The 57,671-nt window shown below is 45.5% G+C and carries 42 protein-coding genes (1 of these 42 only partly in view); 19 read left to right on the plus strand and 23 right to left on the minus strand.

Annotated elements, in window-relative coordinates:
* Nucleotides 1–54: 54 nt before the first annotated feature.
* Nucleotides 55–1,647 carry an ABC-F family ATPase gene (locus AC6I8U_RS07995; protein WP_042472957.1) on the plus strand — a complete coding sequence of 531 codons (1,593 nt, stop codon included), beginning with the start codon at nt 55–57 and terminating at the stop codon, nt 1,645–1,647.
* Nucleotides 1,648–1,820: 173 nt separating this feature from the next.
* Here AC6I8U_RS07995 and AC6I8U_RS08000 read toward each other — a convergent pair whose 3' ends face one another.
* The 3 genes from AC6I8U_RS08000 to AC6I8U_RS08010 form a co-directional block, all read right to left on the minus strand.
* Nucleotides 1,821–2,168 (minus strand): GlpM family protein, encoded by a 348-nt coding sequence (locus tag AC6I8U_RS08000; RefSeq protein WP_498018270.1) that lies wholly within the window; start codon nt 2,166–2,168, stop codon nt 1,821–1,823.
* 8 nt (nt 2,169–2,176) lie between these two features.
* Nucleotides 2,177–2,533 carry an acyl-CoA synthetase gene (locus AC6I8U_RS08005; protein ID WP_498018271.1) on the minus strand — a complete coding sequence of 119 codons (357 nt, stop codon included), beginning with the start codon at nt 2,531–2,533 and terminating at the stop codon, nt 2,177–2,179.
* A gap of 158 nt (nt 2,534–2,691) precedes the next feature.
* The gene (locus AC6I8U_RS08010) at nt 2,692–3,516 is read right to left on the minus strand and encodes a formate dehydrogenase accessory sulfurtransferase FdhD (RefSeq protein WP_112480080.1); all 825 of its coding nucleotides are present in this window, start codon (nt 3,514–3,516) and stop codon (nt 2,692–2,694) included.
* A gap of 134 nt (nt 3,517–3,650) precedes the next feature.
* Between AC6I8U_RS08010 and AC6I8U_RS08015 the strand changes: the two genes are divergently transcribed.
* The 12 genes from AC6I8U_RS08015 to AC6I8U_RS08070 all read left to right on the plus strand — a co-directional run bounded on the left by AC6I8U_RS08015 (nt 3,651) and on the right by AC6I8U_RS08070 (nt 16,555).
* On the plus strand, nt 3,651–4,142 hold the full coding sequence (locus tag AC6I8U_RS08015) for a DUF3305 domain-containing protein (RefSeq protein WP_042472966.1): 492 nt from the start codon (nt 3,651–3,653) through the stop codon (nt 4,140–4,142).
* On the plus strand, nt 4,132–4,662 hold the full coding sequence (locus tag AC6I8U_RS08020; RefSeq protein WP_498018272.1) for a DUF3306 domain-containing protein: 531 nt from the start codon (nt 4,132–4,134) through the stop codon (nt 4,660–4,662). Before AC6I8U_RS08015 ends, AC6I8U_RS08020 begins: the two co-directional genes overlap by 11 nt.
* 254 nt (nt 4,663–4,916) lie before the next feature.
* Nucleotides 4,917–6,578 carry a 4Fe-4S dicluster domain-containing protein gene (locus AC6I8U_RS08025; RefSeq protein ID WP_498018273.1) on the plus strand — a complete coding sequence of 554 codons (1,662 nt, stop codon included), beginning with the start codon at nt 4,917–4,919 and terminating at the stop codon, nt 6,576–6,578.
* A gap of 12 nt (nt 6,579–6,590) precedes the next feature.
* Nucleotides 6,591–7,214, plus strand: coding sequence for a TorD/DmsD family molecular chaperone (locus AC6I8U_RS08030; RefSeq protein WP_498018274.1), 624 nt, complete (start codon nt 6,591–6,593; stop codon nt 7,212–7,214).
* A 56-nt stretch (nt 7,215–7,270) separates the two neighbouring features.
* Nucleotides 7,271–7,489: a twin-arginine translocation signal domain-containing protein gene (locus AC6I8U_RS08035; RefSeq protein WP_042472969.1), complete on the plus strand. Its 219-nt coding sequence runs from the start codon at nt 7,271–7,273 to the stop codon at nt 7,487–7,489.
* 9 nt (nt 7,490–7,498) lie between these two features.
* The gene (locus AC6I8U_RS08040) at nt 7,499–10,354 is read left to right on the plus strand and encodes a formate dehydrogenase subunit alpha (RefSeq protein WP_394154106.1); all 2,856 of its coding nucleotides are present in this window, start codon (nt 7,499–7,501) and stop codon (nt 10,352–10,354) included.
* Between the two features lie 11 nt (nt 10,355–10,365).
* On the plus strand, nt 10,366–10,974 hold the full coding sequence (gene fdh3B, locus AC6I8U_RS08045) for a formate dehydrogenase FDH3 subunit beta (RefSeq protein WP_042501521.1): 609 nt from the start codon (nt 10,366–10,368) through the stop codon (nt 10,972–10,974).
* Between the two features lie 11 nt (nt 10,975–10,985).
* Nucleotides 10,986–12,062: a formate dehydrogenase subunit gamma gene (locus tag AC6I8U_RS08050; RefSeq protein WP_252014483.1), complete on the plus strand. Its 1,077-nt coding sequence runs from the start codon at nt 10,986–10,988 to the stop codon at nt 12,060–12,062.
* A gap of 15 nt (nt 12,063–12,077) precedes the next feature.
* Nucleotides 12,078–12,509 (plus strand): hypothetical protein, encoded by a 432-nt coding sequence (locus AC6I8U_RS08055; RefSeq protein ID WP_234496006.1) that lies wholly within the window; start codon nt 12,078–12,080, stop codon nt 12,507–12,509.
* A gap of 353 nt (nt 12,510–12,862) precedes the next feature.
* On the plus strand, nt 12,863–14,083 hold the full coding sequence (locus tag AC6I8U_RS08060; protein ID WP_498018275.1) for an ammonium transporter: 1,221 nt from the start codon (nt 12,863–12,865) through the stop codon (nt 14,081–14,083).
* A gap of 175 nt (nt 14,084–14,258) precedes the next feature.
* The gene (cobB, locus tag AC6I8U_RS08065; RefSeq protein WP_234496008.1) at nt 14,259–14,993 is read left to right on the plus strand and encodes a Sir2 family NAD+-dependent deacetylase; all 735 of its coding nucleotides are present in this window, start codon (nt 14,259–14,261) and stop codon (nt 14,991–14,993) included.
* A 125-nt stretch (nt 14,994–15,118) separates the two neighbouring features.
* Nucleotides 15,119–16,555 (plus strand): IS1182 family transposase, encoded by a 1,437-nt coding sequence (locus AC6I8U_RS08070; RefSeq protein ID WP_498018276.1) that lies wholly within the window; start codon nt 15,119–15,121, stop codon nt 16,553–16,555.
* Between the two features lie 125 nt (nt 16,556–16,680).
* On the opposite strand, the gene AC6I8U_RS08075 is transcribed toward AC6I8U_RS08070, so the two are convergent.
* From AC6I8U_RS08075 to potA, 5 genes are all read right to left on the minus strand, one after another.
* Nucleotides 16,681–17,718, minus strand: coding sequence for an extracellular solute-binding protein (locus AC6I8U_RS08075; protein WP_252014480.1), 1,038 nt, complete (start codon nt 17,716–17,718; stop codon nt 16,681–16,683).
* A gap of 240 nt (nt 17,719–17,958) precedes the next feature.
* Nucleotides 17,959–18,993 carry an extracellular solute-binding protein gene (locus AC6I8U_RS08080; RefSeq protein ID WP_234496010.1) on the minus strand — a complete coding sequence of 345 codons (1,035 nt, stop codon included), beginning with the start codon at nt 18,991–18,993 and terminating at the stop codon, nt 17,959–17,961.
* 95 nt (nt 18,994–19,088) lie between these two features.
* A complete protein-coding gene (potC, locus tag AC6I8U_RS08085; RefSeq protein WP_042472982.1) occupies nt 19,089–19,859 on the minus strand; it encodes a spermidine/putrescine ABC transporter permease PotC in 771 nt (256 codons plus the stop codon).
* Nucleotides 19,859–20,716, minus strand: a complete 858-nt coding sequence (gene potB / locus AC6I8U_RS08090) for a spermidine/putrescine ABC transporter permease PotB (protein ID WP_042472986.1) — start codon at nt 20,714–20,716, stop codon at nt 19,859–19,861. Before potB ends, potC begins: the two co-directional genes overlap by 1 nt.
* Nucleotides 20,700–21,869 carry a spermidine/putrescine ABC transporter ATP-binding protein PotA gene (gene potA, locus AC6I8U_RS08095; RefSeq protein WP_234496011.1) on the minus strand — a complete coding sequence of 390 codons (1,170 nt, stop codon included), beginning with the start codon at nt 21,867–21,869 and terminating at the stop codon, nt 20,700–20,702. Before potA ends, potB begins: the two co-directional genes overlap by 17 nt.
* A 275-nt stretch (nt 21,870–22,144) precedes the next feature.
* On the opposite strand from potA, the gene AC6I8U_RS08100 reads away from it, so the two are divergent.
* From AC6I8U_RS08100 to ttcA, 4 genes are all read left to right on the plus strand, one after another.
* Nucleotides 22,145–22,993: a hypothetical protein gene (locus AC6I8U_RS08100; protein ID WP_252014477.1), complete on the plus strand. Its 849-nt coding sequence runs from the start codon at nt 22,145–22,147 to the stop codon at nt 22,991–22,993.
* Nucleotides 22,986–23,780, plus strand: a complete 795-nt coding sequence (locus tag AC6I8U_RS08105) for a glucosaminidase domain-containing protein (RefSeq protein ID WP_498018277.1) — start codon at nt 22,986–22,988, stop codon at nt 23,778–23,780. The genes AC6I8U_RS08100 and AC6I8U_RS08105 overlap by 8 nt, the downstream gene beginning before the upstream one ends.
* A gap of 21 nt (nt 23,781–23,801) precedes the next feature.
* On the plus strand, nt 23,802–24,458 hold the full coding sequence (locus tag AC6I8U_RS08110; RefSeq protein WP_498018278.1) for a DUF2987 domain-containing protein: 657 nt from the start codon (nt 23,802–23,804) through the stop codon (nt 24,456–24,458).
* A 168-nt stretch (nt 24,459–24,626) separates the two neighbouring features.
* Nucleotides 24,627–25,520: a tRNA 2-thiocytidine(32) synthetase TtcA gene (gene ttcA / locus AC6I8U_RS08115; protein ID WP_128648504.1), complete on the plus strand. Its 894-nt coding sequence runs from the start codon at nt 24,627–24,629 to the stop codon at nt 25,518–25,520.
* A 66-nt stretch (nt 25,521–25,586) separates the two neighbouring features.
* On the opposite strand, the gene uspE is transcribed toward ttcA, so the two are convergent.
* From uspE to ccoN, 10 genes are all read right to left on the minus strand, one after another.
* The gene (uspE, locus tag AC6I8U_RS08120; protein WP_042472992.1) at nt 25,587–26,531 is read right to left on the minus strand and encodes a universal stress protein UspE; all 945 of its coding nucleotides are present in this window, start codon (nt 26,529–26,531) and stop codon (nt 25,587–25,589) included.
* 166 nt (nt 26,532–26,697) lie between these two features.
* On the minus strand, nt 26,698–27,444 hold the full coding sequence (gene fnr, locus AC6I8U_RS08125) for a fumarate/nitrate reduction transcriptional regulator Fnr (protein ID WP_042472995.1): 747 nt from the start codon (nt 27,442–27,444) through the stop codon (nt 26,698–26,700).
* A 91-nt stretch (nt 27,445–27,535) separates the two neighbouring features.
* The gene (locus AC6I8U_RS08130; protein ID WP_498018279.1) at nt 27,536–28,210 is read right to left on the minus strand and encodes a sulfite exporter TauE/SafE family protein; all 675 of its coding nucleotides are present in this window, start codon (nt 28,208–28,210) and stop codon (nt 27,536–27,538) included.
* Entirely contained in the window at nt 28,200–28,403 is a 204-nt protein-coding gene (ccoS, locus tag AC6I8U_RS08135) for a cbb3-type cytochrome oxidase assembly protein CcoS (protein WP_234496016.1), read from the minus strand. The genes AC6I8U_RS08130 and ccoS overlap by 11 nt, the downstream gene beginning before the upstream one ends.
* Before the next feature lies 1 nt (nt 28,404).
* A complete protein-coding gene (locus AC6I8U_RS08140) occupies nt 28,405–30,774 on the minus strand; it encodes a heavy metal translocating P-type ATPase (RefSeq protein WP_498018280.1) in 2,370 nt (789 codons plus the stop codon).
* Nucleotides 30,775–30,777: 3 nt separating this feature from the next.
* A complete protein-coding gene (locus AC6I8U_RS08145) occupies nt 30,778–31,257 on the minus strand; it encodes a FixH family protein (RefSeq protein WP_498018281.1) in 480 nt (159 codons plus the stop codon).
* An 89-nt stretch (nt 31,258–31,346) separates the two neighbouring features.
* Entirely contained in the window at nt 31,347–32,321 is a 975-nt protein-coding gene (gene ccoP, locus AC6I8U_RS08150) for a cytochrome-c oxidase, cbb3-type subunit III (RefSeq protein ID WP_498018282.1), read from the minus strand.
* A complete protein-coding gene (locus tag AC6I8U_RS08155) occupies nt 32,321–32,497 on the minus strand; it encodes a cbb3-type cytochrome oxidase subunit 3 (RefSeq protein ID WP_128648508.1) in 177 nt (58 codons plus the stop codon). The genes ccoP and AC6I8U_RS08155 overlap by 1 nt, the downstream gene beginning before the upstream one ends.
* 10 nt (nt 32,498–32,507) lie before the next feature.
* On the minus strand, nt 32,508–33,128 hold the full coding sequence (gene ccoO / locus AC6I8U_RS08160; protein WP_006074497.1) for a cytochrome-c oxidase, cbb3-type subunit II: 621 nt from the start codon (nt 33,126–33,128) through the stop codon (nt 32,508–32,510).
* Between the two features lie 11 nt (nt 33,129–33,139).
* Complete coding sequence (ccoN, locus tag AC6I8U_RS08165) at nt 33,140–34,567, minus strand: cytochrome-c oxidase, cbb3-type subunit I (RefSeq protein ID WP_498018283.1); 1,428 nt, start codon at nt 34,565–34,567, stop codon at nt 33,140–33,142.
* A 259-nt stretch (nt 34,568–34,826) separates the two neighbouring features.
* Here ccoN and AC6I8U_RS08170 point away from each other — a divergent pair, with 259 nt between their 5' ends.
* A complete protein-coding gene (locus tag AC6I8U_RS08170) occupies nt 34,827–35,183 on the plus strand; it encodes a hypothetical protein (RefSeq protein WP_498018284.1) in 357 nt (118 codons plus the stop codon).
* 25 nt (nt 35,184–35,208) lie between these two features.
* On the opposite strand, the gene AC6I8U_RS08175 is transcribed toward AC6I8U_RS08170, so the two are convergent.
* The 5 genes from AC6I8U_RS08175 to AC6I8U_RS08195 are packed head-to-tail and all read right to left on the minus strand — an operon-like array spanning nt 35,209 to nt 43,937.
* Nucleotides 35,209–37,353 (minus strand): ATP-binding cassette domain-containing protein, encoded by a 2,145-nt coding sequence (locus tag AC6I8U_RS08175; RefSeq protein WP_498018285.1) that lies wholly within the window; start codon nt 37,351–37,353, stop codon nt 35,209–35,211.
* A complete protein-coding gene (locus AC6I8U_RS08180) occupies nt 37,350–38,978 on the minus strand; it encodes an ATP-binding cassette domain-containing protein (protein WP_498018286.1) in 1,629 nt (542 codons plus the stop codon). The genes AC6I8U_RS08175 and AC6I8U_RS08180 overlap by 4 nt, the downstream gene beginning before the upstream one ends.
* A 17-nt stretch (nt 38,979–38,995) precedes the next feature.
* Nucleotides 38,996–40,378: a TolC family protein gene (locus AC6I8U_RS08185; protein WP_234496020.1), complete on the minus strand. Its 1,383-nt coding sequence runs from the start codon at nt 40,376–40,378 to the stop codon at nt 38,996–38,998.
* Nucleotides 40,353–42,587, minus strand: a complete 2,235-nt coding sequence (locus AC6I8U_RS08190) for an ATP-binding response regulator (RefSeq protein ID WP_498018287.1) — start codon at nt 42,585–42,587, stop codon at nt 40,353–40,355. The genes AC6I8U_RS08185 and AC6I8U_RS08190 overlap by 26 nt, the downstream gene beginning before the upstream one ends.
* Before the next feature lie 3 nt (nt 42,588–42,590).
* Entirely contained in the window at nt 42,591–43,937 is a 1,347-nt protein-coding gene (locus tag AC6I8U_RS08195) for an HlyD family type I secretion periplasmic adaptor subunit (RefSeq protein WP_498018288.1), read from the minus strand.
* Between the two features lie 322 nt (nt 43,938–44,259).
* On the opposite strand from AC6I8U_RS08195, the gene AC6I8U_RS08200 reads away from it, so the two are divergent.
* Nucleotides 44,260–57,671: the 5' portion of a tandem-95 repeat protein gene (locus tag AC6I8U_RS08200; protein ID WP_498018289.1), read on the plus strand. The gene runs 16,525 nt beyond the window's last position; 13,412 of the gene's 29,937 nt are visible here — the first part of the coding sequence; its start codon is at nt 44,260–44,262; its stop codon lies beyond the right edge, outside the window.

Raw genomic sequence — 57,671 nt, forward strand, 5'->3', positions numbered from 1 at the left:
AGACCAAGAGACTGTAGGGTTGCGCAGTTTTGTTAATTCACAAAGGTAACGCTCGTGCTATCGACCGCAAATATCACTCAACAGTTTGGTGCTAAACCACTGTTTGAAAACATCTCTATTAAGTTTGGCGAAGGCAACCGTTATGGCCTTATTGGCGCAAACGGCTGTGGTAAATCGACATTCATGAAGATTTTGAGCGGTGAGTTAGAACCTACGAGCGGTAACGTTTCTTACGATCCGAACGAGCGCGTTGCAAAACTGAACCAGGACCAGTTCGCTTATGAAGAGTTTACGGTAGTAGACACTGTTATCATGGGCCACAAAGAGCTATGGGCTATCAAGCAAGAGCGTGACCGTATCTACTCACTGCCAGAAATGAGTGAAGAAGATGGCATGAAAGTAGCGGATCTTGAAGTTCAGTTCGCAGAACTTGATGGTTACATGGCGGAAGCGAAAGCAGGTGAACTACTGCTAGCGGTAGGTATCCCAGAAGAGCAGCACTTTGGCTTGATGAGCGAAGTCGCTCCAGGTTGGAAGCTGCGTGTGCTGTTGGCGCAGGTTCTTTTCGCTGACCCGCACATCATGCTACTCGACGAACCAACCAACAACTTGGACATGGACACCATTCGTTGGCTAGAAGAAACGTTGAACCAGCGTAACTGCACCATGATTATTATCTCGCACGACCGTCACTTCCTAAACTCAGTGTGTACCCACATGGCTGACTTAGATTACGGTGAGCTTCGTTTATTCCCTGGTAACTATGATGAGTACATGGTTGCGGCAACTCAGGCACGCGAACGTCTACTAGCAGACAACGCGAAGAAGAAAGCTCAAATTGCTGAGCTAAACACCTTCGTAGCGCGATTCTCTGCAAACGCATCTAAAGCGAAGCAAGCAACATCTCGTGCTAAGCAAATTGATAAGATTCAGCTAGAAGAAGTGAAGCCTTCAAGCCGTCAAAACCCATTTATCCGTTTTGACCAAGAAAAAGAACTCTTCCGTAACGCGCTTAACGTAGAAAACCTAAGCCAAGGTTTCGAAGATGATTTGTTCTCAGGCTTTAACGCAATTTTCGAAGTCGGTGAGCGTGTTGCAATCATCGGTGAAAACGGTGTGGGTAAAACAACACTGCTTAACACGCTAGCGGGCGTTCTAGAGCCTCGTACTGGTGAATACAAGTGGTCTGAAAATAGTAACATTGGCTACTATGCACAGGACCATGCTCATGACTTCGAAGAAGACATGAATCTTATGGACTGGATGGGTCAATGGCGCCAAGAAGGTGATGACGAGCAAGTTATCCGTAGCTTCCTAGGTCGCATGCTATTTGGTCAGGACGACATTAAGAAGTCAGTAAAAGTCCTGTCTGGTGGTGAGCAAGGTCGTATGCTGCTAGGTAAGATTATGATGCACAAACCAAACATGCTATTGATGGACGAACCGACGAACCACATGGACATGGAATCTATCGAGTCATTGAACAGTGCGCTAGAACAGTACAAAGGTACATTGTTCTTCGTATCTCATGACCGCGTGTTCGTAGATTCTCTTGCGACTCGAATTCTAGAGATCAAAGACGGTAAGATTAATGACTTCCGTGGTACATACGCTGAGTTCTTGAGATCGAAAGGGATTGATGGATAATCGGTTAGATACCTGAATGAAGCCTCGCGTAAGCGGGGCTTTTTTGTATGTGAGAGAAAACTAGTGTTCAAAAGTGGGCGATGCGACGTTAGGAGCTAGCCTGCAGTTCTCCCCATTTATAACGGGGCGCGCAGCTGGGGGAGCTAGAGGGGGTAAGCTCTTGATCTTTAGAATTAAACCACAACCACATTCCGTACCCAAACCATCAACAACAAATACGCAAACATCACCCACACCAACACTGCCGACAGTAGTGTACCCATTACAGACAAATGATAACTAAAATAATAAACAGCAATCAGATAAGCGGCGTAAGGCATTAACGAGTACAGTCCAAACAGTGCGGTCATGCGAAGCGCCTCCATGTTTCGTTCGGTTGCCACAATATAGTGTGCAATCAGCGCAAAGCTCGGGAACAGTGGAACAAGACCGGCGATAAAAAAGTCCTTACTCTTGGATAGAATCGCAATCAACATAACGGCTGCTGCGCCAATCAAACACTTTAGAAAAAGAGTGACCATCTCAACCGCTACGCCAAGTTGAACAGCAGTTCGTCGTCTGTCATGTATTTATGTTTGCTACCCAGATTGCGAACATGCATAAACATAAAACTCGGAAACGCAGGGGCTAAAAGGTTGTTGGGTTCCCACATCTCACCACCGACAAACACATAACGACCTTGTTTTTCGTCATCATGATAAGGATTGTTGATCTCAGTCGAAAGCTCAGCTCGGACACCTTCTATTACGCAAACAATCTGACCTTTGGCGACCCCAACAATACGTGTAACAAGGTTTGCTTTCATTCCACATTTCCAGGCTTGACGTGTTGCCCATTTAAACCCGAGTTTCCGAACGCCTTTGTGCACATTAACGATAAGATTCATGCTGACTCTGCAGTGGTTAAGTAATAACCGAGAGAGTAGTTGGTAATACAGAGTGACACGAGCAATCAATAACAATGAGTTCTTACTTGGTGAAAAAACAATGAAAAAAGCCTCCCATTAATAGAGAGGCTTAAGAACTCATTCAGAGGTGGCAAAGGCTAGCTGTTACCTTTGACATCGAAGTCGACTTTCTCCCCGCCAGTAAACACTTGGAAACGAAGTCCCTTAGCTCGCGCAATTGTAGTGATACCAAACTGTTTCGCTAAGTCTAAGCCCATTTGAGTCACCCCAGAGCGTGATAAAAGTACTGGGATACCCATTTGGGCAACTTTGATAACCATTTCTGATGTTAATCGTCCGGTGGTGTAGAAGATCTTGTCGTCACCTGTTTCCTCGTTGATCCACATTTCACCTGCGAGCGTGTCGACCGCATTGTGGCGACCGACATCTTCCACGAACGATAATACCTCATCGCCTTTACAGATAGCACAACCATGGACTGCACCGGCTTTTTTGTAGGTATCGTTATAGTGAGTTAATGCCTCGAGTGTTGCATAAATCTGAGATTGTTTAAGTGGCGTTTGTGGGACCTGATAGCCTTCTAACTGCTTCATCACATTGCCATACATGGTGCCTTGGCCACAGCCAGATGTGACGGTTTTCTTTTTTAAAGCTTCTTCTAGGAAATCCGTGTTTTCTTTAGTGATAACCGCAGCAGAATGGGTCTCCCAATCGATAATTAGTGACTCGATGGCAGCAGGGTCTGAGAGAAACCCTTGGTTTTTTAGATAGCCCAAGACTAAAGAGTCGGGTCTGGAGCCTAATGTCATCAGAGTAACGATTTCTTTCCAGTTGAGCATCACCGTTAAAGGTCGCTCGCAAGCAATTTGTTTAGTTAGTTTTTCACCGTACTCGTCATAGACGTCAACTTCGATAGTTTGAAGGGGATTTTCGCTTGTTCTAATAATGTTGGGTTTAACCACGCGTATATCCTTTTGGTCGGGCAGTAGCACTGGGCTATTGGCTTGATAATTGCTTAGTTTTCACTAATGCTTAAACGATTATTACCAATAAAGTTTTGGCACGCAAATAACTTACGCTAATTTAGGGATATGAAATGCAGTCAGAAACTCCTGAATCCATTCCTACTCAAACTTCTAATTTTGATGTCCTCCAAGTTGAGAAAAACGAACATCAATGGCCAATTCAAATCGACTTATCTATCGTTGACAAGCAGGTAGGGCGCTGGACGAGCACTCAACGCGAGCTTGAAGGCTTTGAATTAGAAGTGACTGATCAGAGCAAACCCCATGCCATCTTAGAGCTTTATAGAGATGAACGTACCGACTATAGATTCAACCTAAGTTCGCAAAACCCTATGCTGTTCGTCGTGTTAGATAACCACGACGAGCTCAGCTTAAAACCAATAATGGTGACAGCGTCACAGGCTGTTGCTGGTTCTTTTATGGATGGAGATTACCTCGTGCTCTCAAAGCCTATTCCGCTACCTATTCAAGCATGGATGGAGGCTTTTATAGGTCGACATGGTGAACTTCTTGAAGTAAGGCGTAAGAAACGTAAAGGGGCGGGACGATCGAGTGGCAAATAATTTTTTATCTCGCTGGTCACAGCGAAAATTAGAGGAGCGATCCCTAGACAAAACGGAGCAGGAAAGTGCTTCGCTAGAGAAAGTGCAGGAAGAAGAGCACTCTCTCGACGAAAGCGTTGCTGAACTAGAAGGTGAGCAAGAGGACACGGCTTCTGAATCAGAACCAGAGGTTGAGGGTGAAGAACTTTCTATATCTCAGCTGCTTGCAAATACAGAAGTCGATAAGGCGGTAAAAAAAGCAGCACTACGAAAGCTTTTTATGCAACCAGAGTTTAATGTTGTCGATGGTCTAAATGATTACGACCACGACTACTCAGCCGTCAAGCCACTTGCTACAGAGGTAGCGGAAACACTCAGAGGTTGGGTTAAAGACGTTGAAGAACATCTTGAAGAATCCGAGGGCTCTGACGATTCGGCTCTAGCAACCTCGAATCCAGTTGAAACTGAGGTTGAAGAGGAGCAAATAGAAAGAAATGAAACGCTAAGTGGCGATGAAGAGTCTGACTCAAAATTATCGTAATAGATTGATATAGGGACAAAATTTACCACATAGAAAGTAGGTACATTTTGTCCCAAGTTCTTTTCTCAGCGAGTGAGACAAAATGTCTCACGAGACAAATAGCCCCATATAACTGAGGGTAATTTGTGATAACTATCTAATAGTTAAACTTTTTTTCCAGTATTTATAGTTGGAACAATTATTGCAAAACGTGTGTAAATGGTTCAAACGAAACCAAAAACGGAGCGTGAAGACTCCAACACTGGAAATAGGCGATGATAAAACAACTATTACAACAAGCGACATCTCAAAATGGACGTGCACGCTCATACGCGTTTGAAAATACCGTTGAGTTATCCAACTTAATACCGCCAACTGTAAGCTACGAAAGTCATGGCGACACCCTAATAGTCGGCCCTACCGCGATTATCACCAGTACAGCCGAGCAATTGACAAGCATGCATTCCGTTACTTTGCTGTCCACCGATGGTGAACCTTCTGAGCATGACAACCTTTATTACGCTGATAGTATTGAAATCACTGGTTTCTTGGGGACCTTCAGTGTCCATATCAATAATAAGAATACTCACAGCAATCTAGCTGAAGTCTCAGTGGGTAGGGACTGTTTCGATATTGTTCTCGACCATTCTCTTAATGGTTGTATGTCTGAGGAAGTACCCGTCCCTGGTTATTATCCTGTTGGTCGTGGCTATCCTACGCTTGCCGATGCACTAGAAGAAATACCCGGCTTAATGGGCACCTTTGATAAACCTAAATTCTTTCGTCTAGACAACGATATGTGTGCTCACAGTTCGCGCGGTGTTAAAGGGTGCGAGCGCTGTGTGGATGCATGTCCTGCAGGTGCACTGAGTAGCCAAGGCAATGACAAAATCGGACACAAAATCGAGATAAATCCATACCTTTGTCAGGGTGTGGGCACTTGTGCGACCGCTTGTCCGACAGAGGCAATTCACTATGCATTGCCGACACCACAAGAAACGCAAAAGTTTATTGAGCGTACGCTTGCGAATTATCATCAACAAGGTGGCGAAAATGCCATCATTTTGATCTGTAGCTCGCGTCACGAGAGTTATAACGCCATGGCACTTAATGCTCTCCCAGAAAACGTCATTCCTGTCGTGGTTGAAGAGCTTCCTTCAGTGGGTATCGATACTTGGTTCGCAGCCTTAGTCAACGGCGCAACTCAAGTTTTGTTTGCTGCCAGCCGTCATATGCCTGAGACCATCCAAACGGTTCTTAATAGTGAAGTCGGTATGGCACAGCAGCTTTTAGAGAATCTCGGTCTAGCTCGTGAAATGATAGATATTTTGTACCTAGAGTCGCTTCGCGAAGGCTTACCAACGTTAGTTGAAAAAGACCTTGAACTTCGTATTGGCGACGTAGAGGGAAGCAAGCGTGAGCGCCTTTTCCATTCATTAGACGTGCTGTCTGCCAAGCAGGGTGTCACTGACACAATCCAGCCACTACCAACGACGGCGCCATACGGCACAGTTACTTGTGATACTGACAAATGCACATTGTGCATGGGTTGTGTTGCGGTGTGTCCAACAAAAGCGCTTTATAACAAAGGTGACAGACCCGCGCTAGATTTTGTTGAGCAAGACTGTGTGCAATGTGGCATGTGTGAAAAAGCGTGCCCCGAATCTGCACTGTCTCTCACTCAACAAATCAACTGGGACAAAGAATCTCGAACTCAAGTTATTGCGCTTCATGAAGAGAAAGCTGCGGAGTGTCTAAGCTGTGGCAAGCCTTTCGCACCCCAATCTATGATCACTATGCTGCAAGATAAGTTACGCGGTCACTCTCATTTTGACAACGAAGCGGCACTGCGTCGTATCGCGATGTGTGAAGACTGCCGTGTCGTCGATATGTTTGAAAACATGGCAGAAAACCCAGAACAGCAACTCAAGTATTAGGAACGTATGTCAATGGAAAACGAGAACAACGAACTACGAAGTGACATCTACCTGCTTATTTCGACTCTGTGCCGTGGAGCCCCTGAACGAGAGCTCCTCGATTTTCTATCTTCTCTCGAAATCGAGTCCGGCATTAATCAAATGACAAGTGCGTGGCAGGGTCTTGCTGCAGCTGCAAACGTTGCTGAGGTCAGCGCTCTGGAAGACGAGTACCAAGATTTGTTTATAGGTATTGGCAAAGGGGAAGTGATTCCGTTTGCATCTTGGCACTTGACAGGATCACTGATGGATAAACCGCTTGCTGCACTTCGACATGACCTAGGCCACTTGGGTCTAGAGCGCGAAGAGTCAGTGAAAGAACCTGAAGATCATATTTCCGCAGTGTGTGAAGTTCTCGCGCACTTAATAGATCAGCAAAAGGAGAGCGAAGCGAAAGCTTTCTTTAATCAACACCTCTCTCCTTGGTACTCAGATTTGTGTCGTCAGATTGAAACCGCACCAAGTGCGCAGTTTTATCCTTCTGTCGCGGCACTAATGCAAGCATTTTTCGATGTGGAGCAGGTGAGCTATGCGCAAAACCCAGGCTCTACGCAGACGAAAATGAAAATAGACGTAAAAAACATAACCACTAAGTAATGTCAGCTAACTAGAGATGCCACCAAAAGGATAGGTATCCACTCAGGGAGCAAACTATGAGTAAACAAACCAAACGTGACGATAAAAGTGAATTTAACGAGAATCGTCGAAACCTACTAAAGGGCTTGACCACCGCAGCTGTTGCCGGAGCGGTTATTTCAGGTACCGCGCATGCTGCTACTAACACCGAGTTAGTTGATGTGAAACCCGATGACGAGAAGAAAACAGGTTATCGCGAAACCCAGCATGTTAAAGACTATTACGACACACTCTAGGAGCAAAGCATGAAACTAACTAAACGCTCCGACAATGTGAGCAAAAACGAAAACAAGCTAGGACTCAGCCGCCGTGCATTTATGCGCAACTCCTCTATTGCGGCGGGTGGTCTGGCAGCAGGTGCGTATACGTTCGCGCCCGGAATGATCAAAAAGGCACAGGCAGAATCTGTACCGGTTGATGCCAAAACTGAAGTAAAACGTACCATCTGTTCCCACTGTTCAGTGGGTTGCGGTATTTATGCTGAAGTACAAAACGGTGTATGGACGGGGCAAGAGCCTGCGTTCGACCATCCTTTTAATGCTGGTGGACACTGCGCGAAAGGTGCCGCTTTGCGTGAGCATGGTCATGGTGAACGTCGTCTTAAATATCCAATGAAGCTCGAAGGCGGTAAGTGGAAGAAACTGAGTTGGGAAGATGCGATTGAAGAGATCGGCAACAAAGTTTTAGAGATCCGCAAAGAGTCAGGTCCAGATTCTGTTTACTGGTTGGGTAGTGCGAAGCACAGTAACGAACAGGCGTACATGTTCCGTAAGATGGCGTCGCTTTGGGGCACTAACAACGTAGACCACCAAGCACGTATTTGTCACTCAACCACGGTTTCTGGTGTAGCGAACACTTGGGGCTATGGTGCGATGACAAACTCTTTTAATGACATGCACAACTGTAAGTCGATGCTGTTCATCGGCTCTAACCCCGCAGAAGCGCACCCAGTTGCGATGCAGCATATCTTGATTGCCAAAGAAAAGAACCGCTGCCAAATTGTTGTGGCGGATCCTCGTCGTACTCGTACAGCAGCAAAAGCAAACCACTACTGTTCATTGCGCCCTGGTACTGACGTTGCCTTTATCTGGGGTCTACTATGGCACATCTTCGCAAATAAATGGGAAGATCAAGAGTTCATTCGTCAGCGTGTTTACGGTATGGATGAGATCCGTGCTGAAGTTGCCAAATGGAATCCAGAGGAAGTGGAGCGCGTTACTGGCGTTAGTGAAGCTGACGTATACAAAGCGGCTAAGATCCTATCTGAGAATCGCCCAGGCAGTATCATTTGGTGTATGGGTGGTACGCAACACACCACTGGTAACAACAATACTCGTGCATACTGTGTACTTGAACTTGCATTGGGTAACATCGGTAAGTCGGGCGGTGGTGCAAACATCTTCCGTGGACACGACAACGTACAGGGTGCAACTGACCTTGGCGTACTATCTCATACATTACCTGGTTATTATGGTCTGGCAGACGGCTCATGGAAGCACTGGGCAAAAGTGTGGGATGTCGACTATGAGTGGATCAAAGAGCGATTTGACCAAAACGAGTATCGTGGCAAGAAACCAATGAACAACATGGGTATTCCTGTCTCACGTTGGATTGATGGGGTTTTAGAAAACAAAGACAACATCGAGCAGAACGATAACATTCGTGCCATGTTCTACTGGGGTCACGCGGTTAACTCGCAAACGCGTGGCGTTGAAATGCAAAAAGCGATGCAGAAGCTGGACATGATGGTCATCGTCGATCCATATCCAACTCACGCTGCGGTAATGAACAACCGTACTGATGGCGTGTATCTACTGCCAGCAACCACGCAATTCGAAACCTACGGTTCGGTAACAGCTTCGAATCGCTCTCTTCAATGGCGAGACAAGGTCGTTGAACCATTGTTCGATTCAAAACCTGACCACGAGATCATGTATCTTCTTACTAAGAAGCTTGGTTTTGAGAAAGAGTTGTTTAAAAACATTAAAGTTGAGAACAACGAGCCAAATATCGAAGACATTACTCGCGAGTTCAACAAGGGTATGTGGACGATTGGTTACACCGGTCAAAGCCCAGAGCGTATCAAAGCGCACCAACAGAACTGGCATACCTTCCACAAGACCTCTTTGGTTGCCGAAGGCGGTCCAATCAATGGTGAAACCTACGGTCTACCTTGGCCATGCTGGGGCACACCTGAGATGAAACACCCAGGCACACACATTCTCTACGATACATCAAAAACTGTTGCTGATGGTGGTGGTAACTTCCGAGCTCGTTTTGGTGTTGAGTTTGAAGGTGACAACATTCTCGCTGAAGACAGTTACTCATTGGGCTGTGAACTGGAAGACGGTTACCCAGAGTTCACTGACAAGCTTTTAAAACAGCTTGGATGGTGGGACGACCTCACTGCAGAAGAAAAAGCCTCTGCCGAAGGTAAAAACTGGAAGACCGACCTATCGGGCGGTATTCAGCGTGTGGCTATCAAGCACGGCTGTATCCCATTTGGTAATGCGAAAGCACGCGCCATCGTATGGACATTCCCAGACAGAGTACCGCTACACCGCGAGCCGCTTTACACGCCGAGACGTGATCTAGTCGCAGACTATCCAACATGGGATGACAGCGAGTCGATTTATCGTCTGCCAACTATGTACAAGTCAATCCAGGATAAAGACGTATCTGGCGAGTACCCAATCGTTCTTACTTCTGGCCGATTAGTGGAGTACGAGGGTGGTGGTGAAGAGACCCGTTCTAACCCTTGGCTTGCTGAACTACAACGCGAAATGTTCGTTGAAGTTAACCCGAAAGACGCTAATGACATCGGCTTTAAAGACGGCGACATGGTCTGGGTTGAGGGTGCAGAGAAAGGGCGCATCAAGGTGAAAGCCATGGTGACACCTCGTGTGAAACCGGGTCTAGCGTTTATCCCATTCCACTTTGGCGGAAAGTTCCAAGGTGAGGACCTCACCAACAAGTATCCGGAGGGCACTGTGCCTTACGTTATTGGTGAAGCGGCCAACACTGCGACCACTTATGGTTATGACCCAGTGACCCAGATGCAGGAAACTAAAGTCACTCTCTGTAACATCAAGAAAGCGTAAGGAGTCACCTAATGGCTAATATGAAATTCCTATGTGACACCAAGCGTTGTATTGAATGTAACGGCTGTGTGACCGCATGTAAAAATGAAAATGACGATGCGCTGCAATGGGGTATCCAACGCCGTCGTGTCGTCACGTTAAACGACGGTCTTCCGGGTGAGAACTCGATCTCTGTAGCTTGTATGCACTGTACCGATGCGCCTTGTATGGCGGTGTGTCCTGCAGACTGTTTCGAGCGTACAGAGGATGGCATTGTACTTCACAACAAAGATCTTTGTATCGGTTGTGGCTACTGCTTATTTGCGTGTCCGTTTGGTGCTCCTCAGTTCCCGAAACAGGCAGCATTTGGTGAGCGTGGCAAAATGGACAAATGTACTTTCTGTGCTGGCGGCCCGGAAACGGAAGACAATTCAGAAGAAGAGCGTGCTAAATACGGTGCGAACCGTATTGCAGAAGGTAAATTGCCGATGTGTGCCGAGCTTTGCTCAACCAAGGCTCTTCTAGCAGGTGACGCAGCGAAAGTGTCGGACATTTTCCGCCAACGTGTTGTGGAACGTGGTGCTAAAGATGCTGGCTGGACAGACGGTAATGACCTAGCGTATGACGCAACGAAAAGCTAATGGAGAGAGCAATGGCTATTTTGTCTAAACAACAAGGTTTGCTTGGCTCTATCTTCCAATTACTGCTGCCGCTATTGGCAGCAGTGGTTCTAGTGATGTCGTTTGGTGTTCACGCTGAAGAAAGCAAGAGCAATAAAGTTGTTCAAGGTGAGATGACACAGCTCGCTGGAGCAGACTATTGGCGCATGGTAAAGGAAGGAGTAGAGGGTACAACGACCTCCGCTTCTCCTGAACACGGTGTGTTGATTAGTACTCCGGGTGAGACGTGGTACATCTTAAAAGAGAAGTGGATGTCGCCTGCGGGAGCAGTTGCCATTTTTGGTAGCATCACCCTCGTTATGCTGGCGTATTTCATCGGTGGCCCGATGAAACTGTCAGGTGCTAGAACGGGACGTAAACTGCAAAGATGGAGTCGAATGGACCGAGCGCTTCACTGGAGTATGGCGTTTGTATTTCTGACGCTTGCATTCAGTGGTCTTATGCTGGTTTATGGTAAGCACTTTATGAAACCTTATGTCCCAACTGACCTATGGGGCTGGACCGTATACCTAGCGAAACAATACCACAACTACATGGGACCTATGTTCCTCGTACTGCTAGTTGCACTATTAATCAAATGGTGGAGTAAATCTATTTTCACCAAAGTGGATGTACAGTGGTTTATGAAGCTTGGTGGCATGGCTGGGAAACACAAAGGCAGTCACCCGTCTGCGGGCTTCTCCAATGCCGGGGAAAAAGTACTCTTCTGGATGTTGATCATTGTTGGCGCTGTTGTTGCAGCGAGTGGGTTGATTCTTGATTTCCCTATCTTTGGTCAGACCCGTCGAGATATGGAATGGTCAAACCTAATCCACATGCTCGCCGCGCTGATCCTTATTTGTGGCTTTATCTTCCACATTTATATCGGTCTATTCGGTATGGAAGGGGCGCTTGAAGGTATGGTAACGGGTGAGGTTGATGAGACTTGGGCTAAAGAGCATCATGACTTATGGTATGAGGAAGTCAAACACGAGTTAGACAACCCTAAGCCTAAGGAAGAGAAAGCCCAACCCAGTGTTGACGCCAAAACACGTAGCGACCTGACTTAAGGAGAGTATTAGGATATGCAAGAACAACACAAAGGTATTTGGATAGCATATATTCTCAGCCTCTTTACGCCTTTCACTCTACTGATTTCAGGCGTGATTGCTATCGTCTATGCGGGCTATCGCCTTGATAAAGGCGAAGATAGTGACGTAGTCAATTCGCACTACTACGGGTTGATTAGGACCTTCTTCCTGAATCTAACTTTCTTTGTCGTTTTAATCGTAACAGTAGCGACTTCTAACGGACTGCTAAAAGGCGTAACGCACTACTGGTATCAGGCGACTTGGATAGATCAGATTGCTAACTTTATCCCGTACGTGGGGATGTTGTTCGCATCAGTAGCGATTGTAGTCTGGATCATTCGAATGTTTGCTGGTATGAGTAAGCTTAAGCAAGACATCCCGATGACATTTGGTAAAGACGCGAAGCCAATTCAACAGCTTCCTTAATCCGTTTCAAGATCGACCAAAAGGGTTTGCAGTGTTTCTGCAAACCCTTTTTTATTGATTTATTTACAAACAGTTACATTATTGAAACATGATGGTGCACGCCAATTTGGTGCGAATTCACTTATATGGTGCATTTGTGGGTTGGCTTGACTTTACTTACAAATAGCGACTTAAAATAAAAGCATTATTAATCAATAAAATAGACTAATTCTTCTCTCAATAAATAAATTGGAACGTTCTTTGCTCTATCAGTCGTTCAGATAAAAACGCAATCACCAAAATGGTGTATCGCAAAATGATGCAGCACGATTTTGGTGCGCACATTCAATCATCGATAAAGGAGTGATCGACACATGACCCCCTCGGTAGAGCACGTACACGGTGCCGTACAAACACTAACTCAAAGCTCAGATACGCTTTTCTTATTGCTGGGCGCCATTATGGTGTTCTTAATGCACGCTGGTTTTGCATTTCTTGAAGTGGGGACTGTCAGGCATAAAAACCAAGTAAACGCTTTGGTTAAAATATTAGCTGATTTCGGCGTGTCCGCTATCGCTTATTTCTTTATCGGATATTGGGTCGCTTACGGAGGCACCTTCTTCGCAGACGCAGAAACGCTTTCTCAAGGAAATGGCTACGAACTCGTTAAGTTCTTCTTCTTGCTTACCTTTGCCGCGGCTATACCAGCTATTGTCTCTGGTGGTATTGCTGAACGCGCTCGATTTTATCCCATTCTTCTTGCAACGTTCTTCACCGTTGGATTAGTTTATCCATTATTTGAGGGCATGATTTGGAACGGTAACTTCGGGTTCCAAGGTTGGTTAGAATCGACATTTGGTGCGGGCTTCCACGACTTTGCCGGCTCAATCGTTGTTCACGGAGTGGGTGGCTGGATTGCATTAGTGGCGGTTGTCTTTCTTGGTATTAGAAAAGGGCGCATTCGTGCCGGTAAACACACTAACTTTGCTCCTTCGAATATTCCATTCTTAGCGTTAGGTGCGTGGATTCTGAGTGTAGGTTGGTTTGGTTTTAATGTCATGTCAGCCCAAACGTTAGAAGGTATTAGTGGTTTAGTTGCCATGAACTCGCTGATGGCAATGGTAGGCGGTATTCTTGCTTCTCTCGTCGTTGGTCGTAATGACCCAGGGTTTATTCACAATGGACCATTGGCTGGCCTCGTTGCCGTATGTGCGGGCTCTGATCTTATGCATCCAATTGGTGCTCTAATTACTGGCGGTGTTGCAGGTGCATTGTTTGTTTGGGTATTTACCTATCTTCAAAACAAAACCAAGATTGATGACGTATTAGGTGTTTGGCCTTTGCACGGTTTGTGTGGTGCTTGGGGTGGTATTGCCGCAGGTATCTTTGGTCAACAGGCATTGGGCGGTTTAGGTGGTGTTAGCCTTATGTCTCAAATTGTGGGCACAATTGCGGGCATCTCAGTAGCGGTTATTGGTGCGGGTCTTGTATACGGCATTCTCGATAAGCTAACAGGATTGCGCCTATCAGAAGAAGATGAGTTCAAAGGTGCTGATTTAGCCATTCATAAAATCTCATCAACAAACGAAGACTGATTGATTACAAGAGCTAGCGATGAGTTCGTTAGCTCTTGTTCCTTTTACCTATTAACCTATTGAAGAACCGAAACTTCCTCCCAATTAGACTATCGTCTAATCCCCAAAACTATTGATGTTATTCGTTACGTGTTACTCTTGTGATAACAATAATAAGTTAGCACAAGGAAGGTCTATGAAGTTTCCCTACAAAAATGTCGTTGTTTTGACTGGTGCTGGTATCTCTGCGGAATCAGGCATTCAAACATTCCGCGCTCAGGACGGTCTTTGGGAAAACCACAGGATTGAAGATGTCGCTACGCCAGAGGGTTTTGTTCGTGATCCTGATCTGGTGCAACACTTTTACAATCAACGTCGCCGAAAACTGCAGCAAGAAAACATCTTGCCCAATGCAGCACATATCGCCCTAGGTCAATTAGAGAAAGAGCTAGAGGGGAGTGTCACTGTTATCACTCAAAATATCGATAACTTGCATGAGAGAGGTGGTAGTGAAAATATCATCCACATGCACGGTGAACTGCTTAAAGCACGCTGTGAAGAGTCTGGCCAGGTTGTAGAAATGAAAGACGACATTATGACGGGTGATCTTTGCCATTGTTGCCAAATTCCTTCGCAAATGCGCCCTCATATTGTTTGGTTCGGTGAAATGCCTTTACGCATGGGCGATATCTACGCTGCCATTGAGCAAGCAGATCTGTTTATTTCTATCGGTACGTCGGGCGTTGTATATCCAGCAGCCGGATTTGTTCATGATGCCAAAATGCATGGTGCTCATACCATAGAAATTAACCTAGAACCGAGTGCAGTAGAAAGTGAATTTGAAGAAAAACGATATGGCAAAGCGAGTCTTGAAGTGCCAAAGCTAGTTAAGGAAATACTCGCTCTGCAAACACAAGACCACGCGGTATAACCTATAAATTTCATCGATTGACAAAAAAAAGCCCTCCTGTGGAGGGCTTCAGATTGCTGACAAAGGTCTAGCCATCAGGCTAGACCTTTGATCTAATAGAGGTATCGAAATATGGATATCTCAATATGCTTCAAGAGCCTTCACCTCAACAATATGAACTCGAAATGGTCACTATGGAACAGCTCGTTCCTCAGAATCATTTAGTTCGTAAAATAGATAGGGCCATCGACTTCGAATTTATCCGTGATGAAGTCGCTCACCTCTACTGTAAAGATAATGGTCGCCCACCTGTTGACCCTGTGCGCCTGTTTAAAATCATCCTGCTTGGCTATCTCTTCGGAATCAAAAGCGAGCGACAACTCGTGAAAGAGATTGAAGTCAATGTCGCGTATCGATGGTTCTTGCGTATGTCACTGACAGAGAAAGTTATCCATGCGTCGACACTCAGCCAAAACCGTATTCGCCGCTTTAATGGTACCGATGTGTTTGAACGTATCTTTATCAATGTCGTGGAGCAGGCTATGGCGAAAGGCTTGGTTGCTGGCCAGGAGCTCTTTACTGACAGCACGCACCTAAAAGCCAATGCCAATAAGAATAAGCACACGAACAAAGTGACTAAGGTTCGCGCCAGTGCCTATCTTGATATGCTCGATGAAGATGTCGCGCTAGACCGAGAGAAAGAGGGTAAGAAACCTTTAAAAGCACGTGCCTCAGAGCCTAAAACTAAGAATACAAAAACAAGTACGACCGACCCGGAAAGTGGCTTCATGACTCGAGATAATAAGCCTCAAGGCTTCTTCTATCTCGACCACCGTACAGTGGATGGGCAGCATGGCATTATCTTAGATACCCATGTCACTGCAGGTAATATCAATGACTCTCAACCTTATGTTAAGCGTCTGGACTCTACCCTAAAGCAATTTAACCTTAATCCAATCGCCGTTGGACTCGATGCGGGCTACTTCACTGCGCCAGTCGCTGAGTCATTAGAGCGTCGAAACATCTTGGGCGTGTTCGGTTATCGCAGACCGTCCAGAACAAAGAATGCATTCAAGAAAAAACACTTTATCTACAGCAAAGAGCGAGACAGTTACCGCTGTCCTAACGGTCAAGAGCTCATCTATAAAACAACGTCTAGAGATGCGTATCGTGAGTATCACTCCGACCCGAAAGAGTGTGCTCTCTGCCCAATGCGAGATGACTGTACGCAAAGTAAAAACATGAAGAAAGTCATTACAAGACACATCTATACAGACGCGGTGGATAGAGCAAACCAAATGCGGCTCTCACCTTATGGAAAAAAGACATACAGACGAAGAAGTGAGACGGTAGAGCGGAGCTTCGCCGACGCTAAGCAGCACCATGGTCACCGTTATGCCCGCTTCCGTGGATTATCCAAAGTGCAGATGCAGTGTTGGCTGGCTGCTGCCGCTCAAAACATCAAGAAGATAGCGTTGGTGGTGAGCTATTTACGAAAAATAGGGCTAAATATGTCCCAAATACGTCAAATTATGGCGTCTAGATACCAAATTAAGCCTTGTGCTTTTCTAAACTTGGCATGACCAAAAATATCGCGATCGCGGCCTACGGCCGCTCATAAAGAGAACCCCACTTCGAAAAGTGGGGTTCGTCAGCAGTCTGAAGCCCTCCTGTGGAGGGCTTATTTGTGTATGAAACAGTAGTTGGATTAGTTATCTACTTTTAGCTTTTGGAAGTACTCTTCATAAAGCGTACCTGCCTCGCCAACTTCATCTTGCCATGTGCCCGAATCCATGACTTCTTGAGGAGGGAAGACGTTAGGATCTTCAGCAAACTCTTTCGGAAGTAGCGGATATGCGGATTTAACAGGAGTTGGGTAACCAATCTCTAAAGCAATCTTTGCAGCGTTTTCTGGGCGAAGTAGGAAGTCGATCATCTTGTGTGCCGCATCAATGTTCTTAGCGCCAGAAGGAATCGCTAGGCTGTCCATCCAGAAGATCGCACCTTTCTCAGGCCATACGATATCAATTGAAGCGCCTTCCTGACGAGCCATGTACGCAGAGCCATTCCAAAGCATACCAAGTGACACTTCACCTGCTAGGTAAGGGTTAGCAGGGAAATCTGAGTTAAATACTAGAACGTTAGGTACGAGTTTTCTCAGCTCTTCATAAGCGGCTTTGATTTCTTCTGGGTTAGTGGTGTTTGGAGAGTAACCCAGCTTCGTCAATGCGATATGGAATACTTCACGAGAGTCGTCCATCATCATCAACTGACCTTCCCATTGCGGGTCCCATAAGTCGCCCCAAGAGCTAACTGCTGAACGGTCGAGCATGTCAGTATTAATACCGATGCCCGTCGCACCCCAGATGTATGGGATTGAATATTTATTGTCTGGATCAAAAGGTTTGTCTAGATAGTTAGGATCCAAATCTTGGTAGTGTGATAGCTTCTCTTTGTCGATTTCTTGAAGCATACCTTCTTTACGCATTTTAGAGACAAAGTACGTAGAAGGTACCACTAAGTCGTAACCAGAGCCTTGCGTCTTAAGTTTCGCATACATGCTCTCGTTAGATTCGTAAGTGGAGTAGATGACTTTAATACCAGTTTCTTTGGTAAAGTCTTCTAGTACTTCGTTAGGAATGTATTCAGACCAGTTGTAGAAGTAAAGTTCTTCGTTGGCTGCAAACGCCGGGGTAGTGAAGAGAGTCGCCGCACAAAGTGCGCCTGCATACAATTTGCTTTTCATTACTTTTCCGTTTGTATTGGTAAACAAAGAGTCTCTTAGAGACATGACAATATGAGAACGTAGGGTTTCTCACACTACTTTGCACGCCACCATTATTTGATGTGCATCACAACATTATATCAGTCATTGATTAAATACTCTATGTAGGAATTTACAAAAATTAAACGTTTAGAATGATATAGGGTGACAGCCATAAAAAAAGGTGGCAATTGCCACCTTTAAAAATATCAATAAAACGAGTTACTGACCGGCTTTTAGCTTCAAGAAATAATCTTCGTAGATAACTGTACTATCGCCTACAGCATCTTGCCACTCCACGCGGTCTAGATCTTCTTGTGACGGGAAAAGGGCTGGGCTGTCTTTAAACTTCTCATTCGATTCTTTAACCGCAGTTAAATAACCCGTGTCACGAGAAATTTGTTCAGCAATTTCCGGGCGCAGTAAGAAATCAATCATCTTGTGCGCCGCGTCAACGTTTTTAGCACCAGAGCTAATAGCAAAGTTGTCTACCCAACCAATGCCACCTTCTTTAGGGAAGACAAGTTTAATTGGCAAACCCTCGTTTTGCGCTGCTGCAGCTGAGCCGTTCCAAAGCATACCTAGACCAACTTCACCAGACATATAAGGTGCACCTGGGTTGTCAGAATTGAAAACCAACACGTTTGGCATAAGTTTTTGAAGCTCGGCGTAAGCTTCGTCAATTTGAGCTTTGTCCGTTGTATTACCAGAGTAGCCAAGTTTGCGAAGTGCGATATGGAATACTTCTCGAGTATCGTCCATCATCATCAATTGACCTTCTAGCTCAGGCTTCCATAGATCAGCCCAGCTTGTGAACTCGTCCGGGTCATACATATCGGTATTGACAGCGAGACCTGTAATAGCAACAACGTGTGGAATAGAGTAGTCATTGTTTGGATCGTAAGGCTTATCCAAGTAGTTTGGGTCTAGATTGCTGAAGTTTGATAGTTTTGATTTATCAATTTTCTGAAGCATGCCTTCATCACGCATCTTTGCGACAAAGTAAGTTGACGGCACAACAAGGTCATAACCTTTATTGTGCGTCTTTAGCTTTGCATACAATGTTTCGTTCGACTCATAAGTAGAGTAGATAACCTTGATACCGGTCTCTTTGGTGAACTGCTCAAGGAGATTACTGTTGATGTAAGGTCCCCAGTTCATGAACACGAGTTCTTTATCTTCTTCTGCACTAACTGCTCCAGAGAGAAGAGAAAGTGCACATGCACTACCAGCTAAAAAAGTAGCCCATTTTTTCATTGACGTTAGCTCCAAAACAAACGCTGCCGTTATGGCATAGATATAAAAAGAGCAGAATGACAACGCCATTCTGCTCCAGTCGGTAAAATAGCGGATTATTTCACTTTTTCTCTGGCAAGTAGTTGCGATGCAACAACAAGTACCAAAGATACAATCAACATAAGTGTAGCCAATGCATTCACTTCTGGCGAAATGCCGACTTTAACCATCGAATAAATCTTCAATGGAAGGATTTCATAAGTAGGCCCGGTTACGAAAGAGCTCACAATGACATCGTCTAGAGATAGCGTAAACGAAAGCAACCAACCTGCTGCTACAGCGGGTTTTGCTAGTGGCAGGATAATCTGCTTTAAGATCGTCCATTCACCTGCGCCCAAGTCTTTCGCAGCCTCAAGCATCTTCACATCAAAGCCTTTCAAGCGGCTATATACTGTGACGACCACGAAAGGTAGACAGAAAGTGATGTGGGCAATTAGCAAACTAAAGAAGCCAAGCTGAGCACCAAGTACCAAGAAAATCGCAAGCAGTGAAATTGCCATCACGATATCTGGTGACATCATCACGATGAACAGCAAACCACTGACCGCACCTTTGCCTTTAAACTGATAGCGGAATAGGGCAACTGCCGTCAAACTACCAATAATTGTTGCCGCGGTAGCAGAGAAAACCGCTACGTTGAGAGAATGCCATGCCGCTTGCATCAAACTGTCGTTGTTAACGAGTGCGTCGTACCACTTGGTTGTAAATCCGCCCCATTTCATACCAAATTTGTTGGCATTAAAGGAGTTAGCAATCAAAACAATGATTGGTAGATACAAGAACGCGTACACTACCGTCATAAAACTAAATCTTACAGCGCGACCCATTATTCGAGCTCCACTTTACGGTTTAAGAGCTTGCCTGCTCGGTAGTAGGCGTACAGCATGACAGCCATCGCTGCCGTAAGCGCGATACTTGTCGCAGCACCGAACGGCCAATCTCGAGCATTGAGTATTTGACTCTTAATCACGTTACCAATGAGAAGGTTCTTCGCGCCGCCCAATAGGTCGGCAATATAGAACATTCCAAGTGCTGGTAGTAGCACCAACAAACACCCACCGATGATTCCCGGCATGGTCAATGGAAGAATGACTCGAGTCAATGTTTGCCATTTGTTGGCACCTAGATCTCTAGCAGCTTCGATATACGTACCATCAAGTTTCTCAATCGCTGAATAAAGCGGAAGAATCATAAATGGCAACAGAATATAGACCAAACCGATCATTACCGCTGTTTCTGTGTACATGATACGCAGTGGTTTATCGATAATATCGAGTGCTAGTAAGCTCTTATTTAAGATGCCTTGTGTACCCAGTACAATCTTTAATCCGTAGGTGCGGATTAGAGAGTTGGTCCAAAATGGCACAATAACCAAGAACAGCATAAATGGTCGCCACTTTTCAGGCATTTTCGCCACGATATACGCAAATGGGTAACCAACAACCAAGCAGATAAGCGTCGCCACAATCGCCATATAGAACGAGTGGAACAACACTTTCGCATAAAGAGGATCGAGTAAACGCGCATAGTTCTCGAGTGTAAACGTCATCTCAATTAAGTTAGCTTCATCTCGAGTTAGGAAGCTAGTACCGATGATCATCACGTTCGGAATTAGCACAAATAGTACTAACCAACCAACAATCAGCGTAATGATGGCGTTTTGTAGATTAAATTTCTTGCTCATCTTTTAGCACCACTTCCCAGCTTTCAACCCAAGTTACGGCTACTTTTTGACCTAGCGAGTGGTCTACATCTGGGTCATCTTCATTGAAGAATTCGCTGACCATGACACGCATGCCAGACTCAAGTTCCACAACAGAATCCAAAGTCATACCTTTATAAGTACGCTCTGCCACGTGACCAACGATACCCTTATTTTCAGACTCTTTGATCTCTTCGATACGCAAGTCTTCTGGTCGGAGTAGAACTTGTAGTTTCTCGCCAGACTCAAAGGCTTTATCGTAGTAAACAATACTCTTCTGACCTTCGATTTCTGCATTGATACGTTTGTCATCGATACGGTCGATCGCAGTCGCGTTAAACACGTTAATTTCGCCAATGAAGCGTGCAACAAACAAGTTTTTAGGTTCTTCGTAGATCTCACGAGGAGAACCATCTTGCTCAATAACACCATCACGCATCACGATGATACGGTCAGACATAGACAAAGCTTCTTCTTGGTCGTGCGTTACGAAGATAAAGGTGATGCCTAGCTGTCTTTGTAACTGCTTAAGCTCGATCTGCATCTGCTTACGGAGTTTGTAGTCCAGTGCAGACAGTGATTCGTCCAAAAGCAGAACCTTTGGTTTATTAACAACTGCACGAGCGATAGCGATACGCTGTTGTTGACCGCCCGAAAGTTGGTGCGGTTTACGTTGAGCCATTTTCTCTAGGCGAACCATTTTCAACGCTTCTAGAACACGTGGTTCTATTTCTGCATTTGGTACTTTTTGCATACGCAAACCAAATGCCACGTTTTCGAAAACGGTCATATGAGGGAATAGGGCATAGCTCTGGAAAACTGTGTTGACGTGTCTCTGTTCAGCAGGGACTTCCGTTACATCTTGACCGTCGAGGTTGAGTCTTCCACTGTCGACGGTTTCGAAACCGGCGATCATTCTAAGTACTGTGGTTTTTCCGCAACCTGAAGGACCCAATATAGTGAGAAACTCACCATGATTAACGTTTAAGTTAAGATTTGCGATGATTTCCTTACCATCGAAACTTTTACTCACACCAGCTAGCTGTACGACTGGTGTTCCTTCTGAATGTTTAGCGTTCAACGTCTGTTTTTCTCCACCTTGGCCAAAAATATAGCGGCCAGTTGCTATACACATTTAAGGCGCGCATCATAATCACCAATTGGGTGAAATCAAAGCATTTTCTTATCTCGAAACAGAAAAAATTTTGCAGGTAAAACTAAACATTATTTACCATACTAGGTTTATAGTGTAACGAGTTGAATGTTTTGCCTTATCAATTGGTTAATTATCACCCAAAAAGACTAGAAAGCAAGGTGATAACAGTGATAAAACAATCTCGTTACCGCTATAATGTCGCAGCCTTTTCAACGAAGAACACACGTTAACAAGACGTGTAACTTGGAAAACTTATGAATAAAGATTTTGAAAGAGACTTCAATTTAGGTGGGACAATAGAGCGCGCCATTTCAGGGAAATACGAACTCAAAGCGGGTGCTGTGTTTCATGAAGCATGGCAACAAACGATGAAGCATTTTTTATCTTTCTCACCTGCGATTGTTGCTCTGATTGTTGTACAGCTTGGTATTTTCTATATCGCTCTCAAGCTGCAACTTGGTGACCCTTCCGTAATACTGCAAGGGTTCCAAGACCCAAGTTTGCTTAACGAGGGTATTTTTCAAGCTATTTTCGTCGCGAACTTCAGCTATGAAGTTGTCAGCGCTCCGGTTTATGCCGGTATCTCTTTAATGGCGATGAGCCATGCCGCTGGCCTTACGACCAAACCAAGACATATCGCGAAAGGGCTTCAATATACGGTTCCCGTGATCATCGCGACTCTATTTAGCCTTATGTTGCAAGGCATCGTGAGTATGATTTTACCATTCTTGTCGATGTACCTTTCTTTGGCGTTCAGTCAGTCTATTCTGCTCATCTGTGAGAAGAAAGTGCCACCGCTGCAATCTTTGTTGTTATCGCTTCGTGCAGTAAATAAGAAGATTTTCGTGCTTTCGGGTATTTATCTACTCCTCGTACTCATGTTTATCGTCGGTGCTATGTTCTACGGAATCGGTTTGATTTTCGTTTTGCCATTCTTCTTCCACGTCAAAGGAATCCTTTATCGTGAAATGTTTGGCATTACGTTGAAGATCGTTGCTACCGAAGACAATGGCTCTAGCGACCAAGATGGGGATGATAACGACCCAACGCCACCAAGTAATGACGACAAGCCAAACAAAAACCCAGAGGTATTTGATGCGTAAGTCGCATAAGTTTCTGTCTCTAGCCGCTCTCCTCACGGGGAGCGCTTTTTTATTCTTCTACGAAAAACACTCTGACGATGCTGATGACGAGATGATATCGCTACCCGCGATCACCGAAGATAAGCCCGATATCGCAAGCATCACAGACGTGAACGAGAAAAAAGAGACCTTCTTTAATTATCTACGTCCTGGCATTGCCATTGAAAATGCTCGAATTGAAAAAGAAAGAAGACGACTACTTGCCATTAAAAACGCCCTGGATGAACAAGCTTTGACGAGCGAACAAGAGGCGACAGCGAAGCGACTAGGTAAGCTATATAATCTAGAACCTACAAACGTTGATTATGAGTGGCTAGACGCAATGCTAGCGCGCGTTGATGTTCTTCCTGAAGCACTTGTGTTGACTCAAGCAGCCAACGAGTCTGCATGGGGAACATCGCGATTCGCGCAAGAAGCAAATAACTACTTTGGTCAGTGGTGTTACTCTAAAGGGTGCGGGCTGGTACCACTTCAACGTACGGAAGGCATGACACACGAAGTTGCCAAATTTAGCTCTCCTCAAGGGTCTATTCACGGCTATTTTATGAATGTAAATCGTAATAGAGCGTATCAAGAGCTTAGAGACATACGCGCATCTATTCGCGAGCAAGGTGCTGATCCCACCTCGGAGCAAGCTGCGTTAGAGTTAACAAATGGATTACTTCGATATTCAGAGCGAGGTGAGGCATACGTCAAAGACCTACAAGCGATGATTCGACATAATGAGCGATTCTGGACAACACAATAATAATCAAAGCATAAGCACAATATGAAAGTAGTAAAATTAGCCCTTTTAGGACTGGCCGCATCAACCTTTGCGGTTCCGACTCTAGCTCAAGAGTATATGTTCACCTATTCAAAGTTGTATTCTCAAATGAAGAACAACGCCAAAGAAGGCCATGAAGATGTCAAAGTGGCCTTCTTCTTCGTTGATGCCGACTCAAAAAACCTTTGTCCTATTGAAAAAGCATGGATGGAGAAAGAGGAGCATTATGAAGAATTGCCAGCAAGGCCAATCAACGAGCTTGTCGTACCGTTAGATAACAACCTTAAGTCTGCGAATCCGTTAGTGTTTGTTCATACTCCTGAAGAGCAGCGCTGTGATTTTTCAATGGTAGTCATGACCACCGAACCTATGTCTGGCGAGGTTTCGTATGGCGAAGTTGAAACACTGTTACCCCAAATGCAAGTTATGTTAGAAGACTTAGGTGGCATGTTCGCTAGCTGGTTCACTCCGGATGTCGAAGGTATTACTTTAGAGTTTGCGCCTAATATAGAGGGTAAGGTTTCGTTCTCAAATGGTGGCTCTGTAGCATTACAAAATGGTAAAGCTCAAGTTCGCCTTAGCGACATAGGAGAGGGCGGCTATATGACCCTACCAGGAGAAACGATTCGAATCCTTCCTTATCTACCTGGCGCTGAGTAAACCATACGCTCATCTCATCATACCCCTATCTCATATTGTTTGACTCCCAACCTAAAGGGGGTCAAACAACCATTTAATCTTTCTCAAAAAGCTCGTATAATCCACGCCCCAGATAATTCCTAGTAGGAAATCCTATCGTCGACTTTGTCGGCAATGTGAGAGCACGTGATGAATCAGACAGATACAAGAAAAGAAACCCTAGAGTTCAACAAGCTTCAGAAGCGTCTTAGAAGAAATGTTGGCAACGCAATTATCGACTACAACATGATTGAAGAAAATGATGTGGTGATGGCGTGTATCAGTGGTGGTAAAGATTCGTTCGCGATGCTTGATATCCTATTGAACCTTCAAAAAGCAGCACCGATCAAGTTTGATGTGGTTGCGGTAAACCTTGACCAAAAACAACCAGGTTTCCCAGAGCACATTCTGCCAGACTATTTCGAAACTCTGAACATTCCTTACTACATCGTAGATAAGGATACTTACTCAGTGGTTAAAGAGAAAATTCCAGAAGGTAAAACGACATGCGGCCTATGTTCGCGACTTCGTCGTGGTACGCTTTATTCTTTTGCTGAGAAGATTGGCGCTACAAAAATTGCCCTTGGTCATCACCTAGATGATATTGTGGAAACCATGTTCCTAAACATGTTCCACGGCTCTCGCCTAAAAGCGATGCCACCGAAACTTCGTTCAGATGATGGGCGTAATGTGGTCATTCGTCCACTTACGTATTGCCGTGAAAAAGACCTGATTAAATACGCAGAGCACAAAGAATTCCCAATCATTCCATGTAACCTATGTGGTTCTCAAGAGAACCTGCAGCGTCAGTCAATTAAAGCGATGCTGATTGATTGGGATAAGAAGACGCCTGGGCGTGTTGAAGCTATCTTCAAATCCATTCAAAACGTGAGCCCAAGCCAGTTGGCTGACCGTGAACTGTTCGATTTCGTGAACCTTCCACTGGATCGTGAAGGCTCACGTGAAGAGTATGAGTTTAGTGAGGCGACGGTTTCGTCGACAAACATTGATGAGTCTATGTTTATTGATGTGACTAACGTTTAGTCCACAGCTAGATTGACGAAAACGCCCCTCATTGAGGGGCGTTTTTTTATTTACGTAACACAGCTGTTAAGCTTCGCTTGGGTCAAGCGGGCTGATGTAACCGTCAGGCTTAAGTGCCATTACATCACAGTTAATTTTATCGATTACATGCTCCGCTGTGTTACCAATGAATACGGCGGATAGGCCCGTTCGTCCAGTCGTCCCAAGGATCACCATACCCGCATCGAGTTGTCGTGCGACATCTGGGATGATGTCTTCAGGTAGACCCTGTTCGACAATGGTTTGCTCTTCTGAATAACCGTGTTTTTGACGCAGTGCTTTCATCGCCGTTAAATGGTGTCCTCTAACAGCGTCTGTATAGGTTGCTGGGTCAAATTCAGGAAGTTCAATAGTGATGTTTGCAGGGGTAACAGGGTAGGCATTGACCAAATAGCCAGTCGCCCCCAAACGCTCGGTTAAACTATCAAGCTGTTTGACCATGCAGTCATTGAGATCAATGTGCGTGGGGTTTTCTGAACCGACATGTACAGAGGCAACGATATTTGCTTTCTCTGGCCAGTCTGCATTTTTAACGAGAAGAACAGGCACCGGACATTTACGAAGTAAGTGCCAGTCCGTTGGGGTGAAGATAACAGACTCCAAAATATCGTGCTTACGTGTCGCTTTAATAACGATATCTTTTTGACCTTCAAACACTTCTTCAACAATCGCCACATAAGGGCGGTTGTGCCAAACAACTTTAACATCAAGATCAAAACTGTCATCGAGGAATGGCTTTGCCACGTTCCTCATCCACTCTTCCCGCTGGTGAATTACGCCACGTCTCATTGCGTCACGTTCTTCGTGAGACAACATAGAGGTCATGTCATAGGAAAAGTCGTAGATAGATAAGAAGAAAGAAATGTGGCTCCTAGATTTACTCTTCTTAGCAAGTTGAACCGCACGAGCAAGGGCAGGTTGCTCATCGCTATTAAGGTTCGCAACGACGAGGATTTTACTGTAGATGCTCATAGATACTCCCTACCTATATGGGCTATTACCTATAGATAACTTTAGCGCAAATCTATGAATCTTTGAATCTTTTTAGAAAAATTCGAAAACGGGGAGGGAGAAATTTGAAGTGGCTCATTATAGAGCCACTTAGGAAAGGATTATGAGTTTGAAATGAATAACGTATCTATTCTTTAGAAACGCCAGCCATTTCCATCAAAGCATCATGATCAATGATAGTGATGTATTTACCTTTTACACTCAGCACTTCTGACTTTTGAAAGCGACCCAGTAGGCGGCTGATAGTTTCAACCGTTAAACCTAGGTAGTTACCGATATCACCACGTGTCATCGTTAAGCGGAACTCTCTTGGGCTGAAACCGCGCTGAGAGAAACGCGTTGAAAGGTTGTATAGGAATGCCGCTAAACGTTCTTCTGCATTCTTCTTAGAAAGAAGCAGAATCATTTCTTGGTCACCCTTAATCTCATTCGACATCAGACGCATGATCTGTTGGCGAAGCTTTGGCATTTTTCCAGATAGGTCGTCTAAAATCTCGTAAGGGATTTCACACACCATCGATGTCTCAAGCGCTTGAGCGAAGCTAGGGTGCTCATCACCAGTAATTGCGTCGAAGCCCACTAAATCACCTGCTAGGTGGAATGCAGTAATCTGCTCATCACCTTGCTCTGTGATTGTGTAACTCTTAATTGTCCCTGAGCGAATGGCGTACAAAGATTTTAGTTCATCACCAGCTTTAAATAGCTCCTGACCTTTTTGAATTGGTTTCTTACGCTCAATGATTTGATCGAGTTGATCAAGTTCAGATTCGTTGAGAGTAAAGGGGATGCAAAGCTGACTGATACTACAATCTTGGCAATGAATGGCACAGCCACCAGACTGAATACGTTTTGCTACAGGCTTTTCAGAAATCATAACAACCTTTCACTATTTGATGTACATCAAGATTTTATCATTCATTACCCCCAAAGGGTAGCTAAAAAATCAATGATAAAACAATCATCTATTAGTTTGCGCTAAAAATCATCACTGATTCGTAACCTGTATATATGCCATAAACAAGTATCGAAACAGCAGCAATGTTGCGAAAAATGAGTGAATTTTGCAGGGATTTTAATTTTGTAGCACTAGTGCCAACAAGCAGCATAGCGGGTAGGGTACCCAAGCCAAACGCCAGCATTGTGGCCGCTCCACCGAACGCGCTTCCAGACACTGCCGCCCAAGTTAAAACGGAGTATACAAGGCCGCAAGGCAGCCAGCCCCACAGAATACCAAAAGGTATCGCGTAGGCACTATGTTTTAGAGGAAGTAGTTTGTTCGCAATGGGTGAGACTCGCTTCCATAGCGACTGTCCCAATTTTTCAACCATGAGCAAACCGTTCCACCATCGCCCGACATAAAATGCCAGCAGCACCATAAATAATGCGGCGATGATACGAACAAATGCAAGTGCATGATTAAACTGAGAAAGCGATGCAATCCCTGCAATCGTTCCGCCTACCACACTACCTATGAATGCATAACTTAGCAAACGGCCAAGGTTGTAATTCACAATAAGTGCAGCAGGGGTTTTATTCGATTGTCCTATGGAAAGGAGCGAAGCTATACCACCACACATCCCCATACAATGACCAGCACCTAGAAGGCCGACAGTAAAAGCACCGACGAGATCAAGATTCACTCTCGTTTCCTTCTTTGGTCTTCTCTTTCTTACGCTGTTGATGCGTAGCCTCAGTCTCTTCATCAAACAAGATGTTGTGACCCTGGCGTTCTAAATCTTCAAACTGCTCGCTTTTCACTGCCCACAAGAAGATCGCGACCGCTACGCACACTAGTACAATAGCAATGGGGATGAGGATATAGATACTTTCCACGTTACTTACCTTCTTCTTTTAGCAAGCGTAGCGAGTTTGACACCACGATAATTGAACTACCAGACATACCGACTACGGCAATGTAAGGTGCAACCAGGCCGGCAACCGCGAGCGGTAGAATGAGAAGATTATACCCTAGAGACCACGCAAGGTTCTCTCGAATAATCTTGCGAGTTCTTAAAGCAAGTTCGCGGGCTGTCAAAATCTTATCGAGTCGGTCGCCTAGTAGTACCAAATCGGCAGACGCTTTTGCTACGTCCGTACCACCACCCATCGCAATAGAGAGGTGAGCCCCGGCTAAAGTAGGCGCATCGTTAATGCCATCACCAATCATCATTGTTACGTCTGAGCTATCCAAAGACTTCAAATAATCAAGCTTGTCGCTCGGAGAAGCACTAGCAACAACATTGTCAATACCAACACTATCAGCTACAGGCTTGGCATTTGCTAACGTGTCACCGGTTAATAGCGTTGTCTTAACGCCAGCTGCACGCATTTTGTTGATAAAGTCTGCCGCTTCTTTACGAATGGGATCGCGATACTCGAAGGTTGCAACGTGTGTATTATTTATTGACATATAAACACTGTTTCGAGCGTCATCTGCTCTGCCTAACACAAAAAGCGCATTACCTATCTTCACAGAGTCAGAATCCACCATTCCTTTAAGACCGGAGCCGATAACATTCTCGACGTCGCTGACTTCTACATTTCGGTCTAGATAAGGTTTGAATGCACGCGCAATAGGGTGGTTTGCATGGCTCTCAATGGAGGCAGCAATTTTCAGCAACTGACTTTCTTCAAACTCACCCAGAACAGTCGTTTTAGCAATCTCAATATCACCATGCGTCAATGTACCGGTTTTATCGACCACCAAATGATTTACCTTACACAGCGTTTCGAAGACATGACCGCGTCGCGACAAGATCCCTAAGGTGCCCATTCTCGAGCTCGAACACGTAATTGCGGTAGGGGTCGCAAGAGATAAGGCACAAGGGCACGTCGCGACCAATACAGATAGCATTACCCAGAATGCATCATCTGGTTTGCTTTGATGCCAGAAGAACCAGGTACCGGCCGCTATGATTAGGATAATGGCAACGAAGTAGCGGGCAACAATGTCCGCGATCTCAGCGATTTTAGGCTTACTAAGCTGAGCTTCATCTTGCAAGCGAACGATGCTGGAGATCATCGAATTTGCTTTGGTCGAACGCACCTCTAAATCAAATGCTTCGTCTCCATTGAGCGTACCTGCATAAACAAAGTCGTCTTTGTTTTTTACGACAGGTAGCGACTCACCCGTAAGCATAGATTCATCAATATGAATACGACCATTAAGCACAACGCCGTCTGCTGGAATATATTCTCCGGGTAGGACTTTAATCTGATCACCAATCTGTAGAGATTTTACCGGAACTTGGTCGCCATTAAGTTTATTGGCGATAGCGGGAATAAGCTTTAATAAGTTCCCACTTGCCGCCGCAGCTTTACGGCGAGCACGCATTTCCAAATAACGTCCAACCAATAAGAAAAAGGTGAACATAGAAATCGATTCAAAGAACACTTCGCCTTTTTCTGCCACCGTCGCAACAAGGCTAGCGACGTAAGCGAGGATCAACGCAATGGAGACGGGGACATCCATCCCAAGCGTACGGCCTTTAATACTGCGCCATGCATTGATGTAGAAGGGTAGCGCAGAATATAAAAGAACCGGCGTAGCAAAGATCAAACTAACCCAACGGAAGTAGTTTTTGAATTCAGGTTCTAAATCACCGAACACTTCAAGATACAGGGCAACGGCAAGCATCATGACCTGCATGGTTGCAAGGCCCGCAATACCTAATCGATATAGATATTGTTTCATGGTCGCATGGTAAGCCGCTTCTTGCTTATCTGCCTCGAAAGGTGCGGCTTTATAGCCAAGGGCGTGAATAGAAGCGAGGAGTTGGCTAAGTTGCGTCTTGGTTTTATCCCACTGAAGCAAAGCCCGATTAGTCGTGGTGTTTACGCGTATAGAGACAACACCCGGCTCTACTGTCATTCGTTTTTCAATCAACCAAGCACAGGCCGCACAAGAAACGCCTTCCAGTGACAACGTCACTTCTTTTGTATCCTCGTGGTTCCTTACAAACTCGGCTTGTACGTCCTCGTTGTCGTAATGAATTAATGACCGCAATTGTTCTGGAACGAGATCTGCTTTCTCGGCAGGTGCCGTTCGATATTGATAGTAGGACACAAGGCCGCTATCAACGATGGTTTGAGCCACGCTTTCGCAGCCAGGACAACACATGTCCCGCTGCTCTCCTAAGATATCTACGCTGAAGTTCGTGTTGGCTGGTACATCTTCACCGCAGTGATAACACGTCTTACACATAATCTAATCTAACAACACTACATCGGTTTCAGTTGGGAAAGTGACTCGTCCTTGCACCATCCATGCTTGGTCATGTGGCTGAAGCTCTACAAACCATGGCCCTTGCACTTCATGATCAAGCGCAAGACGATACGTACCTCGAGCATCGGCAGTAAGCAGTTTTTCGAAGTCTCTATCTGGCAATGTGCGGTGTGTAAACGTTGCAGTAAGGGCAGGAAAGTGGGGCAGCTGACCTTTTTGAAGAGTAATAAGAATCGTGTCGCCAGAGGATGATACGGTCGCATTTAACCCCATTTCTTTAGCGACATTAATCTTGGTTAGGTCGACGTTAATTCCCTTACCTTTTTTATAATAATCCTCAGCAACAAGGTTAACTTTGTTGTCCATCAACAGGGAAATCCTGTAGAAGGTAGCAATCACAACGACTAGCGGCAACGCGATCAGGAACCACGGCCAAAATTGTTTATACCAAGGCTTTATCATAAAAAAGTTCTCAACAGCTGACTAAGAAAGAAATTATAATTTTTCTAGAAAAGACAGCCCCTTACAAGGGGCTGTTATTGAAATGTTACTTATTTGTCGGAATTACTTAGGCTCCAAACGTACGCTGATACTAGCTGTACTTTTTCTTCACCTAGAATGTCTTTCCATGCTGGCATGACACCAGAACGACCGTTCATTACAGTCTCTGTAACAGCGGCACGAGAGTCGCCAAACAGCCAAACTTGGTCAGTAAGATCAGGGGCACCAACGGCAGGGTTACCTTTACCATCAGTACCGTGACACGCAGCACAAACGACAAAGCGTGCTTTACCCGCTTCAGCTTCACGCGCGTTCACTTTACGACCAGATAGGCTGAGTGTGTAGCTAACTACTTCACGAACACCATCTTCACCTAGCGCTTCTTTCCACGCAGGCATCTGACCAATGCGACCTTGCATAACCGTTGTGACGATAGCTTCAGGCTCACCGCCGTACAACCAAGCGTCATCCGTTAGGTTAGGGAAGCCAGTTTGACCACGAGCATCAGAACCGTGACACTGTGAGCAGTTTTGTAGGAACAGACGTTGACCTACTTTAATCGCTTCACTGTCAGCTGCAATTTCAGGGATAGGGCGCAGTGCACCATCCGATGTCTTCGCTAGACGGTTAAATGCTTCACCAAAGTATGCTTCTGCATCATCAAGTTCCTTCGCGTACTGAACAAGCGTTTTGTTTTGCTGCGCAGCGGCGATTGAGGCTTTTGACTCTTCAATTGAGCGTACTGTTTGGTCAGAACTTTGCCAGCCTAGTAAACCTTTGTAATTTCCCAGACCTGGGTACATTGCAAGGTAAATAGCTGCGAACACAAATGTGCCGACAAACAAATAAGTCCACCACTTAGGTAGTGGGTTGTTCAGCTCACGAATACCATCGTACTCGTGCCCCATATCTTCGCCTTCTTCGACACCCATCTTGTCGCGAACACACCAATATAGGATGGCTGCACAACCAAGCAACGTACCGACAGTGATGACAATAATCCATAGACTCCAGAATGTAGTCATTACTTAGTCACTCCTTTTTCTTCGGAGGTAGGTTCTTTTTGCTCGTCGGCAAACACTAAGTTTGCATCTTCTTCAAATCGTGCTTTGCGGCTTTTGCCAAAGGCCCACCACACAACACCAAAAAAGCTAACGAACAAAACTATGGTCCAAATACTGTGAATAGTACCGATATCCATAAGCCCCTCCTTATTTCATCGCATGGCCTAAAGATTGAAGATAAGCAATGATGGCATCCATCTCAGTCTTACCTTCTACGTCTTTAGATGCGTTTGCGATTTGCTCATCCGTGTATGGAACGCCAAATTGGTTACGGAAGATCTCAAGTTTCTTCTGTGTCAATTTGCCATCCAGTACGTTTTCCTCTAGCCAAGGGAAACCTGGCATGTTTGATTCAGGAACCAACTCGCGAGGATCGATCAGGTGAACACGGTGCCACTCATCAGAGTAACGTCCACCTACACGGGCGAGGTCTGGACCAGTACGCTTAGAACCCCATAGGAACGGGTGTTCCCAAACGCTTTCACCAGCCACAGAGTAGTGACCGTAACGCTCAGTTTCTGAACGGAAAGGACGGATCATTTGGCTGTGACATACGTTACAACCTTCACGAATATAGATATCGCGACCTTCCATTTCCAGTGCACTGTACGCACGTAGGTTTTTCACAGGTTCAGTAGTTTGCTTTTGGAAAATCAATGGAGTGATTTCAACAAGTGCACCTAAACTGATTGCAAATACAATTAAGATAGCCAGTAAGCCAACGTTACGTTCAACGACTTCATGGCGATTGTTAGAGTTTGAGCTCATCTTTAATCTCCTTAAGCCGGTTGAGGGGTAGCTTTCAAGCTACCTTTGGTTGCCGTTACTGTCTTATACGTGTTGTATGCCATTAAGAACATACCCGCTAAGAAGATGAAGCCGCCAACAAAACGTACGAAGTAGAACGGGTAAGACGCTTGAACAGATTCAACGAAGCTGTATGTTAGCGTACCGTCTGAGTTAACTGCACGCCACATCAGACCTTGCATTACACCAGAAATCCACATCGCAACGATGTACAGAACGGTACCAATAGTTGCTAGCCAGAAGTGGGTGTTAATGAGACCGACAGAGTACATACGCTCTTGACCGAACAGACGAGGTACTAGGTGGTATACAGAACCGATAGATACCATCGCAACCCAACCAAGTGCACCTGAGTGTACGTGACCAATTGTCCAGTCCGTGTAGTGAGATAGTGCGTTAACCGTCTTAATAGACATCATCGGGCCTTCGAACGTTGACATACCGTAGAACGATAGAGAAACGATCAAGAAACGAAGAATTGGGTCGTAACGCAGTTTATGCCAAGCACCTGACAGCGTCATGATACCGTTGATCATACCACCCCAAGACGGAGCGAATAGAACCAAAGACATCACCATACCTAGAGACTGAGTCCAGTCTGGTAGAGCTGTATAGTGTAGGTGGTGAGGACCAGCCCAGATATACAGAGAGACAAGCGCCCAGAAGTGAACGATCGATAGACGGTAAGAGTAAACAGGACGTTCAGCTTGCTTTGGTACGAAGTAGTACATCATACCCAAGAAACCGGCTGTAAGAAGGAAACCTACCGCGTTATGGCCGTACCACCATTGAACCATCGCATCGACAGCGCCTGAATAGACGGAGTAAGATTTACCCATCGATACAGGAATCGCCATGCTGTTCACAATGTGAAGAACAGCGACAGTGATGATGAACGCACCAAAGAACCAGTTCGCTACATAGATATGTGACGTTTTACGCTTGATGAGCGTTCCGAAGAACACAATAGCGTAAGACACCCATACCACTGCAATAGCGATATCGATTGGCCATTCTAATTCTGCATACTCTTTACCTGAGGTAAAACCTAACGGCAGAGTAATTGCAGCGGCTAAAATAATTGCTTGCCATCCCCAAAAGGTGAATGCGACAAGAGGGCCTCCAAATAATCTCGTTTGACAGGTACGCTGCACAACATAATAAGACGTTGCAAACAGAGCACTGGTACCAAACGCAAAGATTACCGCATTAGTATGCAAAGGACGTAAACGACTGTACGTCAACCACGGCGTATCAAAGTTGAGCTGTGGCCAAACTAATTGAGCGGCAATCAAAACACCTACTGCCATACCAACAATACCCCAGAGAATCGTCACTAATGTGAACTGGCGTACGACGGTATAGTTGTAGACTTGTTCAAGCTGCTTTTCTTGGCTCATTAACATGCTTCCAATTTTCTAATTAACTACACTTTACTTCCAACACGACACATGTCGTAATGCTACCCAACCCATCAAAAGAACTAACGCTTAATCAAAACGTTACTTCTCTTGCCGGATTTAACAAAAAGTAGCATTTTCAAGCGACAATAATACTTCAATTAACAAATCAAGAACAGGGTAGTAACCTTACCCTTGGTTGGGTTTTTGACCATTTATTTCAAAACTTTGAAGTTTGTTACACGGAGAACTCGTAACAATGGCAGCTCAGAAGCTAACAAAAGCAAGGCTTGTACAAATAATCGTCATGATGACGGTGTTAATTGCGGCATTTAGCTACCGCACCATAACCCACTCTGATGGGAAAGTAGTCAACTGTGAGGCAAATAAGCCTTGCGCGGTAAGTGTTGGGGAAAAAACCATCACATTTTTGTATCAAGGTGATTCAAAAGTGCTAAGCGTCACAAAATCAAAAGATTTAACAATTGACGTCCAAAATATTGAGACTGTGTTAAATGAATCGTCTAAAGAATCGACAATTCAGGGGTTAAATCTTCCAGCAGAGATCAAAGTTACCGACAGAAATGGGGAATCTGTCCTAGTTCAATATCAGTAACCAGGTCGGATATCTCTTGCAATCTTTAGCCCATGGTAGCCATGACTTTGTCTGGGAGGCCAAAGTACTTTTGGTTACCATCGGGTTCAAGTAGCAGACAATGAGTAGAGCTTGTGATCAACGCCGGATCCATTGTGGTATAAACCACCGTCTTGTCCTTGAGTGCACCACTAAATAGCCTATTCAGATAACTCGCATGTTCATTCTCTACGCCGACAAAAGGCTCATCGATAATAAACAAGTTCTGAGACATATCTCCTAGTCCTATCGCAATTCTCAGGCGCTGAATAACGCCGCTCGGCATATTCTTTAGTACTTCGGTATTGAGGTTGCTATCTAGCCCATCAGGGAACCACTTGTGAAGTTCTAATAGATTAAAGGTGTAGAGCATTTGGTCGGTGGAGACGACGCCGTTATGCAAAACATAGTTAGAACGAATTGAACCCTCAAACAAGTGCATATCAAATGGGATGAAGTTGATGGCTTTTCGATATCGAAAGTTATTGAACTGCTTGATGTTGTAGCCATCTATGTAGACAGCGCCTTGATAACGCTCTTCTAATCCTGCGATCACCATTAGTAACGTCGTTTTTCCGCTACCGGCAGGACCCGAGATGGCGGTTTTACTGCCAGGCGCAAGCTTGAACCCAAGATTCGTCAAACCTGTCTGAGCACCTTGATAACGATGGGTAATCCCGCTGCCAACCACCTCACCATAAAATTTGCGAATAGGTGGGCTTTTCTCAAGCGAAGTCTTGTCGTCGTTTAGTGACATCAACGCATTAATTTGCGCTGCAGAGGATTTAATTGTTTGGAACTTGGTGATTGAGTTGTATATACCCATGATAGGTCCCAGCGCCTTCCAAACCAGTATGACTGTCGCTAACATAGCGCCAGCATCTGAATTCCCATCCATCACTGTAATAACGGCTGTCACAATAGAGGCGGTACCGATTGCTTGAATAAGCCCGCCACCAATAGCTTGAATCTTACTGTTGGTCATCGCGACGTGAGCGGCGTCATTTGAGCTTTGCTCGTGCGACGCGTTAAAGCGCGACTGGATAACTCTCAGAAGCGGAAGACCTTGAATTGTATTGATGCCTCTTAGTAACTCATTCCACTGATAAGAGACCATCGCATTGGCTCGAGAACTATTCGCGGTTGCTTGAGAGTAGATGTAACGTGAATAGATACAGAACACGATCATTAACAATATGCCCGCAAGCACTGTTAGCGCGGCGTAACCTGATAGGATCGTCACGGCCAATATGAATATGACGATAAACGGCATATCAAAGTAACTTAACGTTGCCTCTGCTGTGACCAGTTTTCGGAACTGGTCTATATCCTTAAGACGCGCTAACTGGGACGATACGCCGGCAGAGGAAGTCATAGAGTAGGGAAGCCACAATAGTTTAGATATGACGTTACGTGATATGTGTACTGCTAAGTCTTGTCCTGAAGTGGCAAGGATATTCATCCGTACCTTTTTAACCGCATACTCAGCAAAACCGAGAAACACGGCAAATAAGGTTAGCCAATATAGCGTTGGCTCAGAGCTAGACGCTAGAGCGAAATTGTATACGCTCATGATAAAGAAGGGCTGCAACGCACCAAAGATATTGATCACCAAGGATAGAAAGACAAGACTCTTAAACTCATCGTTATAGCGATAGAAAGCGTACTTTATCCAGTTCGACTTATCTTGAGACTCCGGCGGTGGTTCACGAAACAGTTTTGAGTACTCGGAGATCACCGTTGTGGAGAACGCTTTTCCCTCCAAAGGGATGGTCACACTGTTATTGTTTTTATAGTCGAACAGGGTGCCTTGTCCATTTTCAACAGACATCAATACAGCTTCAAGTTTATCTAGCTCTATAAAGCAAGGTAGATGAAGGGAGCCGATATCCTCCAGCGTCGCTTTATCTTGTTTTGTGGTCCTGCATTGATAACCCAATCGAGTCAGCGTCGATTCAAACCCCTCTACGTCCTTCTCTCCAGGTATAAACGCATCAGATAATAGTTCTGGTGTTCCTTCCCATTCCATAGCGATCAGGGTGTAGGCTAATCCTCTTAATAGAGGAGAATGACTGTATCGTTCCTGAAATTGAGCAGACTCAAAATCATGCAACCGTTCAGAGATGTTGTTAAAGTCGACAAGTATACTCATGCAGCCACCATCTCGTTGGTCAGGCGAATCGATTTGAGACCGTATTTCTTACTATCTAGTTTATTACTGACAATCAGAAGAAACTGCTGATTCGATTTCGGTACCAGACTTGATATCACTCGCTCTCCGAATGCAGAGTCGAACACGGTGTCGATATCATCAAGAATCAAGACTTGCTTTTGGCTCAGCATGGCGCGGACAATGAGCAAGGCGTATTGAACCTGACGAGAGACCGGCGCATTCTTATGACCTGTTAACTGGGTATAGAAACCGTCGGTCAATGCATCAATTTCACTCTTGATACCGAGGTTTTTACACAAGGTAAACGCTGCGCTATTTAGGATAGGTCGAAAGCAAGTAAGGTTATCTATGATGGTTCCCTCAACAAATGTGCTGTGTGAATCGACACGATGCACTGCCTCTCGCCATAGGTGATAGTGAAGGCTTTCCAGCGGCCTACCACTCACTAATATTTTCGAAGAGTCGCATACAATATCGCGTGTCAGACAACGAGTGATATGACTCTTGCCTGTTCCAGAGTTGCCTTTAATGACCGTTGGTTTTCCCAATTCGAACAGCATCCTCTGTCCAGAAGCAAGCTTGACCTCGATATTATCCCCAACGCTCTGGATAGGCATGAGTTTAGAATCTAATTCAGTGGGCGTGTTCACATCTCTTTGCTGTTTGTACTCTAGCTCTAAAAGCTCAGTGACATTCTCGATATGTAGTTTATTGAGTTTCCAACGGCCTATGGTTCTCATTACTTGCTGATAGGGAGCAAAGTATCGGTTTGTCAGCATAATGATGGCGGCCATCACACCTTGACTGGCCTCGAGGTTTATCACGGAAACCGCGAGCAGGACGACGACACACGCTATTGAGAGTTGTTGAATAAGGGCGAGTACTAGGTTGAACTCTGACTCTAAGTTTTCATACTCGATGTTTTTCTTTTCTCGAACCCGAACCATTTCTGTCATCAGGCTTTCGAGGCGGTATTCCATAGTTCGACTTTTGTTGTCCAATGGACTAGAGACAATCTCAATGATCTTTGAGTTGGTGAGTCCTTCTATTTCTGACTTTTCATCCAAAGTCAGAATCTTTTTGTCTGAGATTCGACGTGCAGCGTAGTAGAGCACAAGCGATGCCACTATAAGAGTTAAACCGGCTCCTAAGTTAATGAGTCCAATGATGATGATTGTGATAACACTGACAACCGCATTAATAGCAGCTCGTACAGTTTCGCCACCAAAGAAACTTTTGATTTCAGGGATCGTAGAAATACGCTCAAGATACTGACCTGGCTCTAAACGATTAAACTTACTAATTTCGGCTAAACAGACGGATTTAAACACTCGATTCGTTAAATCACTTTCAAAGTCTTTCATTAATGTTGAGGTAATGACTTCCTCTTGTTTTTTGAGCAAATAATCGAGAAATATCGCTACGAGTATTATCGCGAATAGCAGGGATAGCGTGTCCTTGGCTTGATTGGGAAGCACTCGGTCGAAAATAATCAAGATTGAGAACGGCAGCACTAACGCAAATAACGTCGACATTACCGTCGAAAACGTCAGATACAAGGTATCGGCTGCGGTAATTCTCTGTTTGAAGTGTTCGTTGCTCATGCTAGTCGTTTCCTAAATCAGTTCTTTAGGTGCTCGGGTATTACGTCGCTCTCACGAATTGTCGAGGCATTCACCATAAGATCCATGATTTTCTCAATACTTAATGGAGATAGATTCCCGACGGTCTTATCCAACCGTATTGACTCAATAACATAATCGTACTTTGCACTCTCATAATCCCTTATGGCGTTAAATAGCTTACTCTCTGCCGCTAAGAGATCGGTTAGGGTACGAGTCCCCAATTCGTAGGCTCTCTTGATCCCATTGTAGGAAGAATAATTAGCTCGAATAATATTTTCGAAGGTGAAGATGGATTGAGAAAAGTCGTTGATGTTAAGAACGGACGTTTCTAAATCGTTTTTAACGGTGTTTCTGGTATCTAACAGAAGTAACTCATTCCGCTCTATCGTCTTTTCGTTCTTTTTATAGGCATAGTAATCCGAACCGCCCGTAGTAATCGGTACTGTAAGCGTCAAACCGAGTGATTTAGAATCACTGATACCCGTAGCACCTGGCGTAGTGATCGGATCGAAGTTGTTGGTATCGTCATGTCGGTAACTGGCATTGGCTGCTACGCTAGGGGCGAAATTAGAACCTGTTTCTTTTAAGGTTCGGAAACTACGCTCAAGCGTTTTTTCTGACACTATGATGTCGTTGTTGTATTGCATCGCTTGAGTGAGCAGGTCATTGCGCTTATCGAGCGTAATCTCTGCCAACAATAGACTGCGCTGCAGATCTTGTGTAGGGATAACAGGATATTGAGTTAAAAGCTCTAGAGTATTCAGTATCACATCTTTATCTTTGCCGAGAGTTCGAAGTCGGTTGGCAATCCCTTCCTTTTGCGCAACGACTTCATATAACTCGCTCGCGGCTACATTTCCTAACTCAACGTTTCGTTGCATTTGTTTGAGTCTTGCAAGAGAGGAGTCTAGCTCTGCTTTGGTAGCACGAGTTTGGGCACCATTCTTTAAAAACTCAAAGTATTGAATGGCGATCTCTTGGATGATTTCTTGCGTTTTGGCTTCGTTTTTTATCTCTTCGATATTAAAGTCGAGCTTCGCTGTACCGTACTTATAGATGTCGGCGAGATTGAAGAGACTTTGACTAAGCGAGACACTATAGCCATGATCGTTATAGCTATTCGTAGTGTCATCAGTACCACTCAATACAGTACGGTTTCCGCTCCACGTGCTCGTCGCGTTCGCAGAGATTGTAGGAAGAAACTTCGAACGACTGACATCAATGTTGTACGCGTTCTCTTCAACGCCTTTTCTACTAGCGATGAGAGACACATTATTATTAAGGCCAATCTGAACGGCCTCTAAAAGGGTTAGCGCATATCCATTAAAGGGTAAGAGACTAACCAGAGCGATATTAACTGATCTTCTGATAGGCCACATACTTCTTGATCACCTTCAATATTTCATCACTTTTATATGGCTTACTAATAACGTAATCCATACCTGCTTCAATACACGCCTTGTGTTCTGCCACACTGGTTAATGCAGTCGCACCAATAATGGTAGAAGGCGTTGATACGTCGGTTTCTTTTTCATGTTCACGAATAAGTTTGGTCGCTTGAATGCCTCCCATGCCGGGCATGATACAGTCCATAAAGATGATATCGGCACGCTGACTTTTCACCCATTCCACCGCTTCTGAGCCATCGCCAACCGTGTCTGCGTTGTACTCCTGCTTCATCAAGATACGTTTCAGCAAGAACTGTTGAACCTTGTCATCCTCAACGATCAAGAATGAGCTGTTCTCTAAGGTCTCCTCCACGGACTCTGCTTCAAGGGCTTCACGGAGGTTAGGGATAAATTCATGAGGCAGAATTGGACTAAAGAAGACCTTGTCGACAAACTCATGTGTGCTCTGAGCAAGCTCAGAGGTACTCGATAGCAAAAATAGTTTTGTGCCAGTCGCTTTAAGGCGAGAGCTCAGTGTTTTGCTGAATGGCGCTATTTGGATACCTTCGATTGCATCGGTGATAATAATCCCATCGACTTTGCTTTCTTTTGGATTGAGTCTAAATAAATCATTCGGATCTTCACTGATTTCAAATGTCGCGCCAGCAGTGGTTAAGGTAGTTGAAAGAATATCCAGCGATAGGGCACCAGAACTACAAATCACCAAGTGTTTACCCTCTAATGTACTTGAATTAGGGGCATAGTAGCTCTGCGCTTCTAAATCGATATCAACTTGAAACAGACGCTGTTTACCAGATTCAAACCATTTGGAAGTAAAGTGGCCGACATTTCCAAGTATAGACTTGGTCCACTCATCATTGCTCCCCACAGAATCCGCACGCTCTGTCCAATGAAGGGAGTCAACCTTTATCATTTTTACATTAGTGGTAGTCAGAAAGAAGAGTGACAACGTAACCCTAGATTTATCAACATCTTCAGAATTTCCCGTCTCGATTTTCAAAAGAACGTTGCGCCCACTTTGAACTTGAATCGCATTTGAGAGTTTTAGGAACAACATCCAAAACAGGCTCGTTTGGTGACCAAGAACTAAATTAGGGATGCTGCCAATAAAGGCACATTCCAAAGTGAGGTCTTCACGCTGCAGTTTGGATTTAACATGAATCGTTAACTCAGACACCACATCAAGAAAGGAGAAAGCGCTACTGCTCTTGTCACGCCCCTGAGACAGCAATCTATTGTAGTTCTCAGCTAACTCAGAAAGCGTATTGGCAGCAGAAGTGATATCTTGCGCAAGCACCGCTGTATTCTCATCTGCATCTTGCACTAGGTAATGAATACCGCCTTTGATGGTATTGGTAATGCCGCGAATCTCATAACCGATGAGGCCGTAGAGCTGCTGATTTAGGTCTGCATCTTGTTGCTGTTTGTCCACTTTCTCATGCAAAACACGCAGTTTCGAATAGATGCTTCTTTCGACAGGATCGATATCGGTGGTATTTAGTATTTGGTCAATTTTAGGCGAGTCTAACTCGTCAAGCCTGTCGGCTAACGACTCAAAACTGTCATTCACAGACTTGCGGGCTCGCACCGTCTTCTTGAGTCGATTCCACCCGCCAAGGACGACTGAGATCGCGATAACAGAGAGCAGAGGGAAAATAGCGATGATCACGTTGACTGACGTTTTCATTGTGTCCAAAACGTGTTGATGTTCCACAAAAAATAGATCATCGAAGCGGTTACGGATTTCCACATAATTCGTATTTAGAGCTTGCTTTAGTTGTCTATACTCGAGCTCACCAACATCCAATTTAGAGAAGAAACGATTAATCGCCACTTGCAAATTACTATACTCAACAGCGCCCACAAGGCTCACTTGCTTTTTATCTAGCGCTGCTATCGCTTTGAATGAATTCAGCTCTAACAGGACATCATTTAGGTTTGCGCGTACCTCTTCACATTGCTGAGTATCAAGGCAAGAATCTAATATCAAAATAGTACGCTCTAGCTGCAAATTAAGCTGTTCGGTCTGACGAATGAGCGGAGTTGAAAAAATGGATTCGTTGTTCGAGGCAGTCAAGTATTGAAAAGAAAACCATGCCCCAATGGCAGAAAGGCATAGTAGAAATACTATGCCGAGTTTAATGATTGGGAAAGTATAAACTTTATATGGTTTCTTCATGCATCACCGCTCATCGAATGCATCCTCAATCGCTGACATTACTGGTTTAGCTGCGTATTCAATGACTCGTCGGTCGCCAGTTTTAATGTCGGCTGTAAACTCCATGAAGGGCGATAGGCTATATTTTGTCCCTGAACGCTCTAAGAAATCATGCTCAATGGTAATTTTTGCTAGATAGTATTCTGTTTCCTCCTCTTCATAAGACGATCGACTAATCGAAGTAATCGTACCTGGCATAAAGCCATACTTAGCAAAGTTGTAGGTATCAAACTTAAGCTTCACCTCTTGTCCGACTTCAACAAACCCCATTTCCTTTCTAGGTATTTTCGCTTCACCATGCAGACGATTATTGAGTGGGGCGATGTCAGCGATACTCTCACCAGGAGGGACTACCGCCGAGCGGAAGTTAAAATGCACCTTATCTACGACGCCGTCTACTGGAGAGTAAACAATCAAACGATCAACTTTGTCGGAGTGCTGAGGTTGTTGGATTCTTTTAATTTCTAGGTCTTTGTTCGCCTGAATGATCTGAGACTGGTACTCGGAGTTTCGATTGACGATAAGGTCAGTGAGTTGCTTACTTAGTCGAGCGAGTTGAAAGTCTTCATTCATTAAAGATTCGTCTAAGTTCTCAATCTCACGAACCATATTAGATTCCTGAACTTTCATATTCAGCACATCAACATATGACGCCATTTCTTCTTTATAGAGCGTTTCTTTGATATCTAGCTGCTTTCTGATGAGCTTCAATTGATTGAGAGAGCTTATACGCCGCTTTTTCATCGACGCGATTAACGTCTCTTTGTGCTCAATGTCATGCTGAATCAATACTTCAGCAGATACGTTCTTATCATTTTCATGTCGCCATGTGGTTTGGTTTACGCGCACCAAATCAGGAAAATTACTGTACTCACTAAAATCAGGCTCTGTTTGCGATATAAGATGCTGATATCGTAAACGGTCCATCTCAAGTTGGGCTATTTCAGTATTGGCAGTCGTTAATTGAGAGTTACGCTCGATAGCTCGGAGTCGAGCTATAGGTTGTCCTTCATAAACAATATCTCCTGGTTTAACGAGCATAGAGTCTAAGATCCCTCCCTCAAGGTGCTGCACCTTCTCAATATCGGACTCAAGAAGCAATTCCCCTCGCGAAGAAACGACGATGTCGATCCTAGCCTGAGATGCGATGATAAGTAACACGAGAACGATAACGAATGTGAGCAGTAAGGTCTTATGCACCGTCGTCATTGCACTTTTGATTTCAACAGCTTCAACGTAATCTGACTCAGACTTTTCGCTGTTTTTTATCAGCGCGTTCTTAATGTGATGCTCGATGTTACTTTTACTCACGATCGCCCCCCACTGATAGAAAACTAAACTTTCCTACTAGAATATACGCTGCATCAGTTGGTTAGATTAGTTTTGTGTACAAATATTGTTCATCAATAGCTAAGTATATAAATGGTCACTTTTCAAAAAAATTTCCTTGTTTATCTGTAGTTTGTGGGACCATCCCAAAAGCCTCAAAGAAGCTTAAATATAAGGTTCGTGATCAACGTCTGAACTTTTCTCTAATTTTTACCTCAGAAATTCTTGTCTTTTGTTTCTCATTTCCTTTACTGCCTAACATGAAAGTGTCTGATTTATAAGCTCGCGTGGCAATGGAGGCAACATGGCTGACAATAACGAAAACAACCCTCTCAATGATGCAGTCGAACAGGTCGAGACGGGTAATGATGGGACAGAGCAGCAGCAGGCTCAACAAAACCAACAAAACACCATTGCAACAACAATCGCGACAGGGGCAGATGCGGCTGATGCTGCCGACGATGCGAATCAGGCCATGGAGGATAACCCGAGCGGAGCAGGGTCATCAGACGACCCCGATGCCACCGGGGGAGCTCAGTCAGCACAGCCAGTAGATAGTGAAGCAGCTTCTTCCGAGGGGGCTCAATCGGGTGTTGTCGATAGCCAAATGGCAGACTCCGGAGTAGGTGCTGATTCTGGAGCTGGCGGCGGCGCGGCCTCTGGAGCCGGAGCACAAAGCGTTGGCGGGCAACAATCTGAGGGGTCTGATGGTGGCGCTGATGCAGAGGGACAAACACAACAGGCAGGATCCGCACCGCAAGCAGCTGCCGCGTCTCCTGCTGCTGGTGGCGCTGCAGATGATGGATTTGACACTCAAACAGACAGCGAAACATTTGAAGTCAATGTCTTAGATGATGCCGAGCAAGCAAATCTAGCTCAAGAACGTCAAGATGATGACTTCGACTCAGAAACAGTTTCTCAAACCTTCGAAATTCAAGTAGAAGACGTCAATGATGATGCAGAAGTAGAAGACGTTGCTTATACGATTCAAGAAGATGGCTCGTTGACCTTTACTGATGAGCAGCTTCTTGCTGGCGCTTCTGATATCGATGGGGATGATCTATCTATTGCCGATGTCAGCTACTCTGGCACAGATGGTGTGTTCACCGATAATGGGGACGGCACCTATACCTTCTCACCAAATGAGAATTTCAATGGCGAAGTCGACATTAGTTTTTCCGTAAGCGATGGGACTTCGACAACGGAAGCAAATATTGATGTTACGGTCGAAGAAGTTAACGACATTCCTGTAGCGGGTTCAACCTCATACTCTGTAAACGAAGATGGCATCATCACCATTTCTGACGACCAATTGCTTGCCAACTCAAGTGACGTCGAAGGCGAGGTGAGTGTTAGCGATGTGTCTTACTCAGGCACGGATGGTATCTTCACTGATAATGGTGATGGTACTTACAGCTTTGCTCCAAATGAAAACTTCAACGGTGATGTCTCTCTAGATGTGACAGTCGTTGATGAAGATGGCGCGACAGCAGAAACGACTGCCGGTATTGATGTCATCGCAGTTAACGATGCACCGGTCTCTGGTGACTTAGCTTACTCAGTCGACGAAGACGGTTCGATCACACTGTCTCAAGACCAGTTGTTGTCTCAAGCTTCTGATGTCGACGGTGATGACTTAACCGCTGCCAACTTGTCAGCAGGCGATAACGCGACGGTGACGGCTAATGAGGATGGTTCATTCACCATCACGCCAGATGCCGACTTCAATGGTGATATCGACCTAAGCTTTGACATCTCAGATGGCACCGACACTATCGTCGCGAACGCTGACCTCACTGTTAACCCTGTAAATGACGCTGCAGTAGTGGAAGATGTGGGTTACACCATCCAAGAAGATGGCTCGTTGACTTTTACGGATGAGCAGCTTCTAGCAGGCGCATCAGATATTGATGGTGATGACCTATCCGTCGCTGATGTCAGCTACTCTGGCACGGAAGGTGTGTTCACTGACAACGGTGACGGCACTTATACCTTTGCGCCAAACGAGAACTTCAATGGTGAAGTCGACTTAAGCTTCTCAGTGAGCGATGGTACGACCACCACAGAAGCCAATATCGATGTGACGGTTGAGTCCGTTAATGATATTCCAGTTGCGGGGTCAACAACGTACTCCGTACAAGAAGATAACTCCATCACCATTACTGACGAGCAGTTATTGGCTAACAGCTCTGATGTAGAAGGCGATATTTCCGTTCAAGACGTATCTTACTCTGGAACGGATGGTGTCTTTGCGGACAATGGTGATGGTACGTATACCTTCTCTCCAAACGAGAACTTCTCAGGTGAAGTCAGCTTTGATGTCGTTGTAGCCGACGAAGACGGTGCGACTGCGGAAACATCCGCTGGCTTAACCGTTATCGAAGTCAATGACCCACCAATCGCAGGACCAACGTCTTACACCATCGATGAAGACAGCGTACTGACATTCAGTGAATCTCAAGTACTTGCCAATGCTTCTGATATCGAAGGTGATGTGTCTCTAGTTGGCATCAGCTACGACGGACCTGATGGTATCTTCTCAGTCAATGGTGATGGTACCTGTAGCTTTGCCCCGAATGAAAACTTCAATGGCGAAGTTCAGTTGAACGTCACCATTCAAGATGAGGATGGTGCCACGGTTGATACGGTCATTAACGTAGATGTGCTTCCAATTAACGATGCACCAGTCTCTGGTGATCTTGCATACAGTGTTGATGAAGATGGAAGTGTGACATTGTCACAAGAACAGCTTCTATCACAAGCATCAGACGTAGAAGGTGATGACCTCACAGCAGCCAACCTAAGTGCTGGCGATAACGCCACCGTCACTGCTAACGAAGATGGTTCATTCACCATTACGCCAGATGCTGACTTCAATGGCGACATTGATCTAAGCTTCGATATCTCCGATGGCACCGACACCATCGTGGCAAACGCTGACCTCACTGTAAACCCAGTGAATGACGCGGCTGTTGTGGAAAATGTGGGTTACACCATCCAAGAAGATGGCTCGTTAACCTTTACGGATGAGCAGCTTCTTGCTGGGGCTTCTGATATTGATGGTGATGACTTGTCAGTAGCAGATGTTAGCTACTCAGGCACTGAAGGTGTGTTCACCGATAATGGAGACGGTACCTATACCTTCGCACCAAATGAAAACTTCAATGGTGAAGTGGACTTGAGCTTCTCAGTGAGCGACGGTACGACTACGACTGAAGCCAACATCGATGTCACCGTTGAGTCTGTCAACGACATTCCAGTAGCAGGTTCAACCACATACTCAGTCGATGAAGATGGCATCATCACTATCTCGGATGAGCAACTTCTAGCGAACAGCTCGGATGTGGAAGGTGAAGTAGCGGTTGAGGACGTGTCTTACTCAGGTACAGACGGTATCTTTACTGATAATGGCGATGGTACCTACAGCTTCGCTCCAAACGAAAACTTCAACGGTAACGTATCTCTTGATGTGACTGTTGTTGACGAAGACGGTGCAACGGCAGAGACCACAGCCGGCATTGACGTTATTGCAGTCAATGACGCACCGGTTTCAGGTGATTTGGCTTACTCAGTCGACGAAGACGGCTCTATCACGCTGACCCAAGAACAATTGCTATCGCAAGCGAGTGATGTGGACGGTGATGATCTAACTGCTGCTAACCTAAGCGCAGGCGATAACGCAACAGTAACGGCCAACGAAGATGGCTCATTCACCATTACTCCAGATACGGACTTCAATGGTGACATTGACCTCAGCTTCGACATCTCAGATGGCACCGACACTATCGTCGCGAACGCTGACCTCACTGTGAACCCAGTGAATGATGCAGCAGTTGTGGAAGATGTGGGTTACACCATCCAAGAAGATGGATCACTAACCTTCACTGATGAGCAGCTTCTAGCCGGTGCATCCGATATTGATGGCGATGACCTTTCAGTAGCGGATGTCAGCTACTCAGGCAGCGAAGGTGTGTTCACCGACAACGGCGATGGTACTTATACCTTCGCTCCAAACGAGAACTTCAACGGTGAAGTAGACCTAAGCTTCTCAGTGAGCGATGGCACGACTACCACAGAAGCCAATATTGATGTGACGGTTGAGTCGGTCAACGACATTCCAGTTGCAGGTTCAACCACGTACTCAGTCGATGAAGATGGCATCATCACCATTTCGGATGACCAACTACTTGCCAACTCAAGTGACGTAGAAGGCGAGGTGAATGTTAGTGATGTGTCGTACTCCGGCACGGACGGTATCTTTACTGATAACGGCGATGGCACCTACAGCTTCGCACCAAATGAAAACTTCAACGGCAATGTATCACTAGATGTCACTGTTGTTGACGAAGAAGGCGCTACAGCAGATACCACTGCCGGTATTGATGTTATAGCGGTTAATGACGCACCAGTCTCGGGTGACCTGGCTTACTCAGTTGACGAAGATGGTTCAATTACTCTGACTCAAGACCAACTATTGTCTCAAGCATCAGATGTAGACGGAGATGATCTGACTGCCGCTAACTTAAGCGCGGGCGATAATGCCACGGTAACAGCAAACGAAGATGGTTCATTCACCATCACACCGGACGCGGACTTCAATGGTGACATTGACCTTAGCTTCGATATTTCTGATGGCACCGACACCATCGTTGCTAACGCAGATTTGACTGTGAACCCAGTAAATGACGCAGCAGTTGTGGAAGATGTGGGTTATACCATCCAAGAAGATGGCTCGTTGACCTTTACTGACGAGCAGCTTCTTACGGGTGCGTCAGATATTGATGGCGATGACTTGTCAGTCGCAGATGTCAGCTACTCAGGCACCGAAGGTGTGTTCACGGATAACGGTGACGGCACCTATACCTTCGCACCAAACGAAAACTTCAACGGTGAAGTCGACTTAAGCTTCTCAGTAAGCGACGGTACAACCACCACAGAAGCCAACATTGATGTGACCGTTGAGTCTGTCAATGACATTCCAGTGGCCGGTTCAACGACTTACTCCGTTAATGAAGACGGTATTATCACTATCTCTGACGACCAGTTGCTTGCTAACTCAAGTGACGTAGAGGGTGAAGTAAGTGTCAGTGACGTATCTTACGCAGGCACTGACGGTATCTTCACGGACAACGGTGACGGCACTTACAGCTTTGCGCCAAATGAAAACTTCAACGGCGACGTCTCTCTAGATGTGACAGTCGTTGATGAAGACGGTGCTACAGCAGACACGACAGCTGGTATTGATGTTATTGCCGTCAACGATGCGCCTGTCTCTGGTGACTTAGCGTACTCCGTTGACGAAGACGGTTCGATCACACTGTCTCAAGACCAACTACTGTCTCAAGCATCTGATGTAGATGGCGATGACCTCACTGCAGCTAACCTAAGCGCAGGTGATAATGCCACGGTTACGGCTAACGAAGACGGTTCATTCACCATCACACCGGATGCGGACTTCAATGGCGACATTGAGCTCAGCTTCGACATCTCTGATGGCACCGACACCATCGTCGCGAATGCAGACCTCACTGTTAACCCTGTCAATGACGCGGCGGTTGTTGAAGATGTGGGTTACACCATCCAGGAAGATGGCTCGTTGATCTTTACGGATGAGCAGCTTCTAGCTGGCGCATCAGATATTGATGGTGATGACCTATCCGTCGCTGATGTCAGCTACTCAGGTACAGAAGGTGTGTTCACCGACAACGGTGACGGCACTTATACCTTTGCGCCAAACGAGAACTTCAATGGTGAAGTCGACTTAAGCTTTTCAGTAAACGATGGCACAACCACAACAGAAGCCAACATTGACGTGACCGTTGAGTCGGTCAACGATATTCCGGTTGCCGGTTCAACGACTTATACAGTGCAAGAAGACAACTCGATTACCATTACTGACGAGCAGTTATTGGCTAACAGTTCCGATGTTGAGGGTGATGTTTCCGTTCAAGATGTCTCTTATTCAGGTACTGATGGCGTCTTTGCGGACAATGGTGATGGTACTTATACCTTCTCACCAAACGATAACTTCAATGGTGAAGTCAGCTTTGATGTAGTTGTAGCCGACGAAGACGGTGCCACAGTCGAAACAACGGCTGGCCTAACCGTTATAGAGGTAAACGACCCACCAGTTGCAGGACCAACGTCTTACACTATTGATGAAGACAGCGTGCTGACATTCAGTGAATCTCAAGTACTTGCCAATGCTTCTGATATTGAAGGTGATGTTTCGTTAGTGGGTATCAGCTACGATGGTCCGCACGGTATCTTCTCCGTCAATGGTGATGGTACTTGTAGCTTTGCGCCAAATGAAAACTTCAATGGCGAAGTTCAATTGAACGTCACCATCCAAGATGAAGATGGCGCCACCGTCGATACAGTGATTAACGTGGACGTCCTTCCAATCAACGACGCCCCGGTGTCAGGCGACCTGGCTTACAGTGTTGATGAAGATGGAAGTGTGACATTGTCACAAGAACAGCTTCTTGCTCAGGCTTCAGATATCGAAGGTGACGACCTGACTGCTGCCAACTTATCAGCAGGCGATAACGCTACGGTGACGGCTAACGAAGATGGCTCATTTACTATCACGCCAGATGCCGACTTCAATGGTGATATCGACCTCAGCTTCGACATCTCCGATGGCACCGACACCATCGTGGCCAACGCTGACCTGGCGGTTAATCCAGTGAATGACGCAGCGGTTGTTGAGGATGTGGGTTACACCATCCAAGAAGATGGCTCGTTGACCTTCACTGATGAACAGCTTCTTACAGGCGCATCAGATATAGACGGCGATGACCTGTCAGTAGCAGATGTTAGCTACTCTGGCACTGAAGGTGTGTTCACTGACAACGGTGATGGTACCTATACCTTCGCGCCAAACGAGAATTTCAATGGCGAAGTCGACCTAAGCTTCTCAGTGAGCGATGGCACGACCACCACAGAAGCCAATATTGATGTGACGGTTGAGTCGGTCAATGACATTCCAGTCGCTGGTTCAACGACTTACTCAGTCGATGAAGACGGCATCATCACTATTTCTGATGACCAACTACTCGCGAACAGCTCAGACGTTGAAGGCGAGGTCAGTGTCAGTGATGTGTCTTACTCAGGCACGGATGGTATTTTTACCGACAACGGTGATGGTACGTATAGCTTTGCTCCTAATGAAAACTTCAACGGCGACGTATCTCTAGATGTTGTCGTTATTGATGAAGACGGCGCAACGGCATACACCACGGCAGGCATCGACGTTATTGCAGATAACGATGCTCCAGTGTCAGGTGACTTAGCATACTCCGTAGACGAAGACGGCTCAATTACGCTGTCTCAAGACCAACTACTGTCTCAAGCGTCTGATGTAGATGGCGATGATCTCACTGCTGCTAATTTATCAGCAGGCGACAATGCCACGGTCACCGAAAACGAAGATGGTTCATTCACTATCACGCCAGATGCAGACTTCAACGGTGCGATTGACCTCAGCTTTGATATCTCTGATGGCACTGAAACTGTTGCAGTTAATGTTGATTTGACGGTTGACCCAGTCAATGACGCGGCCGTTGTGGAAGATGTGGGTTACACCATCCAAGAAGATGGATCGTTGACCTTTACGGATGAGCAGCTTCTAGCAGGCGCATCAGATATTGACGGCGATGATCTATCTGTCGCGGATGTCAGCTACTCTGGCACGGAAGGTGTGTTCACTGACAACGGTGACGGCACTTATACCTTTGCGCCAAACGAAAACTTCAATGGTGAAGTTGACCTAAGCTTCTCCGTAAGCGACGGTACGACTACGACTGAAGCCAATATTGATGTGACAGTTGAGTCTGTCAACGACCTTCCAGTGGCCGGTTCAACCACATACTCAGTGAACGAAGACGGCATCATCACTATCTCAGATGATCAGCTTCTAGCGAATAGCTCTGATGTGGAAGGCGAGGTGAGTGTCAGCGATGTCTCTTACTCGGGCACTGACGGTATCTTCACTGATAACGGTGATGGTACTTATAGCTTTGCTCCAAATGAAAACTTCAACGGTGACGTATCACTAGATGTTGTCGTTGTTGATGAAGATGGCGCTACAGCAGACACGACAGCAGGCATCGAAGTGATTGCCGTTAACGACGCGCCAATCGCTGGCTTCACCTCATATTCAATGGATGCCAATGGCACTATCACGATTACGGAAGAGCAGCTACTAGCAAACAGTTCAGACATAGAGGGAGATGTTTCCCTTGAGAGTGTTAGCTATACCGGTAGTTTTGGTGAACTAACGGCTAATGATAATGGAACCTACACGTTTGAACCTGCAGAGGATTTTGCAGGTAACTTACTACTCGATGTAACCGTTGTCGATGAAGATGGGGCTACAGCAGACACTAAAGCAGGTATCGAGGTCTTCCCAGCAGCTCCAGCGCCTGGTCCGGTAGATCCTGTCGACCCGGTTGATCCTGTCGATCCAGAAGAACCGGGTGTTGAACCACATCCACCTGAAGAGCCAGAAAACCAAGCTCCAGAAGCCGATGTCATTAACTACACCATGAACGAAGATGGCACCCTAACATTTAGCGAAGCTGACTTGCTGCAACATGCTACGGATGCCGACGGTGATGACCTAACGCTCATGGTAGACAACTACTATGGTAGTGACGGCATCTTTACTCACAATGATGATGGTACATTTACCTTCGCTCCAAATGAGAACTTCAATGGTGACCTAAGCATTAACTATGCTGTAACCGATGGTGAAGCTATTTCAGAGTCGCGAATAAACATTACTGTTGAGGAAGTCAATGATCCTCCTGTAGTGGGTAGTACGTCCTACAGTGTGAATGAAGACGGTGAAATCACAATAAGCCAAGAGCAGCTCCTAGCAAACGCGACTGACATTGAAGGCGACGATCTCACTGCGAGTAACCTGACTGTATCAGGAAATGCGAATGTTGTAGAAAACGATGATGGTTCGTTCACCATTGTACCGGATACTGATTTCAATGGTGATATTGATATCTCGTTTGATGTAACTGACGGTACCGATACAGTCCAAGCAACAGCCGACCTCACTGTCAACCCAGTGAATGACTTGCCTCAACCACAAGATCAATCTTTCACCATTCAGGAAGACGGTTATCTCACATTCACTGACAGTGATCTGCTTGAGAATGCAGTCGATATTGATGGTGACGACTTAACGGTAGAGGATGTCACGTACACAGGCACCGACGGTATTTTGACCGACAACGGAGATGGTACCTACAGCTTTGCACCAAATGAAAACTTCAATGGCGACGTAAATTTCTCATTCGATGTGAGCGACGGTACTGAAACGGTATCCGCAAATGTCGCTGTGGAAGTCACGCCTGTTGATGATGCACCAACGGTTGAAGGCAACCTTGCTTACACCGTCGACGAAGATGGTGAAATCACGCTTAGCCAAGAACAGCTTCTTTCGCATGCGAGTGATATCGAAGGCGATGAACTCACAGCGACCAACCTTAGCGTTGATGGTAATGCTACAGTCACAGCCAATGATGATGGCACATTTACTATCACGCCTGATGCGGATTGGAATGGTGATATCGACCTCAGCTTTGATATTACTGATGGCAACAACGTTATTCAATCCACTGCAGACCTTACGGTCAACCCAATAAATGACGCACCAGACGCTGGTGACGAAATCTATGTTCAAGCAGAAGAAGACCAAACTGTTGGTGTCACTCTAAGAGATGAGCCAACCATACGTCTCGATCAGGCACCTGAGAACGGGTTTATTGAGGCTAACCTAAATGACGAATGGGTCGCATTGGATGTCGGTGTTGAGATCCCAGCGGATACTGAAGTTCGCTTCGTGGCCGACGACGATGCTATTGCTGCAGGTACTCATACTTCTCAGATTGGTACATTTGATGATAATGCGAGTGTTGATGATTGGGGCACTGAAGTTGACCCATATACTCGTGAGTTCGTAGATGGCGACTTGACTGTTACAGTCCAAAGTAACGATGATCCACTAGGAGCCTGGAACGGCAACACCCACATCGGTCACGGTATTGGTGACACGGATCGCCAGGGTCTAAGTGGCGATGAAAAGCTTACAGTCACAGTTGAAGGTCAGGATATCAACGAAATCAGCTTCCACCTTGATGGACTAGGTGGCTGGTTTATGGAGGACTCGAAGCACTTTACTGAAGTCGAAATCAAAGCGTTCAATGAAAATGGCGATTTGATTGATTCGATGACTTACCACAAAGAGGATCGAGGTTCGTACGAGACAGATTACACGCTAACCGTCGACCAACCTGTATCTTACTTTGAGCTAGGTACCATCCAGGGTAACGGTACTTATGTTGTCCAAAACATGACAGTGTCACAAACTGTCCATGATGAAGCGGTGTTCACATCACTTGGCGTCGATGGTACTGAAATCACAGAAACAGTCTCGCTTAACCTAAGACAAGGTGATAGTGAGATAGACCTAACCGCAGAGCTACCAAACCTAGCTATCGACTCAGAGGGAGCGACACAATTTGCTTCTGTCGTTATCACTGAAGAGCAATTGCTAGCACAAGCGAGCGATATCGACAGTGAAAACCTAGACATTCAAAATCTAGAACTCGTTGGGGAGAATGCCGAAAATGCAACGCTCGTCGACAATGGTGATGGCACGTGGACAGTGACACCAGATGAAAACTTCAACGGGGAAATAGAGGTAGGTTACCAAGTCACAGACGGCGAACTCGTTGATGACAACATCATCAACATCAACTTTGAAGCCGTGAACGACGCGCCAATTGTCTCTGGTCCAATTGTACTTTCTACTGACGAAGACGTTGGTATTACTTTCAGTGCCGACGATCTGCTCGCTAACGCCAGCGATATCGAAGGCGATGACCTGACTATCTCTGATATCACATACAATGGTGACGACGGCGAACTTGTTGATAATGGCGATGGTACATACACCTTCATGCCGGATGAAAATTTCAACGGTGACATTGATATCAACTACAGCGTTTCCGACGGTCAAGACACAACAGAAACGCACTTAGATCTTACTGTTGTTCCCGTCAACGATGTTCCTGTGCCGGGTGCTCCGCTACAGACTCAAATGCTCGAGAATGGCTCTATTGTCATTGAAGCAAAAGACTTGTTGTCTGGAGCGAGTGATGTAGACGGCGACATTCTCCATATTGAGAACTTACTGCTTGCCGACCAGACTCAAGGTACGTTGACCGACAATGGCGATAACACCTTTACCTTCGAACCAGCAACGGATTTTCATGGTGAAGTGAACCTTACGTTCGATATTAGCGACGGACAAGCAAGCGCACCTAGCACCGCTTCAATTGATGTTGAAATGGTTAATGAAGGTCCTGAAGTGTCTGGACCTCTGGATGCAAATGTCGATGAAGATGGCTCAATCACTATCACACAAGAGGAATTACTAGCGAATGCTTCTGATGTTGATGGCGACTCGCTAGAAGCGACAAATCTTCAAACCAACGACCTTAACGCGACAATTGTAGAAAACTCAGACGGCAGTTTCACCATTACACCAAGCCAAGATTTCAATGGCGAGATTGAGTTCACCTATGATGTCACGGATGCGATAGAGACGGTCTCGACAGGTCTGAACTTGACCGTCAACCCAGTCAACGATCTTCCTGATGTTCCTGACCTAAGCTTCGCTACTCAAGACGGCGAATCTATTACGTTGACGCAAGAGCAGTTGTTAGAGCAAGCAACCGACATTAATGGTGATGCGCTTACCGCTATAAACGTTACCAGCCAGAATGACAGTGTTGAAGTGGTTGATAATGGAGACGGTACGTTCACTGTAACTACCGACCAAGGCTACTTTGGTGATGCAGATCTCACGTTTGATGTCAGTGATGGTACAGACGTTGTTAGCGCTAATATCGATCTAAAAGTTGAGTTCGTTAATGATGCGCCTGAGGCGGACGCCGTATCGGCGACTATCGATGAAGATGGCAGTATTGTCGTCACCCAAGAAATGTTGCTAGAAAACGCTAGCGATATTGATGGCGATGACTTGTTCGCGACAGGACTTACAACCAACGACCCTAACGCGACTATCGTAGATAATGGCGATGGTACCTATACCGTTACACCTTCAGAAGACTTCAACGGCCAGATCCAGTTCGATTATGAAGTCAACGATGGTGAACTGAGTACAACAACTCAGTTGAACCTCGAAGTAACCCCTGTTAATGATGCACCTGAGGTACAAGCCGCCAACTATTCAATTGATGAAGACGGCACGATCACCTTCACTCAAGAGGATCTATTAAGTGGAGCTACCGATGTTGATGGTGATGACTTAACGGTCACCGACGTTGCCTACAGTGGCTCTGATGGCACTATGGTAGCTAATGATGACGGTTCATTTACCTTTACGCCGAATGAACACTTTAGCGGTGAACTTCAATTTGACTTCACGGTGTCAGATGGCACAACAGAAGTGCAACAAACTATTGATCTTAATGTCGAAGCAGTGGCTGATGCACCAGATTTAACGGTGACCGATGGCGATGGTCAGAGCGTTATGGATTCGACCATTGTTACAGCGCCAGGTGAGGTTGTAGAACTCAACATTGGTGCAAGCCTCGTCGACCAAGATCTGTCCGAAACGCTCACTGTTGATATCGATGGCGTACCAGAAGGCACCGTCATTCGCTACGACAATGAAGCGGTTCTTAATGATCAAGACAACGGTATTACCAGTTACAACGACTCTGAAATTACTGTGACCTTTGAGGGTGAGACAGCTGGCTTCCAAAATGCAGCGGGTTATTACAAAGTTGATGACGAAGGTAACATCACTGGAGTCGAGGTTGTTTACGAGAATGCGTCACAAGTAGGAGGTGGTGGTGACCTTGTACCAGGACAGGACTCTTTTACTTTCCAAGTAGATGAAGGTGAAAGCTTCAACCTATTCTTGATACCTAACGGCTTTAATTACAATGACTTTGACTCAATGCAAGACGGTAGTTTTGAGTTTAGAGCAGCTGACGGTTCTCCAGCTACAATGGACACTGTCGATCCTCAGTTAGTCTTTGTCGATGCCAACGGTGACACTACAGTAATACAAGGTCAGTTCGGTGATACCGTGTTCCACGGTGGTTCAAGCGCTCAACTCAACCAAGATGGCATGGAGCACACCCGCACAACCGTCAATGAAGATGGTGAGTTAGTCTATGGATTTGAAGATCTATATGGCGGGGGCGATGCCGACTTCAGTGATTTCAACTTTACGATTGATGTCGGTGAAGTGAACAGTCAGATTTATAGTGGTGAGATAGTTGTAGGCGAGGATGGTAATGTTGTTGTACCGACTGTAGCGATTGATCAGACGCTCGAGTTCACACTGCCAGAAGAGGTCGTTGATCCGTTTGACATCACGGTAAGTGCAACCGCGACAGAGCTATCCAATGATGATTCCGAGACAGTCTCGACAACCATTACTATCGATGTAGAACACGCCCCTGAAGCAACCGGTGTCCAAGCGACGGTTGACGAGGACGGTTCTATTACAATTACTCAAGGAGAGTTACTAGCTAACGCGAGCGATCTTGATGGTGACGACTTAACGGCGTTGAATCTGTCGACTGACGACGAAAACATAACGATTACGGCCAACGAAGATGGCTCGTACACACTTACACCAGATGCAGACTTCAATGG

It is taken from the genome of Vibrio sp. KUL80, from assembly GCF_059725495.1.

What these genes read in the sequence shown, in the direction of transcription:
- AC6I8U_RS08000 (WP_498018270.1), bottom strand. Translation starts at nt 2,168, where the DNA reads ATGGTCACTCTTTTTCTAAAGTGTTTGATTGGCGCAGCAGCCGTTATG.
- AC6I8U_RS08005 (WP_498018271.1), bottom strand. Translation starts at nt 2,533, where the DNA reads ATGAATCTTATCGTTAATGTGCACAAAGGCGTTCGGAAACTCGGGTTT.
- AC6I8U_RS08015 (WP_042472966.1), top strand. Translation starts at nt 3,651, where the DNA reads ATGCAGTCAGAAACTCCTGAATCCATTCCTACTCAAACTTCTAATTTT.
- AC6I8U_RS08025 (WP_498018273.1), top strand. Translation starts at nt 4,917, where the DNA reads ATGATAAAACAACTATTACAACAAGCGACATCTCAAAATGGACGTGCA.
- AC6I8U_RS08030 (WP_498018274.1), top strand. Translation starts at nt 6,591, where the DNA reads ATGGAAAACGAGAACAACGAACTACGAAGTGACATCTACCTGCTTATT.
- AC6I8U_RS08035 (WP_042472969.1), top strand. Translation starts at nt 7,271, where the DNA reads ATGAGTAAACAAACCAAACGTGACGATAAAAGTGAATTTAACGAGAAT.
- AC6I8U_RS08040 (WP_394154106.1), top strand. Translation starts at nt 7,499, where the DNA reads ATGAAACTAACTAAACGCTCCGACAATGTGAGCAAAAACGAAAACAAG.
- fdh3B (WP_042501521.1), top strand. Translation starts at nt 10,366, where the DNA reads ATGGCTAATATGAAATTCCTATGTGACACCAAGCGTTGTATTGAATGT.
- AC6I8U_RS08050 (WP_252014483.1), top strand. Translation starts at nt 10,986, where the DNA reads ATGGCTATTTTGTCTAAACAACAAGGTTTGCTTGGCTCTATCTTCCAA.
- AC6I8U_RS08055 (WP_234496006.1), top strand. Translation starts at nt 12,078, where the DNA reads ATGCAAGAACAACACAAAGGTATTTGGATAGCATATATTCTCAGCCTC.
- AC6I8U_RS08060 (WP_498018275.1), top strand. Translation starts at nt 12,863, where the DNA reads ATGACCCCCTCGGTAGAGCACGTACACGGTGCCGTACAAACACTAACT.
- cobB (WP_234496008.1), top strand. Translation starts at nt 14,259, where the DNA reads ATGAAGTTTCCCTACAAAAATGTCGTTGTTTTGACTGGTGCTGGTATC.
- AC6I8U_RS08070 (WP_498018276.1), top strand. Translation starts at nt 15,119, where the DNA reads ATGCTTCAAGAGCCTTCACCTCAACAATATGAACTCGAAATGGTCACT.
- AC6I8U_RS08075 (WP_252014480.1), bottom strand. Translation starts at nt 17,718, where the DNA reads ATGAAAAGCAAATTGTATGCAGGCGCACTTTGTGCGGCGACTCTCTTC.
- AC6I8U_RS08080 (WP_234496010.1), bottom strand. Translation starts at nt 18,993, where the DNA reads ATGAAAAAATGGGCTACTTTTTTAGCTGGTAGTGCATGTGCACTTTCT.
- potC (WP_042472982.1), bottom strand. Translation starts at nt 19,859, where the DNA reads ATGGGTCGCGCTGTAAGATTTAGTTTTATGACGGTAGTGTACGCGTTC.
- potB (WP_042472986.1), bottom strand. Translation starts at nt 20,716, where the DNA reads ATGAGCAAGAAATTTAATCTACAAAACGCCATCATTACGCTGATTGTT.
- potA (WP_234496011.1), bottom strand. Translation starts at nt 21,869, where the DNA reads ATGTGTATAGCAACTGGCCGCTATATTTTTGGCCAAGGTGGAGAAAAA.
- AC6I8U_RS08100 (WP_252014477.1), top strand. Translation starts at nt 22,145, where the DNA reads ATGAATAAAGATTTTGAAAGAGACTTCAATTTAGGTGGGACAATAGAG.
- AC6I8U_RS08105 (WP_498018277.1), top strand. Translation starts at nt 22,986, where the DNA reads ATGCGTAAGTCGCATAAGTTTCTGTCTCTAGCCGCTCTCCTCACGGGG.
- AC6I8U_RS08110 (WP_498018278.1), top strand. Translation starts at nt 23,802, where the DNA reads ATGAAAGTAGTAAAATTAGCCCTTTTAGGACTGGCCGCATCAACCTTT.
- ttcA (WP_128648504.1), top strand. Translation starts at nt 24,627, where the DNA reads ATGAATCAGACAGATACAAGAAAAGAAACCCTAGAGTTCAACAAGCTT.
- uspE (WP_042472992.1), bottom strand. Translation starts at nt 26,531, where the DNA reads ATGAGCATCTACAGTAAAATCCTCGTCGTTGCGAACCTTAATAGCGAT.
- fnr (WP_042472995.1), bottom strand. Translation starts at nt 27,444, where the DNA reads ATGATTTCTGAAAAGCCTGTAGCAAAACGTATTCAGTCTGGTGGCTGT.
- AC6I8U_RS08140 (WP_498018280.1), bottom strand. Translation starts at nt 30,774, where the DNA reads ATGTGTAAGACGTGTTATCACTGCGGTGAAGATGTACCAGCCAACACG.
- AC6I8U_RS08145 (WP_498018281.1), bottom strand. Translation starts at nt 31,257, where the DNA reads ATGATAAAGCCTTGGTATAAACAATTTTGGCCGTGGTTCCTGATCGCG.
- ccoP (WP_498018282.1), bottom strand. Translation starts at nt 32,321, where the DNA reads ATGACTACATTCTGGAGTCTATGGATTATTGTCATCACTGTCGGTACG.
- AC6I8U_RS08155 (WP_128648508.1), bottom strand. Translation starts at nt 32,497, where the DNA reads ATGGATATCGGTACTATTCACAGTATTTGGACCATAGTTTTGTTCGTT.
- ccoO (WP_006074497.1), bottom strand. Translation starts at nt 33,128, where the DNA reads ATGAGCTCAAACTCTAACAATCGCCATGAAGTCGTTGAACGTAACGTT.
- ccoN (WP_498018283.1), bottom strand. Translation starts at nt 34,567, where the DNA reads ATGAGCCAAGAAAAGCAGCTTGAACAAGTCTACAACTATACCGTCGTA.
- AC6I8U_RS08170 (WP_498018284.1), top strand. Translation starts at nt 34,827, where the DNA reads ATGGCAGCTCAGAAGCTAACAAAAGCAAGGCTTGTACAAATAATCGTC.
- AC6I8U_RS08175 (WP_498018285.1), bottom strand. Translation starts at nt 37,353, where the DNA reads ATGAGTATACTTGTCGACTTTAACAACATCTCTGAACGGTTGCATGAT.
- AC6I8U_RS08180 (WP_498018286.1), bottom strand. Translation starts at nt 38,978, where the DNA reads ATGAGCAACGAACACTTCAAACAGAGAATTACCGCAGCCGATACCTTG.
- AC6I8U_RS08185 (WP_234496020.1), bottom strand. Translation starts at nt 40,378, where the DNA reads ATGTGGCCTATCAGAAGATCAGTTAATATCGCTCTGGTTAGTCTCTTA.
- AC6I8U_RS08190 (WP_498018287.1), bottom strand. Translation starts at nt 42,587, where the DNA reads ATGAAGAAACCATATAAAGTTTATACTTTCCCAATCATTAAACTCGGC.